We start from the raw sequence: 57194 nt of genomic DNA, 5'->3' as shown, positions 1-57194 counted from the left end.
TCGGAAGATGTCGGTCCATGCACCGATATCAACTTCGACCCGACCGTATTGCCAGCGGGTATTTCCACATCTGCAGATGCGATTCCCAGCGCGCGGTCGGCAGCCTACTCGCGATCGTTCATGCTGCGGGAGAAGGAGCGGGCGGCCAAGCCGCCAAGCGCTGTGACGGAAACTGACGTGCTGGCTGGGGGGAAATCATGAAGACGCCATCGCAAGGATTTTCCTTGCCTTCCCGACTGCTTCACTGGCTCATGGCGGTGCTGATTCTGGCCATGCTGGCGATCGGCATCGGCATGGTCGCTACCGTATCGTCGCGTTACCTGACGCTCGTGTCGTGGCATCGTCCCATTGGCATTGCGATTCTGGTGCTGGCCGTCATTCGATTGTGGAATCGCTTCCTGAATCCGGCGCCAGCGTTACCCGCGTCGGTGCCGCCGGCGCAACGTCTTGCTGCCATGGCTTCACAGTGGCTGCTGTATGGGTTGATGTTCGCCATGCCGTTGATCGGGTGGGGGATGTTGTCCGCGGCGGGATATCCGATTGTGCTGTTCGGAAGCCTGCAACTGCCCCCGATTCTTCCGCATGACCCCTATCTGTTCGCATGGCTGCGCGAGGCGCACACCGTAGGGGCCTTCCTGTTCTTCGCCGTCGTCGTGCTGCATATTGCGGCCGCACTATTCCACGGGTTGATCCGGCGCGACGGCGTCCTGTCATCGATGACGACGGGACGCCCGGGCTGATCAAGATTCCCCCGATTCTCTGCGAAGCGGGATCGTGAACGAGAAAACGCTGCCGTGCGGGGTTCTCCGGCGCGCGCGCAGCTTGCCGCCATGCGCCTCGATGATGGAGCGTGAAATGGATAGCCCCATGCCCATGCCGCTTTCCTTGGTGGTATAGAACGGCTCGAACACCTCATCCTCCATGACGGCACTGATGCCGGCACCGTTGTCCGAGACGGCCAGCTCGATCATGTCGTCTCCGCTGGTTTCGGTGGATATCTCCAGGATGCGTGGGCGATCCGTCATATCCCCCATGGCTTCCACCGCGTTGAGAACAAGATTCAGGATGACCTGCTGCAACTGGATGGCATCGCCGAAGGTCGGAGGCAGGTTGGCCGCGGTATGGAGCCGGAGCGACACATTGCGGCGGTCAATCTCCATGCGTGCGATGGCAAGGATCTGGCTGATGGTACGGTTCAGGTCCACGGGGGCCAGTACGGGTTTGTTCTTGCGCGTCAGATCCTGAAGACTCCTGATCATGGCGCCGGCGCGCTGTCCGGCGGTGGCGATTTCCTCGATGCCTTCCCTGGCGTTTTCCAGGTTCGGCGGATTCTTTGCGAGCCAGCGCAGGCTGGCGCCGGCATTCGACACGATGGACATCAGGGGCTGGTTGATCTCGTGCGCAATCGATGCGGTGAGCTGGCCTACCGTGGTGGCGCGCGTGACGCGGGCGAGTTCCGATTGCGCGCTTTGCACGGAATCTTCCGCCTTGCGCCGCTCTGTCACGTCGGACACGGTTCCCACGTAGTCGAAGTTCTCGCCATCCACCTGAAGCGGTTTGCCGACAGCAACGACGTAGCGGACCGAGCCATCCTTGCGGACGAGCCGGTGTTCTACCTGGATGGGTGCCATGTCCTGGATGGCGGTTTCGACTTTCAGGTTCACATCGTCCCTGTCTTCGGGATGCATCCGCTCCAGGAAGCGGTCGAAGCGAATGGGCGCCGGTGCATCCTCCAGTTCGAACAGTCGCAGGAGTTCGCTCGAACAGATGAACTCGTCGCGCCGCAGGTCCCAACGCCAGCTTCCGGTCAGGCTCACCATCTCGCCCATGGCAAGGGTCGCTTCGCTGGTTCTCAATTCGAGTTCCACGCGGCGGCGGCGTTCGTTCTCCGTGTGCAGGTCGTCGTAGAGCCGTGCGGTGTGAAGCGAGATGGCGGCCTGCACGGCGATGAGTTCCAGCAGCCTGGTATGGGTCTGTGTGAATCCGTCGCGAACCAGGCGATTCTCCAGATACAGGGCGCCTACCACTTCGTTCTGACGAACGAGCGGCAGGCACATGGCGGAGCCATCCGGGCGGTCTGCGAAGTAGGGGTCGGAGACGAACGGGTTGGCGCCAAACGGCTCGCTGACGCGGATGGCTTGCTGGGTGCGCACGGCCGTGTTCAGCAGGGAAAGGGGCAGGTGGGTGGCATCGGCGGCGATATGCACCAGATCGACAGCAATGCCGCAATCCAACGTGTGCGCGCTGGCTTCGATGACCAGGCCCTCGGGCGTGGTCCTGACCAGATGCCCGTGCTCTGCGCCGGCATACTCCAGGACGATGGTCATCAGTTTGCGGATGACCTGATCGAGACGGACTTCCTGCGTCAGTGCGTGGTAGGCGCGGATGACGCTTTCGTTGTCGAAGGAGTGGACGCCAGGGGAAATCTGCCACGTCCCGCTCGCCTTGGTGGACAGGCCGGGATGAAGCGCTTCGAGCTGCCGGACCTTGGCGGTCGCGCCCCAGGTCCGGTACGCCTCCAGTGCAAACTGCCGATGCGCGGTGGCGGCCAGGCCCAGGTTCAATGAATCGCAGTGGGTGGACGCACGCTCATGGGCGATTGCCGCCACGTGCCAGAAGCCGCGTTCGCGTGCGAGTGTGGCGGCTTCCTCGTACAAGGACATCGCCTGCGTGGTCTCACCGCCCAGGCGCGCGATCTCGGCGTCGATCAGTGCGGCTTTGTCGGCAAACGTCTCCATGTTGTCATCGGCCCACGCGCGAATCCTGGCCGCATCCTCGCGCAGCGTGGACATCGCGATGACGTTGGCCGAGGCGTACTGGCTGGCGATCACCAGTGCGCGCAGGAAATGGAAGTCGAACGTATGGATGTGCGCGGGCGCCGACCATGCGAATGCAGTGGCCTGGTCCAGGCACAGGGCTGCATCACCGATTCGTCCGGAATGGAAATGGACCGTCGCGCGGTAGATCCATTGCCAATACTCGTAGGTGGCAAGTTGCTCGCCGTCGGGCGCGCGGTACTCCGCTTCCAGCAGCCCTCGGACGACGCCATCGGGAGCCATCAGGTCGTCGATGAATGCGCGCTGCAGTTCCAGGATGGCCTCGACGTCGCGGTAGCCGGCCTTTCTCACGAAATCGAGCCCCCGCCCGGCTTCGCGACGGACCTCCGCGAGGTTGTCTCCCCGGACCAGCAGGTTCGCGGTGATATGGCAGGCCGCGTAGCACGCCATGGTGATATCGCCATGCGCCACACCCGCGCCGAACGCGGCCCGGGCGCATTCCACCGCATAGGACAGGGGCTGGGTCCAGACGCTGAGTTGATCGAGCGGCAGCAGTACGCGGGCTTCCCATGCCACGTAGCCACGGCGGGCAACGATATGGCGTGCTGTCTCGCCATATCGGAATCCGTCATGGTTCGCCCCATAGCGATGACACACCAGGACGCCGAGCCAGGCAAGCGCCGCCGCCGAGGCAGCGCTCATGCCATGCGCTACGGTCAGCCTGACCATCTCGCACAGGCTCAGGAATGCCACGTCCGCGTTGGTGAAGCTGGCCGGTACGAACGCCGCCGTGAGCAGGTCCATGGCAGCGGCGGCTTCCGCATCGGTGACTTCATGCAGCGCGTGCAGTGCTTCCAGTTGCGAGGCGCAGAGGTGGGGGAGGATCTGCGCGTATTGCTGATCGCATTGGCGTGCGGTCGGATGGCTGGGCAACTGGATGCCCAACCGCTTCAGCCCGTCAATCGCGGTCTTCAATGCCAGGCTGTTTTCGGAGCGCCGGGAATGGATCTCGATCTTGAGCAGGTAGGCGTTGGCCACCTGAAGGGCCGGGACGGGAAGCTCGATCAGCGCATTGACAATGGCGAGTGCCGAATCGAGCTGACCCTGCAGTAGCAGGGTGGCCGCATATTCCTGCCGCAGTGCATAGAGCAGATCTGCGCGACCAGCATGCGAAACGGGAAGACGGTCCAGCAAGGCCAGGCCATGTTCCACATAGGCATGCGCGCTGGCCAGTGCGGCGCTGCTGCGCGCGCGGCGCGATGCCGACAGGAAGATGCGGGACACCTCCATCATGTCGATGGGCGCGGTCACGCTGTCGATGCCCTGTGCCATCCATCCTGCGGTACGAAACAGCAGATCGTCCGCTTGGGCGCCTTGGTCGGCGAGCATCGAGTCGGCCATCAGCTTGCCTGCCCGCAGGCAGGTCTTTGCGCGAAGCGCAGGGTCGATGAGCCGGCTTGCCGCTTCCTGCACGCGGTCATGGGTAAAGCTGTAGCTCTGGTCGGAAAGGCTCACGATCCCCAGGCTGCGCGCGGGAGACAGTGCCGCGTGCAGGGCACGCTCGCTAAGATGGAAGAGTTCGCCGAGCAGCCACAACTCGGTACTTCGACCCAGGCACGCCATGTTCGCCAGAATCTCGGAGGTGCTGTCGGGCAGACGCTCCAGCCGCTGCAAGACCAGTTCCGCAACGTTCTCCGTGATCTCATGGGCATCGATTGCCTCCAGATCGTACTTCCACTTGCCGTCTTCGCTGATTTGCATGAGACGGCAGTCCGCCAGCATGCGCAGGAACTGGCTGACGAAGAACGGGTTCCCCGCCGTCTTCATCTGGATGACCTGGGCGAGCGGTTGCACTTCCTGCGGGGTGTCGCGCAGTGTTTCGGCTAGCACGCGCGTCAGCACCGTGAGGTCGAGCGGTACGAGGTGAAGATTCGCGGAAGCACTCGCCGCGTGGCGCAGTGTCGCGAGTTGATGGCCAACGACGCCGCTCAGGACTTCTTCGCGGGCGGTGCAGACGAGCAGGAGGGGAAGGTTGTCGCGATCATCGAGCAGTCCGGCGAGCAGTCGATGCGATGCCTCGTCGATCCATTGGTAATCGTCGATCACCAGCACGAAGGGTTGCCCCGGCTGGCTGAACACGCCGATCATCCGAAGCATGGCTGTTTCCACGTGCGCATCGTCCGCTACGTCGCTGGCGGGCGCGGGAAACTCGTCGACCAGCAGGCTGATCGACGGGGCGATGCGGGAAGCTGCCTTGCCGTAGGTGCCCAATGCGAGCTTGACGCGCGCGCGCCAGGACGCCAGTTGTGCCTCGTCCAGTCCGAGGATGTGATGCACATGCGCGCGGACGGCTTCCGCGATGGGCGCGTAGGGAATGTCCGAGCGGACCTGATCGGCTTTGCCCAGGGCAACGGGCGCGCCGGACTCTTGCGCGTGGGCCAGAAAGGCATGCAGCAGCGTGGATTTGCCCACGCCCGACTGGCCGATGAGGGTGACCACCACGGGGCGTTGCAACCTGCGCGCATCGTCCAGTGCGGAAGACAGTGCCTCCATCTCGGTGTCGCGGCCAAACAGCCCTGTGGCCAGCACCAGTTCCGCAGGATGATCGGCATCGCCCAATTGGAAGAAGCCGATCAATCCCTTGCCTGTCCATTCCGCCTCGCATCGTTTCAGGTCGGCCTCCAGTCCCGCAGCGGACTGGTATCGCAGCGCGGGACTTTTGTCGAGCAGCTTGAGCACGATGGCCGAGAGCGCCTCGGGGATGTTGGCGTCCAGCGTATTGGGCGAGGTGGGCGTGCGTGCAACGTGGCTGTGCAGCCATTCCGACGGCTCTGCGGCGTGGCCGGTCTTGAACGGCAACTGCCCGGTCAGAAGCTGGTAGATCACCACGCCGAGCGAGTAGAGATCGCTGCGCGTGTCGATGGGATGCCGCGTGCGTCCGGTGTGCTCCGGCGAAATATAGGGCAGTACGTCCGAACGCAGGACGATCTGCTGCGGCGCCTGCTTGTCGCCTTCGGTCTGGCGTTGGGCGAAGCCGAAGTTCGAGATGCGGCAGGTGTCCTCGTCGTCCACGAACAGCGTGAACGGCGTGATGGACCGGTGGATCAATCCGCTTTCGTGCGCCGCTTTCAGTGCGACGCTGGCCTTGACGGCAATCGACAGCACGCGTTCCACGGAATGCTGCGCGTCGTCGAGCGCACCGAGAGGGTGGCCGGCGTCATCGTCGTAGACCGCGAACACGCCGCTGTGCGCCCGGGACAATGTCCTGGGGACGATGGCCCAACTGGTCCGCAGCAACGAGCGCAACGCGTACTCGTTCTCCAGCAGCCGGGCGGCCACGGCCTCCGATTGGTCCGATGCAGCATGGGCAAGAAGAACGGTTTCCTCGCTTCCGGGCGGCACGCCGCGCGAGAGCGCCATGATGCCATCCTGGTGGATGGGCACAAGACAGTAGTCACTGAGGGAAATGTTGCTGGCGGATGTGTAGTGCTTGTCGCTCATGCCTTGGCACAGACTCGGATGGATCCCGATATTGTGTCGGAAATGGCGTGAGTTGAGCTATTGCCTCCTGGAGGACTCTCTCGAACGGCTTTTCGCATCGCGGTGTAGTGGGCTCACCAGATTGGCGGGGTCCACTACGACCAAAGTGGTAGTTCAGCGCGGGGCAACGCGCGCGGACAAGGGCGATCCCGTCGTGAGAAAGCCTCGCAGGAGCAGGCCGAACAGCAGTGCGCCGCATCCGCCAATCACGAACAGCACCGGAAAGCCAAGGCGGTCGACGACCTGTCCCCACACCAGGACAGCCAGCGCCTGGGTGCAGAACAGGCAGGATGCAAAAAGCGTCACGGCGGTGGGCTTCAAGTCTGGCGCAAACTCGGTAGCTGCGGTCTGCATGATGTTCAGGGCGGCGTAGTAGCCCAGGCCTGCGGCCAGGCAGGCGAGTGCAACCTGCCACGGCTCACGCACCACCGCCAGCGACGTCAGTGCCATGCAGAGCAGGACGCCTGCGCAGAGCGCCAGCCTGGGCAATGGCGTACGTTCGAGGATCTTCGGCGCGAATGCGGCGTACAGCAATCCGCCTGCGCCAATGCACACCGTGAGCAGTCCTGCATCGGACAGCGTCATTTGCGTGGTGTGGCGCAAGCTTGCGACGACGAACGAGAGCACACCCGATCCGAACGAAGCCAGCAATGTGGTGAGACCGAGCGTGGAGAGCGCACCGGGCGACTGCAGGGCCGTCACCACGTACCGCAGCGTAATCGTCCCCGGCTGTTTCGGCATCGCCTGTGGCGTGGGCGAATGGCGGCGCAGGGCAAGCAGCGAAATCAGAAAGCCGCAGGAGAGGATGACGAACGTGACGCGCCAGCCGACGGTGTCTGCCATGCGGCCCGCCATCCATTGGCCCGCCATCAAGCCGGTAATGGTTGCCAGCGAAAAGCGGGCGATGGCACTTTGCCGGTTCACCAGCGGCACGGTTTCCGCAATGCGGGCCAGGCACAGTGGTACGATCCCGGCGGCACTGGCCCCGGCCAGGGTGCGGAAGACGAGGAGGGTGTGGTAGGAATCCGCCAGCGCGACACCGAGGTTCATGAGGGTGCTGCCCGCCAGCGCGTAGAGCATCACGCGAACGGTGCCGTGGTGCTGCGCGAGCGGGCCAAATACCCATTGCATCAGTCCATATGCCAGGAGAAATCCGGTCAGCAGGGTGCTGGCGGTGCCGATGCTGACGGCGAATTCCCGGGCGAAGACGGGGATGAGGGTGTCGGTGGCGCGCACCGATGCAGCCGAGAAGAAGCCGCATGCACACAGCGCCAGTCGCTCGCGAATCTGAGGAGGCATGGGGATCAACAATGTGGCAAGGAATGCGGAGGGCAGTTACGTGCCGAGGCCAAGCGCCTTGCGGACACACGGGAGCAAGCTGGCGCCGAGCCGCGACTTCCTGATGAAACCGCTCGCGCCAAGATCCAAGACATCGGCAAGGGTGCGTTCGCTTGCCGAGGCCGACATGAAAATGACCGGCAGGCGGATGCCGCGTGCCAGCAACGCCTGGTACATGGCAATTCCGTCCATCACCGGCATCCTGATGTCCGCCAGCAGGCAGTCCGTGCCACCCCATCCTTCTTCATTCAGGAAGTCCCGTGCCGACGCATAGGATCGAGGTGTCATGTCCAGCGAGCGAATCAGGCTGGCGAGGGAGTCCCGTACGGCATCGTCGTCTTCCACCACAGCAATCACGAGTCGGGGGTTCACGGATGGTTTCCGGGGCGATCTAACACGATGAGATAGTAGGCGAGCCGCGGAGCGCTGACCATAATACTGCGGTATGTATCCGTGGTACCCGGTGTTCCCCGACCTGACCTCGCCCGACGGGCTGCGGCGCCGAACCGGCGCCTGGCCAACCCTGCGAATCTCCACGAGGTCCGGATTTCCAAGCCAATTTCATGACCCCGCTGGACGACAACACGATCAGTTATCTGCTCGAAGGTGAGAGCTGGTTGTTGCGAGGCTTTGGCAACGATGCCGAAGCGCTGCTGATCGCCGTGGCGAATCCCGCGCTTCCTGTGCTTGCACAGGAGAGGCGGCTCGCACGCGAACTGCAGCTCCGTTCCCAACTGTCGCCTGACTGGGCGGCAGTGCCCGTCGCGTTGACCCGCTTCTCGGGTCAGCCAGCATTGCTGCTGCGCGATCCCGGCGGCTATCCGCTGAAACGGAAGCTGGGCCAGAAGCTTTCGCTCGAAGAGTTCCTGCCCCTGGCGGTATCGCTGTCGTCCGCCATTCACCGGATGCACGCCGCCGGCATCCTGCATCGGGACATCACGCCCTCCCACCTGCTGGTAAGGCAGGGCGGGCAGGCGTACATCACCGGCTTCGGCATTGCGCAGCGCATGTCCGAGCCATACAGCGCAACCGAGATGGCGCACATGGTTGGCACTCTGGCCTATCTGGCGCCGGAGCAGACCGGGCGCACCACGCACGAAGTGGATGGGCGCGCGGATCTGTATTCGCTGGGTGTCATCTTCTTCCAGTTGCTCACCGGCGTGCTGCCGTTCGACGCCTCGACGCCGGCCGAATGGTTGCATGCGCATCTGGCGATGCGTCCGCCAGATCCGGCGGGGTATGTCACCGAAATCCCGCCAAGGCTCTCCGGCATCGTGTTGAAACTGCTCAACAAGACACCGGACGACCGCTTTCAGGATGCCCGGACGTTGCATGACGAACTCCAGTGCTGCCTGGATGAATGGATCACGCATGCACGTATCTCCAGCAAACGCCTGCACGCATCCCGTGCGGTCGAGACCGGTCCGCAGACTGCAAAGGATTGCCTGGCGCTGGGTCGGAATGCACTGCACCGCTCGGCTTACTCGGCCGCGCGCACCGTCTTCTCCGCAGGGCTCTCCCTGAGCAGCGACCCGGAGACCGCCTTCGCGATTCACCTGGGGTTGGCGGAGTGCGATTTCAGGACGGGTGAGGCCGATACGGCGCGGCAACGGCTCCAGGACCTCGCCGCGCACTGCAGCGATCTGGTGCGCCTGGCCGAGGTGGTTCGGTTGCAGATCGCGGTGCATACGGCGCTGGATGCCTCGAACGAAGCGGTTGCGCTTGGACTGGCCTATCTTGCCCGCTTCGGTCTGGTGCCAGACGCGGATATCGACGCGCAGATCGACAGTCTCTACGCGCGGCTGATCTCGGGATTCGATCACGATGGCACGCGAAAGCTGCTGGCCTTGCCGGCGATGCAGGACGAGGGTTGCCGTGCGGCCATGAGCGTGCTGGCCGAACTGATGTCGCCAGCATCCTTCATGAGCCGGCATCTGCGCGATCTTGTGCCCGCCTGGATGACGATGCTCAGCATCGAGCGTGGCAACGCGCCATCGTCGTGCATCGCCTATGTGCACCTCGGCATGGTCATGGGGCCGCGCACGGGACGGTATGAGACCGGTTACCAGCTTGGCCTGGCGGGAGTGGAACTCTCGCGCGGAGAGTTGTCCAGCCCGTTCAGGCCCAAGGTGAACATGTGCTTCGGTGCCTTGCTGTTGCCGTGGACGCGTCCTTACGCGGAGGGACTGGAATACGTCAGCACGGCCTATGAGGAAGGCAGGCGGGAGGGAGATGTCAACTTCGCGGCCTATAGTCGCAACCAGATCGTGTCGAACATGCTGGCGAGCAGCATGCCGCTGCACGAGATTCGCCGCGAGATCGACTTGGGCCTTACGTTCGCACGGGAGATCGGGCTGCGTCGGGTGGTCGACATCCTGCTGACGCAAAGCGGTTTTATCGACACGCTCAACGGGCGCGGACGGGATTTCGGAGAGATTATCCCGATCGAGTCCCGCCGGCGCGAGTTCGAGCAGCGCATCGCCGGTGATCGCTCGCTGTCCGTGGCAGCGTTCTGCTACTGGGTCAGAAAGCTCCAGGCCAAGTTTCTGGCCGGCGACTACGACGCCGCCTGGGAGGCCAGGAATCATGCGGCGCCGCTGGAATGGACCGCCGCATATTTTCCCGAGGTGGTGGACTTCCATGTCTATGGCGCGCTCGTCGCCGGAGCGCTCGCCGATTCCGTCGGCGCGGCGGGCAAGGCGTCGTTGCGCACGCTGGCATGCGCGGCATTCGACGCGCATCGTGCGCGTGTAGACGAGTACGCCGCCCACGCCCCGAGGAATTTCGGCGGCAAGCAGCGACTGATCGAAGCGGAACACGAACGCAGGCAGGGTCGCCAAATGGGGGCGCTGCGGCTGTATGAAGCGGCGGCAAGTGTCTCGGCGCTGGATGGTCATCTGCAGGACGAGGCCCTGGCCTACAACCTGGCCGCCAGATGCTGCTTCGATAGCGGCCTCGACAGCGTGGGTGGCATGTATGTCGAGAAGGCGTGCGAGGTGTATCGCACGTGGGGTGCAGATGGTGTCGTGCGTTACCTTCGCAAGTCATGGCTGAAGAAGGGGGCGGGCGAGGGCGCGATGCGCCAGCGGCCGGAAGCCGTGACGACAGGCACGCACCTTCACGGGACGCTGGCCATGCTGGATATCGAGGCGGTCATCCACGCCAGCCAGGCGCTGGTCGGGGAGGTCGATCTCGAAAGGCTGTTCGCTCAGTTGCTGACGAACACGTTGCGCCATGGTGCCGCAGAGAGCGGTGTGTTGCTGCTGCAGGAAGACGGCCGTACTGTGGCTGTGGGCGCCGCGCGGCTCAGGGAGCAGGAGATCGTTGTCTCCCGGGCCAGCGACGACGTGGCGTACAACAGGGCGATACTGGCGTACGCATTGGCCGATGGAAGCGATCTCTTCATCAATGATGCGCGCCATCATCCCGTGTTCTCCTACGACGATGACATTCGCCGCCGCAATGTGCGGTCCGTCGCGTGCCTCCTGCTTCAGAAACAGTCGAATCCGATTGGCCTGCTCTATCTGGAGAACAACCAGATCTCCGGTGCGTTCACACCGGGCCGCTCGGCCTTGCTGACCATGCTGGCCGCGCAGGCCGCGATGGCGATCGAGAACGGAAGGCTCTATAGCCGGCTGCTGGCAGAGAATGCAGACCGGCAGAAAATGCAGGTGGAACTCGCACACGTATCGCGGGTGACCAGTCTGGGCGAGATGGCGGCTTCCATCGCGCATGAAGTAGGGCAGCCGCTGGCGGGCATCCTGACATACGGCGATGCGTCGCTGAGGTGGCTGGATCGCCAGCCGCCCAATGTCGAGGAAGTCACCGCCAACATCCGGAAGATCATCAACGAGGGGGTCCGGGCGGGGGAAATCATCCAGCGCGTCCGCGACCTGGCCACGAAGGATACGGGCCGGTTCACGGAGCTTGACGTGAACGCACTGGTGCGGGAGTCCGTGACGCTCGTGCAGTTTCAGGCCAACGCCCAGCACGTGGACATATCCGTGCACGGCGAGGATGCGGTGCCGCCCGTGCGTGGCGACCGTATCCAGCTCCAGCAGGTCATCATCAACCTCGCGGTCAATGCCATCCAGGCCATGGCCACGCTGCCGCATACGCGCTCCAGGAACCTGCGGCTGGCAACCAGCCGGTCCGGGGAGAATGACGTGCTGATTCGCATCGAGGACAGCGGTCCCGGCATCCCGGACAGTGCGGTCGATCGGCTCTTCGATGCGTTCTTCACCACGCGCGCGGAGGGCCTGGGCATGGGGTTGTCGATATGCCGCTCGATTGTCGACGCGCATGGTGGCCGGATCTGGCTGGAACAACACGCGGGAGACCGCACAGGTTGCGTTTTCTTCGTCTGTCTCCCGGCGGCATCCGCCGGGAACGCGCCGGAGCAATACCACTTTTAGCTAACTTTCGGCCCGCCCGGAAGTGCTGTAGTCTCGCCGCCAGACAGACCGGGAGTCTGTTGCAAAGCTACGGCGGCAAGGCCCGCCGCAGTGGCAGGCATCTGAATGGGGCATGGTTGTCGCCCGTCCGGTGCATGCCGCTGCCTGATGGCAATGATGGGCATGACAGGGGGAAGTGCGATGGACAATGCCGCAGACACGCGCGACACCAGGGCGCAGGCGCTCGTCGTCGTCGTGGACGATGACGAGGTCGTGAGGGACTCGCTGACAAGCCTGTTTCGTTCGGTGGACATGAATGTCCGAACATTCATGTCGGCGGATCAGTTGCTGGCATTTCCTCTGCCCGATGTGCCGACCTGCATCATCCTGGACGTGCGCCTGAAGGGCACCAGCGGGCTGGATTTGCAGACGCAGCTGAAGGCCCAGGGCAAGAGCGCGGGCATCATCTTCATCACTGGATTTGGCGATGTCCCGATGACCGTGGCGGCCATGAAGGCGGGCGCCGTCGATTTCATCACCAAGCCATTCCGGGACCAGCAGTTGCTCGATGCGGTCAATGCCGCGCTGGAAGTGGACGGCTCACGGCGGATGGGGCAATCGCTCAGCCACTCCCTGAAGGATCGCTTCGAAGCGATGAGCGAGAGGCAGAAGGAAGTCATGCAACTGGCCGTTGGGGGGCTTCTCAACAAGCAGATCGCGGACCAGCTCAACATCAGCGACGCCACCGTGAAGATCCATCGCCGGGAGGCGATGCGGAAGATGCAGGCGCAGACGTTTGCCGATCTGGTGATCATGGGCCGGGAACTTGGCCTTGCGGCACGGCGCGGTAACGGCAGTTAAACAATGCTCCAGCCAATCGGAGCCAACGGTGGGTGACATGAAACTTGATGAAGTGGAACAGGGTCCAGGTCTGATACTGGTCGTGGATGATGATGAGCCGCTTCGCAAGAGCCTGGACAACCTGCTCAGGTCGGTGGGCTTCGAAGTGGCGCTGTTCGAGTCGGCAACCGAGTTGCTGTCGTTCCGCTTTCCGGACGTACCCACGTGCATCCTGCTCGATGTGCGGTTGCGCGGGCAGAGCGGACTGGACCTGCAATCCAAGCTGGCGGCGCTCGATGTCGATGCGCCGATCGTCTTCATGACCGGCTTTGGCGACATCGCCATGAGCGTTACGGCGATGAAGGCGGGGGCGCACGATTTCCTGCCGAAACCGATTCGCGACCAGGACTTGCTGGATGCGATCAATGGCTCGCTGGACAAGCATCGCACGATCCGCGCCGGACGGGAAAAGCAGTTGCAGATCGCGGCATGCTACAAGACGCTGACTGCGCGCGAGAGCCAGGTGCTGGGTTATGCGGCAACCGGTCTGCTCAACAAGCAGATTGCCGCTGAACTGGGCATCAGCGAAGTCACCGTGAAGATTCATCGCGGCAACGTGATGAGGAAGATGAACGCCAGGAATTTTGCGGAACTCGTGCTCCAGGCGCAGCAGCTTGGACTGTGCGCGGTGGAACCGAAGTAACGCGCCAAACAGTAAGAACGCAAGCGCGGGAGATGCGGGCATTTCAACGATGCCCGCATCTCCCGCCGTGGCGATACTCAAGCGTTCAGGAACGCCAGCAGCTCCGCATTGATTTCATCGGCACGCGTGAAGCACATGCCATGCGGCGCACCGGGAATGACCTTTAGCGTCGCATTGGGCGCGATCTTGACCGACAGTCGGCCCGCATCGTCGATCGGCACGATCTGGTCATCGTCGCCATGCAGGATCAGCGTGGGGATGGTCATTTTCTTCAGGTCCTCGGTGTAGTCCACTTCCGAGAATTCCTTCACGCACAGGTAGTGGGCCAGAACGCCGCCCAGCATGCCCTGCGCCCAGAACGTATCGATCGTGCCCTGGCTGACCTTTGCGCCCGGACGGTTGAAGCCGAAGAACGGCAGCGCCAGTTCCTTGTAGAACTGCGAACGGTTGCCGGCCACGCCCGCGCGGATGCTATCGAACACTTCCAGCGGCAGGCCGCCCGGGTTCTTTTCCGTCTTGATCATGATCGGCGGCACCGCGCCGATCAGCACTGCCTTGGCCACGCGTGCGGTGCCGTGGCGACCGATGTAATGCGCCACTTCGCCGCCGCCGGTGGAGTGGCCCACCAGCGTGGCCTCCTTGATGTCGAGCGCGTTCAACACGGCAGCCAGGTCATCGGCGTAGGTATCCATGTCGTTGCCTTGCGCAGGCTGGTCCGAACGGCCGTGGCCGCGACGGTCGTGGGCGATGACGCGGAAGCCCTTCTGCACCAGGAACAGCATCTGGGCGTCCCATGCGTCGGCGTCGAGCGGCCAGCCGTGGGAGAAGACAACCGGGCGGCCAGTGCCCCAGTCCTTGTAGAAGAGACGGGTGCCATCCTGCGTGGTGATGTAGCTCATGATGTGTCCTTGTGTGATGGTGGTGTGGTGGTGTGGTGGTGCGGTGGTGACAGACCCCAGAATACGGATTCCATCGGTGGCGTGCTTCCGGCATCGGGAACGGGTTTTCGTTGCGCACGCTCCAGAAGCAAAACGTCCGCCACAGGGGCGGACGTTTCATCGACAGCTCATGCTCGATGCGCGATGTGGAGGCGCGATCAGTTCTTGTCTGGCGGCGTGCCCGGCACCACGGGCCGGCGATCGCGTCGCAGTGAGGCCATCGCCACGTCATCCAGGTCAAGGTGACCCTGCACCAGCGCAGGCGGTGTCAACGCCATCCACTGGTTCAGCGAGATGTCGGTGCAATGCTTGCTGTTGAACACGTTGATCACCCGCATCGTCGTGGTGCCGATGTTCTCGATGTAGTGCCCCATCGTGCGTGGCACGAAGCCCACATCGCCGGCCTGGAAGTTGAACGTGCGTGCCTTCGACGTGGCGTCGAACACCGTCATGCGGGCCTCGCCTTCGAGGTAGTACTGCCACTCGTCGGCATCGGGGTGCCAGTGCAGTTCGCGCAGGCCGCCCGGCTCCAGTTCGATGATGAGCGCCGACAGCGTGGTGGCAGGGAAATCGCGCGAATCGATGGTCTTGACGGAGCCGCCCTCGTAGCGCGCCGGGGCGTGCTCCGATGCATGCCACGTGTAGGCCAGCGCGGGTGGACGGTCGGGCAGTTGCTGCAGCACCACGTCGAGCGGCTCGGGTACTGGCTGGCGGAAGATGTATTTCTCGGATTTGGGAATGTTGGCAAAGTGCTCGGCATCGATGCCGAAGTTCTTCGCCAGCACGCTCGGCGGCGTGTGCGCCATGAACTCGGTGATCAGCAGCGTCTCGTTTTCCGAGAAGTTGCCGTCGTCGAACACCAGCAGGAATTCGCAACCGCCTTCCAGTCCCTGGATCGAGTGCGGGATGCCGGTGGGAATGAGCCATACGTCGCCCGGCTTCAGATCGTCAACCACCACGCTGTAGTCCGAGTCCACCACGGTGAGCCGCACGTTGCCTTGCAGGATGTAGGCCCACTCGGCTTCCTTGTGCCAATGCAGTTCGCGCACCACGCCGGCATCGAGGCGCATGTTCACACCCGCCATCGACTTGGCGATGGGCAGTTCGCGCACGGTGACCTCGCGCGCCCAGCCGCCATCTTCCAGGCGGTTGTGTGCCATCGCAAACGGGAACTTCAGGTTGGGAATGGACCCGTTGTCGGTGTCCGGCGGCATGAGGATGTCGGGGTTCTGCAGGTCCAGTGCGACATTGCGCGGGCCGGGATCGGTGGCGCCCCGGGTGCCCCGCACGGGCTGGACGATCGCGTTGTCGGTGTTACCTGCGTATTCGGCATTATCGGCGTTATCGGCGTTGCTGGCGTTATTGGCCATGATGCGGCTCCTGTATCGATGAAGGGGATCGATCGAACGGCGGGGGCTTGCTGTTTCGTTTCGAATCGCATCCATCGTGAGCCGATGACGCCAGGTGCGGCTTTGGGAATGCCCGCTTATTTCGTCGATGCCGTATCGGTCATCGGGGGCAAATGCAGCGGCGACATGACCGGCAAGGCAAACCGGAAGGCAGTGTGGCCGGCTTCGTCGCGACTGACCCACAGTCGCCCGGCGTGCGCCTCGACAATCAGCTTGCAGACGCTCAGCCCCATGCCGAGTCCTTCCTCCTTGGTGGTGAAGAGCGGCTCGAAGATGCGCTCCGTGGCTTCCGCGCCCAGCCCCTTGCCGGAATCGCGAACGGAAACCTCCACCCAGTCTCCCCGCTGCGCGGAGCAAATGGAAAGCAACCTTGCGTCGGGCGTCAGGCCCGCCATGGCCTCCAGCCCATTCACCACCAGGTTGCCGATCAACTGCTGGAGCTGCAGCTTGTCGCCGACGATCTGCGGAAGCTGTGCGGCGAGGTCGAGCTGGATGCGGACTTTCGACCGCACGGCATCGGGCTGGAAGATCTGGACCGTGGTTTTCACGAGGGCATTCAGGTCCAGCGGCTCCGTTCTCTCCGCGTGCTTCTTCAAGAGGGAGAGGATGCCCAGGATGATGGCGCCGGCGCGGTGGCCTTCCAGCACCAGGCGCTCGATGGAGTCGCGCGCTTCATCGACATTGGGTGTTTCCTTGTTCAGCCAGCGGATGGCCGCGCTGCCATACGCCACGATGGCCATGAGCGGCTGGTTGATCTCGTGCGCGATCGACCCTGCGAGCGCGGTCAGTGCGGTGACCTTGGAGACGTGGGCAAGTTCGGCCCGGGCGTTTTCAAGATCCTCTTCCGCTCGCCTTCTTTCCGAAAGGTCCAGCACGAAGGTCACGCGTTGCAGCGATTCCTCATCGAGACGCGTGGCGGTCACCAGCACCGGCGCGCGGCTGCCATCGCGGCGGAAGAACTCGCGTTCCAGGGGGGGAAGCACGCCACCACCGCTGAACTGCGCTTCCCGATTGCGAATGACCGGCTTCCATTCGTCGGGCGTCAAGGCATCCAGCGAAGCCGGCAACGAACTCTCATGGCCGGCATAGCCGACGATCTTCATGAAGGCTTCGTTGGCTTCCAGAATCCTGCCGCCGCGCTCCCAGACGACGATGCCGAGAATGTTGGTGTTGAGCACCTCGCGGACATGCGATTGCCGCGCTGCCGCCTCGTGGACCCGGGCATTGTGCAGCGACGTGGCAGCGAGCGAGGCGAGGAAACGGAATTCGGCTTGCTCCGCCGGTGTCAGCGCGTCGGGTCGCGCGACAAACACAACCGCCACGACATTGCCTGCGGTTGCGGCAGGCAGGCAAACCAGCGAGGGATCGGTGGGAACAGCCACCTGCGACGAGCCTTGCGTGGTCTGGAGGACGTCGCTTGCCAAGGCCAGCGGGAGGCGTTCGGCCCCAATGGGGAGCCGCTCCGGTCCGTTTGCCGACAAGATGCGGGCTTCCGGCAGGAAATGTCCGCCAACGGGGTCGCAGAAGAACATGCCCACTTGCCGTGCCCGAAACCGTTGCATGGCGGCCAGCAGAAAGGATCGCACGACCCCTTCCACGTTCAGGTTGGACCCAATTGCATGGGTCCAGGCGATGGTCGCCTCCAGATCCAGATTTTCCATCTTCGGGCTGACAGGGTGTAAGGGGACTACACGACGGGGGCTACACGAGGGAACGACAACGGGACCCGCAACTATACCTGCGAGCTTGGGCCTATGGGACTACGACCTTTGTCGTAGTGGCACGCTGCCACACACGGCGCGAAGTCGTTCGCATACGAAAACCGTCGGGCGGACGAGCCAACCCGGCTTCGGCGGGTCGATAACAATGAGGCGACGGACGCGGCGTTGCGCGACACACGCCACGCGTCGTCATTCCACTCGCACCGCCTCATGAAGGAGCTTCCCATGGCGCTACCAGCCGCATGTCTCAAGCAAGGGGAGCAGGCGCCCGATTTCAGCCTGCGTGCCACGCCCGACCAGACGGTGTCGCTGCATGAGCTACGGGGCCGCCCCGTCGTGATCGCGTTCTATCCGGCGGACTGGAGTCCGGTCTGTGGCGATGAAATGAGCCTCTTCAATGCGGCCCGCCACGAGATCGCGTCCCATGGCGCCGTGCTGCTCGGTATCTCGGTGGACAGCGTATGGAGTCACGTGGCTTTTGCGGACCAGAAGAAACTGCACTTTCCGCTGCTGGCCGACTTCGAGCCGAAAGGCGGCGTGGCGCGTGCATATGGCGTCTATCGCGAAGCGGATGGCACATCGGAGCGCGCGCTGTTCGTGATCGATGGCGACGGTGCAATTCGCTGGAGCTATGTGTCGCCGCTGGCAATCAATCCCGGCGTCGATGGGGTGCTCGCCGCCCTCGCTCAATTGCAATCGGATACGCAGACACTGGACAAGGAGTTGTCATGACCCGCCTCACGGTTCCCGTCGGTCCCGCCGACCACATCCAGGGTGCAGCGGATGCGCCCATCGTCATGGTCGAGTACGGCGATTTCGAATGCCCGTACTGCGGGCGCATGTATCTCGTGATCAAGAATCTGCAGCAGGCGCTCGGGCCCCGATTGGCGGTGGTTTTCCGGCATTTTCCGCTTGTGGACATGCATCCGCATGCTGGCGCCGCAGCGCTGGTGAGCGAGGCGGCGGGGCAGGCTGGCAAGTTCTGGGCGATGCACGACCGGCTCTACGAGAACCAGTCCGCACTGGAAGACGAGGATCTGCTGCGCTATGCGCGCGACCTGGGCGTGCCCGACGCCCTGACGCAGCGGGCATTCGCCGGCGACTTCGAGAGCAAGGTGGAAGCCGATTTCCGTGGCGGCATGCACAGCGGCGTCAATGGCACCCCTACGCTGTTCCTGAATGGCACACGATATGACGGGGAACCGGACACCGCATCGCTGCTGAACGCGATGAAGCGGTTGCTGCGATAGGCAAAGAGAAGCATCTGTCAGCTATTTGCCGCTTCGCGGATGGCAGGCAGATGCATCGTGATCGTGGTGTGGCCGGGCTGGCTCGTTGCATGGATGTTGCCGCCGTGGGCCTCCGCGATCAGCCGGCAGATGGCCAGTCCCACTCCCATGCCGTCCGCCCGCGTACTGAAGAAGGGCGTGAAGACGCGTTCCAGATCCGCCGGTACGATGCCTTTGCCGTTGTCGGTGATCGCGATGACCACCTGGCAGACGCCATGCCGCCGCGCCGACAGCCGCAGCGCGGCCGTGCCTTGCGGGCAATGGCGCACGGCGTCCATGGCATTGAGCAGCAGGTTCAGCACGACCTGCTGGATCTGGACACGATCTCCCTGGATCAGGGGCAAGCCGGCCTCGATGTCGATCTCGGTGGCGATGTTGGCCTCCTGGAGCGCCGCTTCGATCAGGGGCAGGACATCGGCAATGGCCGTGCCGATGGCAAACGGCTGGCTGGAAGCGGGTTCGCAACGCATCAGTGCGCGCAGGCTGCGTATCACGCGTTCGGCGCGTTCGGACTCTCCCTGGATACGGCGCACCCCTTCGTCGATCTCCGCCAGATTCGGGATCTCGCGGTGCATCCAGCGCTGGATCGCATACGTTTCCACCTGGATCGTGGTCAGCGGCTGGCGGATTTCATGGGCGATGGATGCGGCCAGCGTGCCGAGCGTGGACACGCGCGACAGGTGGACGAGATGGGATTCCCAATGCCGCATGGTATGCAGGGCGTCAGCATTGCCACAGGATGCGGCTTCGGCCGCCAGGATGCGCTGCTCGAATGCCTGCGCCATGTCGCGCACCAGTTGAACCGCCTCCGAGGTGGGCGAAGGGGCATCACGGCGCGCGGCGGGGTAAGAGTGTTCGGCGGCGATCATGCGGCAAGTCCTTTGAATCCAGTGGCATGCTGGACTTTACGAGCCGATGCCGCCAGTGGATAGAACCGCTGTGCCGCTTTTGTACAAACGTGTGCTTGGTCCCCGCAATGTGCCGCACGCGAGGTGCCATTGACGGGTCAATCTCGCGTCAATGTCGCTTCTGTCGGCGCCATTCGCGCGGATTGGCACCGACCACCCGGCCGAAGGTCCGTGTGAAATGGCTCTGATCGGCAAAGCCGCACAGTTGGGCGATTTCGCCAAGCGGCAATTGGGTGTGGTGCAGGTAGTGCTGCGCGCGTTCGATCCGCTGCAACACCATCCAGCGATGCGGCGGCATGCCCACGCTCGTACGAAAGGCTTTGGCGAAGTGCGCACGCGAGACGCCGCAGGCTTCCGCCAGGGTTTCCAGCAGGACTTCACCGTCGAGGTGCGCCATGATCAGTGCCTTGGCGCGTTCCTCCTGCCACGGGGCCAGCCCGGCCTGCACGCGGCGCGATGGCACTTGCACGCCGCTGTAGTGCTGCACAAGATGAGCGCGCAGCGCCAGCGCCATGTGGTCGACGAACAACGCCGAGGCGTGGTCGGGATGCGCCAGCGCGGGAAGCAGCGCCAGGCTCAGGTGGTGGACCACGGGGTCGGCCACGGCAAGATGCGGCGGGCAATGCAGGTGTTGCACGGCGCGGATACCCAGATCCTTGGCGGTTTCGGTCAGTGCGGCCTGTGGGATATAGAACTGCATGCAGTCATACTCGCCGATCAGGTTGGCCGACCAGTTGCGCTCAAGGTCGTAGATGGCCAGCCAGCCCGCGCCATAAGGTACGTGCGGCGCGGGTTTGCCCGCGAGCCACAGTTCCTGCTCTCCGAACGGCTGCAGTTGAAGAATGACGAGGTAAGCGGATTCCCGTTCGTACGGGTCCGTCAAGCCGGAGTGGCGCCGGTTGGTGTTGACGCGGGTGATACCGACTGGCGAGTACGGCAGGGCACGGCTGACGATCGTCTGCGTGACGTCGGCGTGCATGTGCTCGGAGTACTGCCAGGTGGTGTCGGTGTCGGCCATGATGATATCGAGGCCCGACGCTGGGAGAAACAGGGGCGTGGCAGTCGGGCGCTAACAGCCGGCATTTAAGCACAGAAGCGCGCGGCTGCCACGATCGGGGGCGGCGGACATCGCCCCCGGTGCCTGTCAGACCTTGCTCTCGACCCACAGGACGCGTTGCTTGACCCACGACTTCACCTTGCTGGCGAAGTTCTGCTTCGGCGTCTTCTTGCACTCGTCTACGAGCTTGTCCACGATCTGCGGTTCATCCACCACGATCTCGTCGTTCTCGCGAACGCCGTGCTTGTCGACACTGGCTACCCAGTAGACAACTGCCGGCTTGTAGGCTTCGCTCACCGACAGGAAGTCCTCGCAGGACATCTTGAACGGCTTCACGGTTTTTGCGTCGGTCTTTGCATCGCTAGTGGCTGCGGAGGAGATCAGGGGTACGGCGAGGAATGCCAGCGCTACGGAAAGGGTGGACAGTTTCATGATCGCTCCAGATTGGTGTGTGATTGCCATGACAGGGTCATCACGGTCGAGAGCGATGGTAGGGAAGTTCTTTGAGAGGCCCTTTCAAGGATGCACTATCGATTCCGGAAAGACGGAATGGCAAGGGTGTAGACGGTGGGGCGTCTTGGGGCCGGCCCTGGGAGTTGAAATCAGACTCCCAGGGCCACCGCACACACCAACCATCAGGCCGGCTGCCCAAGCAACTCCATCTTGCGGGATTCAAGCTGCGTGGCAACGTCGCGCAAGTCGATCTTTGCCTTGATCACCGCAGGAAAGAGTTCGCCTTCCTCTTCTTCCACATGGTGTCCCACGTATTCCGTCAACACCTTGTAGTTGGCCTCCAGCATCTCCGCGTCATCCTGCTCGATGGCGGCGATCAGGTCCTTGGCAACGCCATGTTCGACCTTGGCTTCATCGAGCATGTCGTCGAGCTTGTCTGAGGCGCCGCGCAGGGCGGGATAGAAAATCTCCTCCTCGATCTGCGCGTGGACTGTCAGTTGCTGGCAGGTTTCCTGGGCGATGGATCGCTTCTCGGCCAGGCCGGATGCCGCTTCGAACTGCTTGAACAGTTTCTTGACGGCGCGATGGTCGTCCATCAGCAGGCCGATGGCCTGGCGTTGTTCGACTGGTACTTTTGACTTGTCCATGTCGGTTCTCCGTGGGGAATTTGCATCAAGTACGCTGCTTGCCGCGTCCGCCATGGGATGGGGATCGAAGGCATGCGAGCAACGCAAATTCCATACCTTTGCCAATGGTGCGAAAAAGGCGGAGCATGAGGGCATGGCGGACGGGTGCTGTCCGTCGGGTTCGCGGCATACCCATGCCCGCATGTGATCTGGAATAGGCTAGAATCCGCCGCGCATCCTGGCGTTTGGCGTGGTGGCGTTCCGTGCTTCCGGAGGGAATGTCTCTCGTCATCGCCAATCAGGCAGCAGAACGTATCGCGCGGCGCCGTACTGCGCCGCAGAGGGCTCGGAGACATCATGGCAATAGCCAGCAGCAGCGCAATCGGTCGCAAACATTCCGGCCCTGACTTTCCGGTGGTCGGGATTGGCGCCTCCGCTGGGGGCGTGCCGGCGCTTCTGCAACTGTTCGAGTCCACGCCCTCGTCCACGGGCGCGGCGTTCGTGGTGGTGTTGCATCTGTCGCCGGATCACACGAGCCACGCGCACGACGTCATCCAGAACGTCACCAATCTGCGCGTGCGTCAGGTGGCCCATTCGGTGCCGCTGGAAAAGGAAAACGTCTACGTCATTCCCCCTGGCAAGCTGCTCTCGATGGTGGACGGGTATCTGCGCCTGACCGATCCCGAACCGCCACGTCTGCCGCCCACCAGCATCGACGTGTTCTTTCGGAGCCTGGCCGATGCCCATGGGGACCGAGCGGTAGCCGTCCTGCTGTCCGGCTCCGGCGCCGATGGGTCCGTTGGCATCGCGCGGGTGCGCGAGCGGGGCGGCATCACCATCGCCCAGGACCCCGCCGAAGCCGAGTACGCTGAAATGCCGCGCAATGCCATCGCCACGGGGGATGTGGATCTGGTGTTGCCGGTCATGGAGATCGTGCCGCGCCTGCTGGAACTGGCGAGAAATGCCGCCGCCATCGATTTGCCTTCGCCGTCCGACGCTGCGGACGACGACACCGAAGCGTCGCAGTTGTCGCCCTCGTCGGACAAGGCGGTGGACGACATCCTCGATACGCTGCGGTCGCGCACCCGTCACGATTTCTCGAACTACAAGCGCGGGACGATCCTGCGGCGGATTGAGCGCCGCATGCAGGTCAACGGGCAGCAGACGGTGCAGGAGTATCGGCAGTACCTCGTCGCGATGCCCGAGGAAACCTCGAAGCTGCTGGCCGACTTGCTGATTGGGGTGACGAACTTCTTCCGAGATGCGGAAGCCTTCGACGCGCTGGAGGACACCCTGCGCAAGGAGCTGCTGCGCAGGCTCCACGACCGGGAAGAGATACGCGCCTGGGTGCCCGCCTGCGCCACCGGGGAGGAGGCCTTCTCCGTCGCCATCATCCTGGACGAATTCGCACGACGCCTGCCCCATCGGCCGCGCATCACGGTCTATGCCAGCGATGTGGACGAGCATGCCATCGCCATCGCACGCGCCGCCAGCTATCCGGCCGCGATTGCCAACGACATTCCGGAGGCGCGGCTGGCACAGTATTTCAACAAGGAAGGCGACCGCTATCGCCTGGTGAAGTCGCTGCGCGACACGGTGATTTTCGCGGCGCACAACCTGCTGCACGATCCCCCTTTCTCGCGCGTCGATCTCGTGTCGTGCCGCAATCTGCTGATCTACCTGGACCGCCGCGCGCAGACCCAGGTCCTGGAGGCGTTTCATTTTTCGCTGCGGCCCAACGGCCTGCTGTTCCTCGGCACGGCGGAATCCGCGGATTTCGCCCAGGAGCTTTTCACCCCGGTGCTCAAGCACAAGCGCATCTATCGGGCGCAACCCGGCGCGGTGAGCTCGGGGCTGGCCACGTATGCCAGCCTGCAGGCGCATACCTATTCCGGGGGCGGCCAAACGTATTTCTCCATGCCAATCGATGTGAAACAGATGGCTGCCACGCCGCCGGGCCAGGCGCGATCGCTGGAACTGTTCGGGCCACCCATCATCGTGATCCACACGGACGGCACCATCGTTCACCGGTCGGCCAATGCCATCCGGCTGACGGCCGATCCGCAGCATGCGCGGGCGGTTAACCTCTTCGACATCATCCGGGAAGATGCGCACGCCCGAATCCGCGCGGCCATCCGGCATTGCACCGGCGTGCGGGGGCGGCGCGACGAGAGCGCTGTGCCCATGGCCACGGCGTCCGGCGAGGCGATGGTCGACCTGTCATTCCGCGTCTACCGCGATCGGGCGCGGGACGAAGACCTGATCTCGATTACCTGCGACATCCTGACGCCGCTGCCCGAGGGCGAATCGGCGGCCGAGGACCCAGCAGGCGAGGAGACCATGGATACCCTGCGGCAGGCACTCGATGGCAGCGAGGCTCGCCTGCGCACGTCGCTGGAGGATGTGCAGAACTCCACGGAAGAGCTCCGCGCGTCGAACGAAGAGCTGCAGGCGATGAACGAGGAGTTGCGCTCCGCCACCGAGGAACTGGAAGCGAGCCGCGAGGAACTGCAATCGCTCAACGAGGAGCTTGTGACCGTCAACTCCGAGTTGCTCGCCAAGGTGCAGGAAGCCGCCCGCGTCAGCGACGACTTGCAGAACCTGATTGCACTAGTGGGCGTGGCAACGGTGTTCGTCGACCGTACGCTCAACATCAAGCGCTATACGTCGCCGGCGGAGACGCTGTTCAACATCCTGCCCGGAGACCGTGGCCGGCCGCTGCAGCATCTGACGCACCGGCTCGATTACCCCGACATGGTCGAGGACCTGCGGGCCGCGTTCGAATCCCTCAAGAAAGCCGAGAAGGAAGTGCGCAGCAAGGATGGCCGGACCTTCCTCGCCCGCGTCATTCCGTACCGCACCGATGACGACCGCATCGACGGCGCGGTGCTGGCGCTGATCGACATTTCCGAGCAGAAGGCCGCGCAGAATGCCGCGCGCGTCAGTGAGGAAAAATTGAAGCTGGCCGCGCAGGAGACGCACGACTTCGCCATCATCCTGCTGGACGATCAGGGCATGATCGTGAGCTGGAACGTGGGTGCCACGCGCATCTTCGGGTTCCGCTCCGAAGAGATGCTGGGCAAGCCGCTCGATGCCATCTTCACGGCCGAGGATGTCGCGGCGGACATGCCGTTGCACGAACGGAACAAGGCGCGGACCAACGGGCGCGCCGAAGACGAACGCTGGCACGCCACCAAGAGTGGCGAGCCGGTGTTCTGCAGCGGCTTCCTGAGCCGCATCGACGTACCGGGCTTCTCCGGTTTCACGAAGATCGTCCACGACGCCACCCGGCGCAAGCTGATGGAAGGGCAGAAGGACATGGTGCTGGCGCAGGAGCGCGCCGACCACTCCGAAGTTCGCAAGCTCAGTCGCCTGAAGGACGAGTTCATCGCGATCCTGTCGCACGAACTCAAGAACCCGCTGAACCTGATTCATATGAAGGCGGAAATGCTGGCCCGCATTCCGGAGGCGCAGCATATCCGGCGTGTGCAGGAGGTGTCGGACTCGATCCAGAAATCCGTGCTGACCCAGGCGCAGATCATCGACGACCTGCTGGATTTCTCGCGCATCCAGACCGGCAAGCTCACGCTGCGCTTTGCACCCATCGATATGCGAGGCGTCGTGCAGGCCATCGTGGAAGCCGTGCAGGCGGATTTCACCCGGGCGGGCATCGTACTGGAAGTCGATGCACCACCCGAGCCATTCATCATCCACGGCGACCGCGTCCGGCTCGAACAGATCACGTGGAACCTGGTCACCAATGCGTTGAAGTTCACGCCGGCTGGCGGCAAGGTGGTCATCCGGCTGCAGCGTACGGCCGTGGCGATCAGCCTGGAGGTTATCGATACCGGCGTGGGTATCGCCAGTGAATCGCTCGGCACCGTCTTCGACATGTTCCAGCAGGCGCGCGACGTGACCTCACGTGCGCGGACCCATGGTCTCGGCATTGGCCTGTCGCTGGTACGTCAGCTTGCGGAACTGCATGGCGGACGCGCCGAGGTATTCTCGGATGGCAGAGGGCAGGGGACGCGCTTCGCGGTATGGCTGCCTACGGACGCGTCCTTTGCGCATCGCCAGGCAGGCGACAGGCCGGCCGACCTTTCCCTGTTCGCCAACCTGCGTGTCTTGCTGGTGGAGGATCACGAGGACTCGTTGCAGGCGATGTCGGACCTGTTTGCGCTGTACGAAGCGCGCGTCACGGGTGTGCCCAACGCCACCCAGGCGGAGAAAATCGCGAACGAATCGGTTTTCGATCTGGTGGTCACGGATGTGGATCTGCCCGACATGGACGGCTATTCGCTTGTCAGGCAATTGCGACGGCTCCCCCGTTGTGCTGACATTCCGATGGTTGCGGTCACCGGCCGACCCGTGCCGCAGGAAGAACCCCTGGCGCGGGAGGCAGGCTGCGATGCCTGCCTGGCCAAGCCGTTCAACCTGCAGGCACTTGCCGAAGTCATCGTCCGGCGGCGGGGGGCAGGCAAGTCGCGATGACGGACCTGGGGGCGGGGCCTACATCTGCCTTGCCCAATACTCCCTGAACGCCTGACGCGGGTCGTCCTGAGCCTGCGTGTGCGCGGCATCCTTGTCGAACACGAGCGTGCTCCGCTTTGCCGTCGTATAGGCCGGCCACTGCGGGGTGCGCGCGTTGTTCGGGTCGCCGGTTGCAGCGAACTGCACCCATGCGCTGGCGAGTTGATCGGCCATGCGAAGGTTCGTCTCGCTGGGACCGTTCAGGCCCATGCGGATGTCGTGCAGGCTTGGGCCGATATCCACGCCGTGCGGGGCGCCATAGCGGCCGCCGTATGCGGGGCTGGGCGTTTTCCACAGGTAGGTCCACACCGGGGCGCCGCCCTTCGTGGCGAGGGTTGCCTTGCGGTCGGCCTGCAATTGCGCACCGCGTCGGAATGTCATGTCCGTATCGAGGCGTGCCTGCAGCACGAATGGCGTGGCGTGCGGGTCTTCGTCACGATACATCTTCAACAGGCGCGGAGCGTCGTCGCCGACGCGGGATTGCGCGAACTTCAGCAATCCTGCGTCATCGAGATCGAAGTTGATCTGCCGGTATGCGCGCTCATCGAGCGTGGTGCTGATGATCATCGGGACCGATGCCGAGATGGCAGGTGCATCGGGATCGAAGGGATGACGGGGAACGGCCACGCCATCCACCACGGGCGAGAACGCACGCGGGGCTTCACCCTTGGCGCGGTCGGCTTTCTCGAAGAGTATCTGCGCGGCCAGCAACTGCTGGAAGGGCAGGGTGTGGAGCCGGTCGAGCGATGACTTGCCAATCTGTAGCACACCGAGATACTTCTCGGCGATGGTGGCAGATTGCGCAGCCGTCATGGTGCGGATGCCCGAGCCGCTCATCACGCCCGCACGATGAAACAGGCCCTGCGCGGAAGGCATGGCCATCAGCGTGCTGGTTTTCAGACCGCCACCTGACTGGCCGAAGACAAGTACGCGCGATGGATCGCCGCCGAACGCGCTGACGTTTTCGCGTATCCAGCGCAGCGCCGCCACGATATCGAGCATGCCCGTTGCACCGGATTGCGCGTAACGCTCGCCGCCCACTTCGGCCAGATTGAGATAGCCGAAGGCGCCGAGACGATGATTGACCGTGATGAAGACTGCATCGCCAAAGCGCGCCATCTTCTCGCCATCGAACTGCGGCGAATTGCCCGACCCCGCATAGAAGCCGCCGCCATGCAGATGCACAAGCACCGGGCGCTTTGCAGATGAGGAAGGCGAGGGCGTCCAGAGATTCAGGACAAGGCAGTCTTCGCCCATGCCACCGGGCTGCAGGTCGTAGGCGATCAGGTCCGCGTAGGCGATCCGACGATCCGCGGGCATTTGCGGGGCGTAGTTGCCGTAAGACGTGGCGTCGCGCACGCCGGTCCACTTTGATACCGGCTGCGGCGGCTGGAAGCGGTTGGCGCCGGATGTATCGGCGCCGTATCGCACGCCCTTGAATACGTGGATGCCGCCCGACTTCAGCCCGCGCACCTTGCCGTCGGCGGTCTCGACGATCGAGAACACCGAGCTTTCATCCAACCCCTGTGCGGAGGTAGGAAGAGTCGTGGTAGCGGCGAGTGCGCCTGCAGTGGCGAGCCACTGGCGACGCGTGAAAGTGGGTCCCTGATTGCCCATGTTGTCTCCTTGTTTTTTTGTTCTTTGCGATTACCGGCCCAGGAAGTTCGGGCGCCGCTTTTCTTTCCACGCCATGGCACCCTCGCGAATATCCTCCGACTGGGTGGACCTGCGGATGTCGTTGGCCAGTGCCTCCGCATCGAGCGTACCGCAGGCGATGGCATTCAGATGCCGCTTCATGCCTTGGACGGCCAGCGGCGCGAGATCGGCGATGGTGTCGCTCAGCGTATCCACGTGCGCCTGCAGGGCGTCCTGCGCGACCAGCTCGGTCAGGAAGCCGCATGCCAGCATGTCCGAGGCTTGAATGCGCTCGGCGGTCAGGAACAGCCGTTTCGCATGGTTCAGCCCGAGTCGCGTGACGTAGCGGCGCATGCCGCGTTCGTAGAAATGCAGGCCCAGCCGCGCCGCGGGCATGAACATCTCCGTGGCATGTGTGCCGATCCGGAAGTCGCAGGCGAGTGAGAGGTCAGTGCCGCCCCCGTATACGCCGCCCTGGATTTCCGCGATGGTGACGGCGCGGCAGTCTTCGACCGCATTCACCAGCGGTTCGAATCCGACGCCGCGTTGGCCGGCGGCGAGCTTGCCGATATCGAAGCCGCTGCAGAAGTACTTGCCGGTGCTGCGCAGTCGCAGGACGCGCGCTTCGCTTTGATTGACGGTCTGTACGTGCTGGTGCAGCGCCTCAAGATCGTCCGGGCCCAGCCGGTTGGCAACATCGGGACGGCGCAACGTCAGCGTGGCAATGTGGCCTTCGATGTCGAGCGTGGGCAGCGAGCCTTCGTTTTGCATAAGGAGTCCTGTCAGAAGTGATGGGTCATGCCTCACTGCACCATCGCGCTGCGTGCCTGCAGGGCGGCGTTGAAGCTGTGGATGTTGGCCAGCGCGAAGGCGGGGCGATCCTGGATGCGCCGCCACCAGTCCGAGACAGCAGGTGTCAGCGCCTGCGGTGCAAGTTCGGCGATGCGCGCCACAAAAGGCACGGCGGCGATGTCTGCGAGCGAGTAGTCGTCACCCATTAGCCAGGGGTGGTTGACCAGCGACGTCTCCATCTTGGGCATCAACGCCAGCAGGCTTTCCAGCGCATGGCGCTTCTCGTCGTCGGTGTAGGGCTTGCGGGCGATGCGCAGCCAGGCTTCGCGCCGCGTTGCCGTCGGGATTCTCGCCAGCCGCGTGGCCAGCGCATCGTCGCTCCATTGCGAGGCCACCGGTTGCAGCGCCAGGCTCCAGTTGAGGATCAACAGGTGGGGCAGTGCGTGGTCGTCGGTCCAGCGCACGAAGTTGCGCATCTGCGCGCGGACATAAGCGTCTGCGGGACGTAGCGAGGGCGTCGGGAACGTCTCGTCGAGGTATTCGCAGAGGGTGGAACTCTCGTAGAGAAAGCGGCCATCGTCGAGGACCAGCGCGGGCACCACGCCATTCGGATTCATGGCGAGAAACGCGGGAGAGTGGTGTTCCTGCGCGGCGAGATCCACCGGCACGCTCTCGTAGTCGATGCCTTTTTCGGCAAGGCACAGGCGCACGCGACGCGAGGCACTGGACAGCCATCCATGGAATAGCTTCATATGTGGCGTCCTGTCGTGATCAAGGAATCAGTACGGTCGAGCCGATGGTGCGGCGGCTCTCCAGCATCTCGTGTGCAATCCGCACATCGTCGAATGCGAATCGTTGGCCCACTTCAAGCCGTAGCGCCCCGGTGGTCACCGCATCGAACAGCACCTGTGCCGCGCGCCTGAGCGATGCCGCATCGGCAATGAAGGTTCGCAGCGTGGGCCGCGCCACGATCAGCGACCTGGCGTGCAGGCGTTGCAGATCGAATGCCTCGACATCGCCCGACGCGGTGCCGTAGTTGATGGCCATGCCGCATGGCTGCAGACACTGGAGCGAGGGCAGGAAGACGTCCTTGCCCACAGCGTCGTAGACCACCGCCACGCCCTTGCCATCGGTCAGCTTCAGCACTTCACTGGCGAAGTCCGTATTCCGGTAGTCGATCACGTGATGGCAGCCGTGATCCAAGGCGACCTGGCGCTTGGCCTCGCTGCCCACCGTGCCGATCACCGTGGCGCCCAACGAGCGCGCCCATTGCGAGAGCAGAACACCCATGCCACCGGCTGCGGCATGCACCAGCACGACATCGCCGGGCTTCACCACGTAGAGCCGCCGCAGCAGGTATTCGGCGGTGAGGCCGCGCAGCAGCGTGGCACCCGCTACGTCGAGCGGAATATCGTCAGGCAGTGCGACGACACGATCCGCCGGCACATTGCGGACGACCTGATACGCGCCGGGATACATATAGGCCACGCGCTGCCCCACCTGAAATCCGTCAACCCCTGACCCGATTGCCGTGACCGTTCCCGCGCCAACCGAACCCAGCGTGACCGGAAAAGGCGTGGCGCTGTGCGGCCCGTGCGCGCCCCGGCGCTGATAGATATCGGCGAAATTCAGGCCGATAGCGGCCTGCGCGATCTGGATTTCACCGGGGCCAGGGGCATCGACGGTGACCGTGCAGCGTTCCAGTACGTCAGGTTCGCCGTGTTTCGCTATACGGAATGCCAGTGTCTGCATACGGAGAATCCATGCTTGGACTTGTTCTTGGGGCGGCCGGAAACATGCGGAACGGTGCGGATATATCGATGCATGGAACCGGGAAAGCGCTGCCATCGTAGAGCAAAGGCGGCGAATTCGCATCATAGTAAGTCCGTATACGTATTCATATGAGTGTTATCCGTATACTTTCGCGTCGATTGTCACTGGATGAGTTCCACCAATGCGCACAGAACTTCCATTAGCCGGCACCACGGTCCTCGACCTGTCCATCGCCCGAGCCGGTCCGGTCGCCGTCCGTCTGCTGGCGGATTGGGGCGCCGATGTCATACGTATCGAACCGCCGCCGCTGCGCGATCGCGGTTCGGTGACTGGACGCAGGCGCGGGTCGGATGAGCAGAACCTTCACCGCAACAAGCGCAGCCTCTGCCTGGACCTCAAGACGCCGGAAGGGCGCGAGATCTTCCAGTCGCTCGTGGCGAAGGCCGACATCGTGGTGGAGAACTTCCGCGCCGTGGTGAAGGAGCGGCTGGGGCTGACGTACGAGGCGCTCAGCGCGATCAATCCGCGCATCATCCTGGCGAGCATCTCGGGGTTCGGGCAGGACGGCCCGTATTGCGAGCGGCCGGGGCTCGATCAGATCGTCCAGGGCATGTGCGGGCTCAGTTCGGTGACGGGTATGCCGGGGCAGGGGCCGGTGCGCGTGGGGATAGCGATATCGGATACCACGGCGGGCATGTTTCTGGGGCAGGGCATCCTGCTGGCGCTGCTGCATCGCGAGCGTACCGGACGCGGGCAATGGGTGCATACCTCGCTGATCGAAGCCATGCTGAACAAGCTGGATTTCCAGGGCGCGCGCTATACGGTGGAGGGCGTGGTCCCGACGCAGCAGGGCAACGCGCATCCCACGCTTGTCCCCATGGGCACTTATCGTTGCCAGGATGGCGTGGTGAACATCGCGGCCAGCACGGATCGGATGTGGAGCAATTTCTGTGAGGCGCTGAATGCCGACTGGCTGCTTGCCGATACCGCACTGCATACGGCAGCGGGGCGCATCGAACATCGGGAGCGCGTGGAGGCGGGCATCGAGCGATGCATCGCCGGGTTCTCCGTGAACGAACTCACTACGCGGTTGAATGCGGCCGGTGTGCCGTGCGGGCCGGTGCTGGATATCGGTGAGGCATTTGAAGATCCGCAGGTCCGGCATCTGGGCATGACGCGCCCTGCAGAGCATCCGTTATTGGGATCGCTGTCCTTGCTGCGTTCTCCGATCAACCTGTCGGCAGCGTCGCATCCCGAGCAGTTCGACAGTGCCGCGCCGGATCCTGGCCAGCACACGCATGACATATTGCGATCGCTGGGTTTGGACGAATCGACCATCGAACGGCTGCGCGAGAGCAACGTCGCGGTCTGACGCGGACCGATCCGCGAACCGAGGAGGCAACAACACATGACAAGAAGACTGTTGAAGATGCGCGCTGCGCTGGTGGTATCGGCCAGCATCGCCGCAGGGATGGCGCCGCTTGCCGCGCGTGCCGATGACTACCCGAACCGGCCGATCCGGCTGCTGGTCGGCTATACGCCCGCAGGCGCGGCGGATGTGGTGGCACGCGTGTTGGGCGAGGCGCTAACGAAGGAACTGGGGCAGCCCATCGTCGTGGAGAACAAGCCGGGCGCCAGCAGTACGCTGGCCTCTGTGGCGCTGGCAGGCGCCGCGCCGGACGGCTATACGCTTGGCCTGGCGACCGCCACGTTGTATGGCATCGACCAGCATCTCTTTAACGCCCGCTACAAGAGCGATGCCTTCACGCCCATCACGAGACTGACGGTTTCGCCGCTGATCCTCGCGGTCAATCGCAACCTTGGGGTCTCGGACCTGAAGGGACTCATTGCCAAGGCGCGCACCAAGCCCGGCGCGTTCAACTATTCGTCGTCGGGCATCGGTGGATCTCCCCACGTGGCAGGCTTGCAGTTCGAGAGGGCCACCGGCGTGCCGATGACGCACGTGCCATACAAGGGCGGCGCGCCGGCGCTGCAAGCGGTTGCTGCAGGAGAGGTTCAGTTGTCGTTTGGCACTGCGGCCTCGGTCCTGCCGATGGGCACGCAAGGCATGATCAAGATGATTGGCGTGACCACGCCCAAGCCGTCGGAGGTGGCGCCCGGATTGCCGTCGCTGGCGGAGTCGGGCTTGCCCGGTTTCAACTTCACGTTCTGGTTCGGGCTCTATGGCCCTGCGGGTTTGCCTCCGGCGATCCGGGACCGGATCTTTGCCGCGACGACGAAGGTGATGGCAGATCCGCAGATCCGCGCGAAGCTGGCTGGCAATGGCAGCGAGGTGTCGTTGTCCCCATCGCCGTCAGAGTTCGGCAAATGGGCCGCCGCCGATGGCAAGAACGCGCTGGAGCGGCTCGTTCAGGCTGGCGTGAAGCTCAACTGAGCTGCACGGATTTACTCGGTATCGGAGGAGCCGCGTGTGCGCTTGCGCGTGTCGGCCTCGGCGGGCATCGAGGCGATCATGTCCGCATAGACGTCGCCGCCCGTGGCGATGTGCCGGATCATCGCGTCGCCTGCCGCCTCTTCGCTGCCTTCGAGAATGGCGCGCATCACGTGTCCGTGTTCCTCAAGCGATGCCAGGATACGCGCAGGCTTCTGGAAACGCAGATCGCGCATGCCGCGCATGCGTGCGCGCATCGTGCGGATCTGGCGCGACAGGATGTCGTTGCAACTGGCTTCGTAGATCACGCGATGAAACAGGTCGTTCGCGGTGCGATACGCATCCGAATCCGCAGTTTCCGCCGCGCGCTTGCAGGCTTCGTAGGCATCCTGCATCTGTTGACGCTGCGCCGCAGACATACGCCGCGCAGCGAGCCTCGCCGCGAGGGCTTCGAGTTGCACGAGGATCTCGCTCATGGCAACGTACTCGCGCAACGAGATCGACTTGACGATTGCGCCCTGGCGCGGCACCAGATCGACCAGCCCAGCAGACTCCAACTGGATCAGCGCCTCGCGCACGGGCGTGCGCGAGACATTGAAACGTGCCAGAAGCTGTTGTTCTTCCAACTGCGTGCCGCTGGGCAGCTTGCCCGAGAGAATGTCCTGCTCGATGGCGGTGCGGATGGTTTCGGACAGGCTCTTCTTTTCTTCTGGCATGTGGGTGGGGAAGGACACAGGATGCAATGCCGAGCATATTACTACGGGCGTTCCGCTTTGTATGCGCGACGCGTCGCTATGTGTACACCAACGCCGTCCACGGCCTTCATCCACCGCGCGCAGTTTCCTACGCGCTCGGCGCCTTGCCCGCCTTCGCACGCGTCCTCTTCTCGGGCACGAGCGAGATCGTGTGCATACCTTCCAGCCATGCCAGGGCATCCACGTACGACAGGAACTGCTCCAGATAGCCGGGCGAGACTTCCTGCATCAGCGAGAGCGCGCGATGCACGAGTTGGTTCGTGTTCAGCGGTCCTGCGTTTTCCGGTACGACGGCCTGTGATTCGCGCAACTGGCGGTCTACACTGACGCGTGCAAACGTGTCGCGGAAGTAGTCGGCCAGTGCAGGCTCTGTGGCGTGCAAGCGATGCGATGCGGTGGCGGCGGGTACTGCCATCGCATGCGTGCGCGCACCGAGTCGTCTCGTGAGCGCTGCGAGGTCGGCGAGTGCGGGGGATGATGGCGTGGGGGATTCGGTTGGCGATGTCTCGGTCGAGGCGCGCGTCAATGCTTCACGATACTCGGCAACCAATTGCGCGATACGCGATTGCAGCAGCCGTCCCGTTTCGCCGTTGTGGTCGCGTGCGCGTCTCGCCATCGCCTCGATCAGGCGAGAACGTACCGGGTCCAAACGATCGGCGCCGGTGTTGCGCCAGTCGTCGAGCAGGGTGTCGTGATCGCTTGCGGCTTCGCTATGCATGGGGTTTCGCATCACCCGACACTCTCGGCACCGGCGCGATTTCCACGCGACGATTCTTCGCGCGGCTCTCTTCGGTGGCGTTCGATGCCACCGGCTGCTGCGCGCCGAATGCCGCCGAGAAGATCGAGGAAGCGGGCACGCCTGCATCGATCAGCGCACGGGTCACGGTGAGTGCGCGCTGGGCCGACAGCTCGAGGTTATCGGCAAAGCGACGGTTGCCTTCGCGCACCTGCTGATCGTCGGTGAAGCCGCTCACCATCAGGATTTCGTCGCGTGCGCCAAGATAGGCCGATAGCGGCTCGGCCAGGCTCTTGAGCAGGGTGCGGCCTTCCGGCTGCAACTGGTCCGAGTTCAGCGCAAAGAGCACGTTGCCGCTGATGCCGATGCGGCCATCCTTGAGCGTGACGCGGCCAGCCGACAGCGGTCCGGCAAGCGCCTCTTCCAGCGTCTGGCGCCGTTTCAGTTCTTCCTGCCGATGCTTGACCTCGTTTTCCAGGCGCGCTGACAGCTCCATCTGCACGCCGATGACACCCAGCAGCACCAGGACGAAGGCGCCCAGCATGACCGACATCAGGTCACCGAACACAGCCCAGACCGGAACGGTCGGCTCTACGCCAGCATCGAAATCGTCCGTCATGCTGCCTCCGCGCCAGCCTGCTGCGCGGAGAACTGCTGCAGGTTCTCCAGGATCTGCTTCTGCGACAGCATGCTGAGATCCACCACTTCACGCGCTTGCGCCACGTAGTAAGCCAGTTGTTCGTCGCTACGCGCCATCGACTTGTCGAGCGCGCCTTCGATACGGATCAGGTGCTCCGCGAGTTTGTCGTTCGATGCGCTGAACTGTTGCACGGCTGCGCCGAATGCCTCGCCCAGGCTCGCCACCTCTACCGCACTGCCGGTGACCTGCGCGGCGATGTCATCGAGCTTGCCCGTCTCCTGCGCCACCTGTTCGGTGAAGCGCGTGCCCACGCGTTCCAGCAGGTCGGCGGTGGTGGTGACGAGTCCGTCAACAACGGTGCGTTGTTCGGTGGAAGCGTGGTTCACGGCGTCGAGCAGGGTGCCGAGAGTCTCCAGCAGGCGACCACGTTCCTCCAGCATGACGTTGTCACGCGCCATGCCGTCAGTGAGTTTCTGGCGCAGTTCGGCGATGACATCGGCGGCGGCCTTCGGCGCCTCGGTGGCAATCTGCGCAAGACGCGCGACCTCGGCAATGGTGCCGCTGGCTTGCTGCTGCGTGTGCGTGGCAATATCGGCGGCGGTCTGGGTGAGGGCGTCGCGGATCTCGCGCTGGTGATCGGCCGATTGCGTGCTGGCCTGCTGCCATTGCTCGCGCATCGTGGCGGCCATGGCAGCGAGCGTTTCGTGCCAGGCGGTGAGGCGTTGTTCGTCGCGCGTGGCGAGGGCCGTCTGGCGTGCAGTTTCCTGCGCGGCCAGTTGCGATTGCAGATTCGCGTGCCCTTGGCTGACCGTATCGGCGATACCTGCCGTGTGTTGCGCGAAGACCGTGGAGGCTTCGGTCATGGCCTCGCGGTTGGCGCTGGCGAGTGCTTCGCCCGTTTGTTCGAGGCGCGACAGGGCGGTGTCCCACGTCTGCGCTGCACGTGTGGTTGCCGCATCAAGACGTGTACCGATGCCATCGACCAGTGCTGCAGAGCGCTGCGAGAAAGTCTCCGTAAAGCCATCGAGCGAAGTGCGCAGTTCGGAGGTCAACGCCGTGTTGGCTTGCCGCTGATCGGCCAGTGCGCTGCGCAGGGTCTCGGCAACGGTGGTTGTGGTGGTGTCGAAACGTTTGGAGACACCGTCGAGATGCTGCTGAACGGTTTGCATCAGCGTCACCTGAATCGATTCATGCAGCGTATCGCGCACGGTATCGCGCAAGGTGGTGGCTTCGCGCGCGAGACCCGCCATTGTGGTGTCCACGGCAGGCTGAATCGCTGCGCTGGCCGCACGCGCGCTGTCGGCGATGCCTTCCTTCAACGATTGCCCCACGGTATCGGCGAGCTGCGCATAGGCGAGGTCGGTACGCGCATGGAAGGCGTCCTGGCTGGCCGACAGGCGCTCGCCGAGTGCTTCGCTCTGTCGGGTCATCGCCACGGCCATGGTATCGAGCCGATCCACGAGTGCGGGCATCAGTTCGGCCTGTCGTTGCAGCAGCGCGAAGACCGTCTCGTTCTGGTGATGGCGGGAATGCACGCGCAGCGTGGTGGCGATACGCTCATCCAGCCGCTGGGCTGCCTGCACGCGCTCGCGGCGGGCAAGCGTCGAGAGCAAGCCCAGCATGGCCGAGGTGGCCACGCCTGCCACCGATGTGCCGAACGCAAAGCCAAGGCTCTTCACAGGGGCCGCCAGCGAGGCGCGGATGGCCTGCAGGTCGGAGGCACTCTCCAGCGCCACGCCGGTGGTGCGCAGCGTGCCCACCATGCCGAGGAACGTGCCGAGCATACCGAGCAGCACGAGCAGGCCCACGAGGTACGGTGTCATCGACGGCCCGGGCAGCGCCACGCGCTCGCCCTCCACGCGCAGGCGCACGGCGTTGCGCAGGCTCGGATGCAGGCGGTCCAGCCACGCGCCAAGGCTGGCCGGCGGCGCGGCAAGGTCGGCCAGCGCGGCGGTCAGCGTGGGCGTGGCCTGCCGATAGCGGTGCAGTTCCAGCGCGCCGCCGACGTAGAACCCGCCGATCAGCAGCGTGACGGCCAGCGCCAGCGCATTCGTTCCGGCATAGCCGAAGCCGACCCAGCCCACGACGGCCAGACCGGCCAGAAAGACTACGGGTGCGACGAGTGGTGTGAGGTGTCTGTTCATATCTTTCCAATCGTCAGTCGATCAGTTTTCGCGCAGGGCGGCGAGCAACGCATCCACGGGCTGGAAGCGGATCTCCAGCTCTGCCAGCAGCACGCTCTGCATATCCGAGCGAAACACGTTCAGCCACGCGCCTTCCGCGCCGCGCAGCCTCGTGAAATGTGGTTCCAACATGCCGGGCACGGCAGCCAGCACGGCCTGTTCGCGTGCGCCGAGCACCTGTTCCATGACCGAATCCAGCATCGCCAGCCTTGCAGCCTGCGGCGATTTCGATGCCAGCGCCGTGCGCAGTCGCGCGCGCAGGCCAGCAATCTCGCGCTCCATCTGCATTTGCAGCGTGATGTAGCGCTGGCGATGGACGGCGAAATCCACGTCGACCGGATCGGGCGCAATCTGACGCGCCGGCATGCGGCGACGGCTGTCTGACGAGGCGCCTTGTCCGGTAATCGCCACGGTCAGCATGTTGCGCACGTGTGTGCCGGCGGCGTCCAGGTTCACGCTGGCATTTCCGCGCACCGGTGCGCGGGACGGCACATCGGCCGAATGGCTGCCCGGCGGGGTCGACAGGGCGGTTGACAGCGCAATGGCGTCGGTCCAGCCCAGCCACCGGCTCATCACGGCGGACAGCGATGGCGCGGCGCCGGAGGTTCCGGCGTCGGTCAGGCGCGCCAACAGGCGGAGCAGTTTCGGGCCGCTGAAACCCGTGCGCTGTGGCACTTGCGTCATGTCGGCAGGATGAAAAAAAGGGGGGAGTTTACACGGTCGCGGACGCGGGGCACAGCAATGAAAAAAGGGGAGAGCGCGATGCTCTCCCCTTCAGGACTACGGGTGATGCGGGTGAATGCCGGTATTTACGGCTGGAAGAACGACACCGGCGTCATCAACTTGTTCTCCTGGCTGATCAGGTAGCCCGCTTCGGCGCTCATCTTCAGGTAAGTTGCCCAGGCCGGGTCCTTCTGCAGCGCCTGGCGCTTGGCTTCGCGATCGGCGGCGCTGTCATAGACCCAGATGTGCATGTAGCTGTTGACGTTGCCGGTCTCGGTCTGCAGGTAAGCCAGCGGCTTGCCAAGGTGCTGGCTCTGGACCGCGAACCCATGTTCGGCGTACAGCGCCAGGTGTTTCTTGATCGTGCCGGGATGGCAGGTGTAGGTGCGGACGTCGAACAGCATGGGTTACCTCGGATTAAAAGTCATTCAGTAAATTCAGTCGACGGTGGCGCCGGACTGTTTGACAAGCACGGCCCAGCGCGTCACTTCCTGGTTCACGTACTTCTGGAATGCTGCCTGGTCGTCGCCCACGGGGTCGGCGCCAAGACCTTTGAGTCGATCCTTGACGGCGGGGTCCGCCACGCTCTGGACGATGGCGTGGGAGAGTTTCTCCACGGCCGCCGGTGGCGTGCCAGCCGGTGCGAACAGGCCGAACCACGAGCGCGCGGTCATGTTGGGGAACGGCGTCTCCGAGAAGGCTGGTACGTCCGGCAGCGCGGCGTGGCGCTTGTTGCCGGTCACGGCCAGTGCCTTGAGCTTGCCGCCCTGCACCTGCGAGAGCACCTCGGGCAGGTTGGCGAACATGACCTGGACCTGACCGCCCATCACGTCATTGAGCGCCTGCGAGCCGCCCTTGTAGGCGACGTGTGTCATCTTGGCGCCCGCCAGCGTGCTGAACTGCTCGCCGGCCAGGTGGGATGCGGTGCCGGTGCCGCCCGATGCATAGTTGACGCTGCCTGCATTCTTCTTCGCATAGGCGGCGAGTTCGCTGGCGGACTTGACCGGTACCGAGGGGTTGACCACCAGCAGCAGCGGGACCGAGGCCAGGTTGGACAGGCCCACGAAGTCCTTCGTGAGACTGTAGTTGAGCTTTTGATAGAGCGAGGCGTTGATGGCGTGGCTCGACGTGGCCATCAGCAGCGTATAGCCATCGGCATCCGAACGCGCAGCCGCAACGGCGCCGATATTACCGTTGGCGCCGGCCTTGTTTTCCACCACGACTGACTGGCCGAGCCGGGCGGACATGGCCTGTGCCACGGTGCGCGCGATCACATCGGTGGCGCCGCCAGCGGCGAACGGCACGATGATGCGCAAGGGGCGATCCGGATAGTCCGCCATGGCGTTGAAGGTCGTGATCGCCAATGCGGCGGCCACGGCAAGGCCCCGCAACCGGGCGGTTGCTTTGAACATGTCTGTCTCCTGTGCCTCTGGTTTTCTTATGACATGCCGATGCGGGCGTGATCCCCGGCGTTCGGCTGCACCATGAGCACAGACTGTACGCAATCGCGTGGCAGCGGCGTTAGGACGGATCAGACGTTGTATTGGACTTTTTTGCGCGTCAGTCCAGATCACTCCAGCGGGCGGCAATATTTCTTGCGGAAATCGCCCGGTGTCAGGCCGGTCTGCTTCTTGAAGAAGCGGGCGAAATAGGCGGGGTCCTCGATATTCAGGCGGAAGGCAATCTCGGCGATGCCCGTTTCGGTATTGCTGAGCCAGCGCTTGGCTTCCAGCACCACGCGCTCCTGCACCACCTGGCTGGCCGTGCGCGCCACGGTTCGCTTGACCGCATCGTTCAATTGGCGCTCGCTCACGCTGAGCGCCTCGGCGTACTGGCCGATGGTATCGAAGCGCAGGTAGTGCGTTTCCACCAGCACGGTGAAGCGCCGCGTCAATGCCTGGTGCGGTCCGATATCGGTGGCGTGATCGTCGTCGGGAATCAGGCGGCGCAGGCGTGTGAGCAGAATCAGCAGGCAGGCCTGCACCACATCGGTAAAGCCGGGTTGCCGATCGCGCGCCTCGCGGTCCATCTCGTCGAGCAGCGGCAGCATGCTGTCATGCTCGGCCTGCGAGAGATACAGGGCGCTATTGCCGCGCGTGGGGTGGAAGAACGGAAACCTGGCCACGTCGTCCGCACGCGGAAACATCCGGGCGAAGAAGTCCGTGCTGAAGTTCAGCACGTAGCCGTAGGGCTTGACCGACGACATCCATGCATGGACCTGCCCCGGCGACAGAAAGAAGACCGAGTGGTCGCGCACATCGAAATGCGCGAAGTCCAGCATGTGCGTACCGCTGGCCCGGGTCATCCAGAGCAGGTGGTAGTAGTTGTGCCGGTGCAGGAAGCCGCGCGGAATATCGTCCCGATCCTCCAGTTTCACGAGATCGAAATAGAACGATCCGTCGCCCGCGAAATCGGAGGTCTCGAAGGTGGGAAACTCGCCGGTGGGGCTGGAGGGTTTGGTGCCCGCCGGAAGCAGCGGCTCGACGGACGGGCGTCGTTGCCCCGCTGTCACGCCGATGCGGACGGTTTGTCGAACGCCGCCGACACGCGGGCCTGGACGCGGTCCATGACTTCCAGCATCGCCGCGTCTGCCTCACCGCTCGCCGTCACGCCGGTGGCGTCCTTCGGCTTGGCGCCAACGGGATGAAACACGAAAGTCGCGCCGAACTCCTTGCCAGCTTCCTCGCGCAGGCTCTGGTTCAGTGCTTTCAGGTACTTCTTCTTGGTGGCCTTTCTCATCGCCTGGTTTCCTGTGATGGGTAATCACCTCGTGGTTGAGGTGTCAACGTTGTTGGCAGGAGCCGGATCTGACCCGCGAAGAGATAGTAAACGCCGGTTTGCCCGGGCGGCAACCCGACGTGTAGCTGGGACGCCCAAACCCTAGAACTTGTAGTTCACCGTCACCTCGAAGCGCCGGCCCGTGCCTTGCAGCCATTGCGTGGGGTTGTAGTACGCCGTGGTGGCGTACTGGCGGTCGAAGATGTTGAAGCCGCGCAGTGACAGCGTGGTGTCGCGGCGGGGGCGCCATTGCAGCAGCACGTCGGTGGTGGTGTAGCCCGGCATCTCCAGCGTGTTGGCGCGATCCGCGAAGCGGCGGCCCACGTAGCGGATACCGGTGCCGGCCGTCCAGCCCGGCAGGAAGCGCCAGGTCAGCCAGACATTGGCCAGGCGTTCCGGCACGTCGGTAGGCACGTTGCCCGCGCGCGAGACGGGGGTGCCGCCCACCGATTCCGTGAAGTCGTCATAGCGCGCCTGCAGCAGCGCCGCGTTGGCATCGACACGCCAGCCCGGCAGGAACTCCACGCCCACCGTGGCCTCGATGCCCTTGGTGGACTGCTCGCCCACCTGCACGCTGAGCGAGGGGTTCAGCACGTCGCGCGTGACCAGGTTCTTCTTGACGATGTGGTACGCGGCGAACGTCCACTCGCCCTTGTTGTCGAGGAAGTTCTGCTTGACCCCGGCCTCGACCTGCCGGCCCGTGGCCAGCCCGAAGTTGCTGTTGGCCGGCGAGAGCATCAGCAGTGCGCTGACCGGATCGGCCGCTTCGGAATACTGTGCATAGATCGCGAGGTTGCGCGTCAGGTTGTAGACCGTGCCAGCACGCCAGCCTACGTTGGAGAAGCTCTTGTCGTATGCCTGCTGGTTCGTCACCAGGTCATGGCGCCGGATATCGGCATGGTCGTAGCGCAGGCCGGCCAGCACCGACCATTTCGGCGTGATCTCCAGCCGGTCTTCGGCGAAGAACGCATATTGCGTGGCCTCGTTGTTGTACTTCGGCGCCGTGCCCGCCACGTTGATGAACGTGCCGCGGTCGAACGCATAGGGGTCTACCGTGGACGTGCCCGAGTAGGGCGAGTTGTTGGTGTGGCGGAACGATGCGCGGTTGACGTCGAAGCCGGCCGAGATCGTGTTCTTCATGCCGGCCACGTCGTGGCGGTACGTGGCGCTGGTGGTGTTGCCCACCTGCCACTGGTCGTGCAGGATTTCGGTATAGCTGGAGCGCTCGATCAATCCGCTGGCGGGCAGGTAGTTGTAGTACTCGGCGTTGCGCCAGTGTCGTTTGCTGTCGATGTAGTAGAGCCGCGACTGCACGGTGAGGTTGCCGCTGGGCGTCCACTTGGCCGCGAGCTCCGTCCACTGGTCGTCGAACTTGATCTGGCTGTCGGCCACGTTGTAGTTCTTGCGACGCAGGCTGTCGTCCTGCTGGCCGTTGACGAGCGGCACGCCGAAGTACCGCTCGGGTTCCTGCCATCCCTTGGCGTAACTGAGTTTCAGGCTCAGCTCGGGCGTGGGATCCCATTGCAGCGCGCCCGAGAGCGTGAGGTCGCGCGAGTTGCCGAAATCGACCCAGCCGTCCGAGCGGTTGCCGCTGACGTCCAGCCGGTACGACCATTCTTCGTTGATCGCGCCGCCGCTGCCGATGCCCAGCCTCTGCGTGTTGTTGCTGCCCACCGTCGCCTGGATCTCGTTCTCGATGGGGCCGCGCGTAGGCTTCTTCGGCACCACGTTGACCACGCCGCCGATGGCGCCTTCGCCATAGATGACCGAGGCCGGGCCGCGTAGCACTTCAATGCGTTCCACGGACCAGGTATCGAATGGGAAGGTCACGCCGATGCCGCCGTACTGGCGCGTGCCGTCGTACAGGCGCATCACCGACGACGCATCCGTGAAGCCGCGCGCAGAGAGCGCGGAGCCGCCGTTGCCCGGGTGGCCGAGGTTCGACAGGCCGGGCGCGCGGCTGACAGCATCGACCACCGATGCGTCCCCGCGCTCCTCGATCTGTTCGCGCGTGATGACATCCACGCTGGCGGGTGTCTGCATCGGCGTGAGACCGAGGTTGGAGCCGACCGAGGCAGGTTCCTGCAGCACGGTGGGCGCCGTGGCGGCGGTCACCGTGACGGGCGTCAGCTCATGCACCGGGGCTTCCGTGCCTTGAGCATAGGCGGGACTGAAAGCGGGAACGCCGAGCATCGCCACGGCGGCGGCGATAGCAGTTTTTCGGATAACGATCATTGGCCTGCGGCATTGCGTGCCGCGCGTGGTGCGGGCACGTTCATGTGAGAGCAGGCATTGTATGAATGCGCTGACAGGCGGCCTATGTGACACGACGCCGCACTGTGGAACGCGGCGCGCCGCGCATGGTCTTTCAGCGGCGCAGTCTGCGCCAGCCCACCACGACACCGCTGACCGACATCACAAGGCCCACGATCGACAGCAGCCACACCACGATGTCCCATGCCGGACGGTGCTGCGTCAGCGAGACGAAATCCCAGCTATGCGCCGCGTGATGCCACGCGCAGGACCGGAAACTTGCGTGTCTGGTGATGGCTGTTCCGCACGATCGGTGTCGCGCATGATCTCGCCGGGGCGCGGCACGTTGCCGCATGGCCCCCGGCGGCCACTGGCAAATCAGAACAGCACTTCGGCGACGTCGATCGACTCACGCGGGAAGATGTTCTGCCACACGCCGTTCTTCTTTTCGGCGGTCAGCGGCAGGGCGCCTTGCCACGCTTGCGTCAACGGGGCGTTCTCATAGCCCACGCGCAGCTTGTCGATGGCTTCGCGGTATTGCGCGGTGTTCCAGCTGCTCTTCGAGGCGCGCTGCAGGAAGCCCGAGATCTTCTCCGGCGGGCTTACCACCTTGCATTCGAACGCCACGCTGACGGCCAGCATGCTCTTCGGTACGTCTTGCGTGATCGGCTCGGACTTGCCGACCGTGCATACCGAACGCTTCTGCGCATCGCGCACGCTTTGCATCAGCTTTTCCACTGCCGGCACGAGCGCAGCCTTGTCTTTGTCGGAGAGCTTCACCTGCTCCAGCATCACCGGCGCCAGATCCTTGGCGTAGTCCTTGTCGGCCTGCACCGTGTCCGGGATGTTGATGAAGTCGCCATCGGCCTTGTTGGCCTTGCGCACCGGGCGCGTGTAGTCGTTAAGCGACTGCATGGCTGCAGGGTCCGAGAGAACGAGGGTACGGAGGAACAGGTCCGTGACCGCCTCGGGCGTCGGCTTGGTGGCGGCGTGCGCGGTGCTGGCGACGGCCAGAACGGCCGCGGCCAGGGTGCGGAGGGACTTCGCTTTCATTGCTGCTTCCTGATGTGATGGCGCCTTGTGACGCCTTTGCTACGAGCGGACGGCGGGCCGTCCGGGCAGGGCGTCACGCATTGGCTGGCAACGCACCATGCGTGTGCATCATAGTTATCTTTATGCACCACGTCTACGCTACAATATGGCGAAAGCGCCATATTTATCACGGCTCTTCGGCGCTTTGGTTTTGGCGAATCAGCGTTAGGCTGCGGGGCTTTCCGTGGGCCGGGGCGATTCGCTCGGGCGCCAGGCCGTCTCCTCCGTTATGCCAATCAAGACCTTCACGCTTCCTCTCATTGCCGCCACATTCGCCGTGGCAGCCACGTTCGGCAATGCCGCACCGGCGCAGGCCAACCCGGCCACAGCCGCAGCAGCGGAGTATCTGCCCGCCAAGGCCGATTTCATCGGCAAGTGGAAAATCTACGGCGCAACGGTGCGTCCGCCATCCGATCTCGGTGCTCCCGCCACGCCGGAGCAGACGGCCGCCGCGTACACCGGGCAGCGGACGCTATTGAGTTTCTATCGGGCCTTCGACTACCTGGAGATCGACGCGGATGGCCGTTTCAACTTCCATCAGCCCGGAGACCAGACAGGGGACCGTTGCGTGTGGTGCGGCACGTGGTCGTTCCACAACGATTCGCTGTGGCTGGACCTGCCGAACGCGCCGCGCCTCGATATCTATGCGAAGGGCGGCAAGATGCAGATGACCTATACCTCGGAAATCGGCGAATCGTCGCGGTTCAAGTGGCAGGTCGTGGGCTGGGAGAAGGTCGGTCAGTAATGTTCAGACGCCTTGATAACGCGTATGCACCGCGAGCCGGTTGCTGATGGCCTGCAACCGCTCGCGCAGCGCCGCGTGCAGGTAGCGCACGGCGGGCGAGAACTGCCGCCGGTGCGGGCAGATCAGGTTCAGCGGCACCGGCTCTCCGGGCTGGTCCGGCAGCAGGAGTTCCAGCCGGCCCTGTTCCACGTCGTCGCAGACATCGATCCACGATTTGTAGGCGACGCCCCGTCCATCGATGGCCCAGCGGCGCGCAATTTCCGCGTCGTCGCATAGCAGCACACCTTTGACCGTGATCTGCCGGCGCATGCCGGCGGCCGGAAACGTCCATCGGTCGTAGACGCGGCCACCCAGCACGAATGGCAGGCACTGGTGCATCAGCAGGTCGTCCAGCGCAGCAGGCCGGCCATGCCGTTGCAGATACTCGGGCGACGCCACCAGCACGCGCCGGTTGTGCTCGGCCAGCGGCAACGCCACGTAGGTGGCGCCCTCATTCACGCCATAGCGGATGGCGATGTCCACGGGATCGCGGAACACATCGGTCACCTGGTCGGAGACCGACAACCGCAGCACCAGCTTCGGATGCGCCTCGCGGAACGCCGTGAGCATCGGCAACAGGACATTGCGGCCAAGGTCAGAGGGCGCGGCGATCTTGAGCGTGCCCTGCAGCGCCTTCTGCTCGCCATGCAGGCGGTCGCGGCCTTCTCTCAGCGTGGATAGCACTTCATCGGCATAAGGCAGGTACTGCTCGCCCTCGGCAGTCAGCCGCAGGCTGCGCGTGGAGCGCGCGAACAGCCGGATATCGAGTTCCTTCTCCAGCCGCTGGATGGCTGCACTGACCTGCCCAGGCAGCAGATCAGCCTCGCGCGCCGCATTGGAAAAACTGCCCAGCGCGGCGGTGCGCACGAAAAGCTGCAAGTCTTCGAGTCGGATCATTTTCACGCCAGAAGAGAAAGTCCTGCCAAATTCTCCCAGTTTTTAAATAACTCCGCAGTGGCGAAGATGCTGTCCATGCCTCGCATCCCATCTACCCGGCCCGGAGAATTTCAATGAAAGCCATTGTCTACAGCCAGCACGGCCTGCCCATTGCAGATCCCAAATCGCTTTACGAAGCCGAGATTGCCCGGCCCGAGCCCGGTTTGCGCGACTTGCTCGTGAAGATCCAGGCCATTTCCGTGAACCCGGTGGACACCAAGGTTCGTGCCGGTTCTCCCACCGATACCCCGCGCATCCTCGGCTGGGATGCCGTGGGTATCGTGGAAGCCATCGGTCCTGATGTCACACTGTTCCAGCCCGGCGACACCGTCTACTACGCCGGTTCGATCACGCGCCCCGGAGCCTATGCCGAGTATGGGCTGGTCGATGAGCGGATCGCCGGACGCAAACCGACGACGCTGTCGGATGCCGATGCCGCCGCGCTGCCGCTGACATCGCTTACCGCCTGGGAACTGTTGTTCGATCGCCTCGGCGTGCCGGAAGGCGGCGGCGAGGGGGCCTCGCTGCTGATCGTCGGTGCGGCCGGTGGCGTGGGATCGATCCTGACGCAGCTTGCGCGCAAGCTGACCAAGCTGCGCGTGATCGGCACGGCCTCGCGTCCCGAGACCGAAGCATGGATCCGCGAACTTGGCGCGCATGACGTGATCGACCACACCCGGCCATTGCTCGAAGGGCTGCGTGCGATTGGCGCGCCACAAGTGGAATACGTGGCCAGCCTGACCCATACCGACGACCACTATCCGCAGATCGTCGAGGCGCTGGCCCCGCAAGGCCGGCTTGGCGTGATCGACGATCCGAAGACGCTCGATGTGGTGCCGCTCAAGCGCAAGGCCGCCTCGCTGCATTGGGAACTGATGTTCACGCGCTCGCTGTTCGAGACGCCCGACATGGTGCGCCAGCACGAGATCCTGAATCGCGTGGCTGCGCTGGTGGACGAGGGCGTGCTGCGCACCACCATCGGCGAGCACTTCGGCACGATCAACGCCGAGAACCTGCGACGCGCCCATGCATTGATCGAAAGCAGCCGCGCTCGCGGCAAGATCGTGCTCGAAGGCTTCTGAGCCGCCGCGCCAATCCGGTAATCTCCCGCTTTTTTAGTTTCCATCCAGACAGGACGATCCATGGACTTCAACGACGCCGTACTTTCCCGCCATACCGTCAAGGCTTACGAAGGTGGCCGCAGCCTGCCGCAGGAGCAGGTGGACAAACTGCTGAACTGGCTGCATTTCAGCCCGTCCTCGGTGAATTCGCAGCCGTGGCATTTCGTGGTGGCATCGACGCCGGAAGGCCGCGAGCAGATCGCGAAGGCCACGACGGGTGGCTTTGCCTACAACCATCCGAAGGTCACCGATGCCTCGCACGTGATTGCGCTGTGCATGCGTGCCGACCTCGATGAAGCGCACCTGAATGCGGTACTGGCGCAAGAGGCCGCTGATGGCCGCTTCAAGGACGACGCCGCGCGTGCCGGCCAGGACAAGAGCCGCCGCGGCTATGTGGACCTGCACCGCTACGCGCTGCGCGACGTACCGCAGTGGATGGAGAAGCAGGTCTACCTCGCACTGGGCGGGTTGCTGCTGGGCGCGGGCATGCTCGGCATCGATGCCACGCCGATGGAAGGCTTCGATGCTGCCGCACTCGACGAGTCGCTGAAGCTGCGCGAACGCGGCCTCACCAGCGTGGTGCTGGTCTCGCTGGGCTATCGCAGCGAGAAGGACTTCAACGCCGGACTGCCGAAATCGCGCCTGCCGAAGGAAGCGGTCTTCACGCATATCTGAGGCGCCAGCCAAAGACGCTTCCCGCACAGAACTTGTGCGGGGCACGCCTCTTGGTAAGCCCACCCTATCCGAAAGGATAGGGGTGGATACGCAGGCGGTTGGGGTGGCTCTTCCTCATGTACAGCAGTCAGGAAGCGGCGCGGCGGATACGATGTTTCCCTGTTGTCGGGGCCGTCTTCGGGCGGTTTCAAGCCCGACTGAAACGTCCATCGATTCCTCGTGAGGAGCAGGCATGAGTCTCTGCGCAACGACCAAGTCCACATTCCTGGAAACCAGCCGCCGCTATCTGCTGACCGGCGCGATTGCCGGCACCATCGGCGGTGCCTTGACCGGCGCCCTGATGCTTGCCACGCCGCTCGGCGATGTGCTGCCTGGCAATATGGTTCAGGACGTGGCGTCGCGCGCCATCGATGCGATGTCCGGAGGCATTCTCGCCCGGCTATGATGGCGGTCTCCCACCCAGGCAGACCAGGAAACCATCGTGGCAAACCGCGAACATCACTACCGTGTCAACGTGCAGTGGACCGGCAACACCGGCTCGGGCACCTCTTCATACCGCAGCTATCGTCGTGACTATGTGATCCGGGCTGGTGCCAAGCCGCCGATCGACGGTTCGTCCGATCCCGCTTTCCTTGGCGATCCCGCGCGCTGGAACCCCGAAGACCTGCTGGTGGCCTCCGCATCGGCCTGCCACAAGCTCTGGTATCTGCATCTCTGCGCGGAAGCCGGCATCGTCGTGCTGTCCTACGAGGACGAGGCGCACGGCACCATGCGCGAAGGCGAACGCGGCGCGTTCACCGGCATCGTGCTCTACCCGCGCGTGGTGATCCGTGCAGGCGACGACGTGGCACTGGCGACGCGCCTGCATCATGATGCGCACGACAAGTGCTACATCGCCAATTCGTTCAACTTCCCGGTCGACTGCGAGCCGACCATCGAGACGGCCTGACGTTCGTAGCCTGCCGCAGGGCGGCCCCGACACGTGCATCGTGCCGGGGCCGCCCTTGCCGTCGCCACGCCGGATCAGCAGCGATAGTCGCCGCCATCCCGGTCCAGCAGCCGCAGCAACGCTGTCCATTCGCGGTCCAGGTGGACCGTGTCGAGATAGGCGTAGTCATCGTGCTGCTTTGCCGCGTGCTCGCAGACTTCGGGTGAAGGGATCGTGACCTTCTGGCCCATCGACAGCGTCTGCACCTGGATCTCGCAGGCACGGTTCAGGTAGAACATGCGCGTGAACGCCTCGGCTACCGAGCGTCCCGTGGTCAGCAGGCCATGGTTGCGCAGGACCAGGTAGTTGGCATCGCGCATCGACGCCACGATGCGCGAGCGCTCGTCGAGATCCAGTGAAATCCCCTCGTAATCGTGATAGTTCACGCGGTTGTAGAACTGCATGCTGATCTGGTTCAGCGGCAGCAGTCCGCATTCCAGCGCGGCAACGGCCATGCCCGCATCGGTGTGCAGGTGGACCACGCACTCCACATCGTGACGGCTCTGGTGCAGGGCGCTATGGATCGTGAAGCCCGCGGCGTTGACCTCGAAGCGGTTGTCGCCGATGGGCCGGCCTTCCGTGTCGATCTTGACCAGGGCCGAGGCCGTGATCTCGTCGAAGAACCAGCCGTGGGGGTTGATCAGGAACTGGTCGGTCGTGCCCGGCACGCGCACCGAGATGTGCGTGTAGATCAGGTCCGTCAACTTGAACTTGGCGGCCAGTCGGTACGCGGCGGCCAGTTGCACGCGTACCGCCCATTCCTCGTCGCCGATATTGAGCGGCTTGCGGTTGCGATGCGGATCGGTCGTGGAAATCATGATTTGGGTCCCTTCGTTATGCCAGCAGGGCAGTGATGACGATCTCGACGCGGTAGGCTGGGTCGGCCAGTTCCACCTTGCCGCAGCAGCGCGTGGGCGTTTCGCCGGGAGCCACCCAGGCGTCCCAGACCGCATTGAATCCGTCGAAATCGGCCATGTCGGCCAGCCAGATCTGCGCAGTCAGCGCGTGGCGTTTGGCCGTACCTGCCTCGGCCAGCAGGGCGTCCACCTTGGCCAGCGCCTGGCGCGCCTGCACGGCGATGTCGCCAGTCTTGTCGTCGGCTACCTGACCGGCCAGGAAGACCATGCCGTTGGCGATCACGGCGCGGCTGCGGCGATGGTTCTGGTCCAGGCGCGTGATGGGTGCGGTCGATGCGGAAGTATGGGTCATGGCGGGTTCAGGCTTGAGTCTTGACGATGCGGCGGCAGTGGTCCAGCGCGGCGCCGATCAGGTTGTTGTTGGCTTCGGGCGTCCGGAATGCCGAATGGGCGGACAGCGTGACATTGGGCAGGGTGGTCAGCACGTGGCCGGCGGGCATCGGTTCCACCGTGAAGACGTCGAGCCCGGCATGGGCAAGCTTGCCGCTTTCCAGCGCCGCGATCATGGCGGCCTCATCCACCAGTGCACCGCGCGCCGTGTTGACGAGGATGGCGCCATCGCGCATCGATGCGATGCGTTCCGCGGTGATCAGGCCACGCGTTTCGTCCGTCAGCAGCAGGTGCAGCGAGACCACATCGCTCTGCGCCAGCAGGGTATCCAGCTCGACAAACTCCACACCCTCGTGGGTCTTCGGCGTGCGATTCCATGCGATGACGCGCATGCCGATGCCGCGCGCCAGCCGCGCCAGTTCCTGTGCGATACCGCCGAAACCCACCAGGCCCAGCGTCTTGCCCGTCAGTTGCAGCGCGTCCGAACGCAGCCAGTTGCCGGCGCGCATCTCGCGATCCATGCGCCCGAAATTTCGCGCCGCTGCCCACATCAGCCCGAACGCGCACTCGGCCACGGCCGTGTCGCCATAGCCCTTGATCGTATGCACGGTGATGCCGATGTCCGCGAGCTCCTCGGGGTTCATGTAGCTGCGCGGGCCGGTGCCCAGGAACACCACGTGCTTCAGTCCCTCGCACTGCCGGGCAATGTCGGTGGGCAGGTGCGTGTGATCGACGATGGCGATGGGCGCGCCGGCCAGCGCTGCGGGCAGCTCGGCGGGGGTGATGTTGGGCTGGCGGTTGATGGTCAGCGGCAGATCATCGGCCCGGTGCAGGCGTGAAGACACTTCCGACAGTGTGGGATTGGCGTCGACGAATACGGCGCGCCATGCACCAGTATCGGTCGAGGGATTTTCGGAAACAGTGCGGGAAGCGACGGCGGAAAGGGTGAAAGTCATTGTTTCTGCTCGGCAATGAATGGTTGGCAGGGCGGCGATATCCGGGTGTACCCGGGGTGTGCGATTTTTGCGCTGATTCGGTGCCGATGACCCAGAACAGGGATTCATTCTCGGTGCAACGGTGAAGCGCAGCATAACGCTTTACAGAATACAGATCAATAATTAAAGTCTGTATACAGGACGGAGTGCAGGGCCGGAGCGATTGCCCCGGTCTCCACCGTGCCCCCCACCACCTGCCTTGGAGCGTTACCATGACGTTGCACCGACTTGCCTCGATTCCCGCCTCCCTGCTTGCTTTCCCGCTCATTTTTCCGCTCGGCTTGCCACTGATGCTCGGGTCTGCCGCTGCCTCCGCGCAAGACACCGCTGCGTGGCCGCAGAGCACCATCGCCATCGTCAGCGGCTTCCCTGGCGGTGCCGCCACAGACATCTACGCGCGGAAGCTGGGTGCCGAACTGACCCGGGAGTACAACGTGCCGGTGATTTCGGATAATCGACCGGGTGCCGGAGGGAATATCGCCTCCAGCCTGGTCGCGCAGGCAAAGCCGGATGGTTATACCTTCCTGTTGGGAACGGCCGGCACGCACGCCATTAATCCAGCCCTATATTCGAAGTTGCAATTCGATGTGGTGAATGATTTTTCGCGAATTGCATTATTGGGAACGCTGCCCAATATCCTGCTGGTGAATCCGGAAAAGCATCCCGAGATCAAGACCTGCCAGGATCTGCTGAATGCGGCGCGCAAGGAGCCGGGCAAGCTGAACTACGCGTCTACCGGCAACGGCGCTTCGGGCCATCTGGCCGGCACCCAGTTCGCCACAGCCTCCAAGACCAGCTACATGCACATTCCGTACAAGGGGCAGGGGCCGGCGATGACGGCATTGCTTTCGGGCGAGGTCGATTTCTTCTTCAACCAGAGTTCGCCCAGCCTGGGCGCGATCCAGTCGGGCAAGGTCCGGGCGCTGGCGGTGACGTCGGCCCAGCGCGTCAGCGTGCTGCCGAATGTGCCGACTGTGGCGGAAGCCTGCAACCTGCCGGGCTTCGAGAGCACCACGTGGTACGGGCTGCTGGGGCCGGCCAAACTGCCTGCCGATATCCAGAGCCGCATGTCCAAGTCGGTGTTGCGGATCATCAATGAGGACAGTTTCCGGCAATGGCTGGTCAGCCAGGCAATCCAGCCGATTGCGGACGGCGGCCCCGTCAATTTCAAGCGCGTGCAGGTGGCCGATATGAAATCGTGGGCCCGCATCGTCAAGGATTCCGGCGCCCATATCGATTAATGGTTGTTGCACCGGCACGATTTGTATTCAGGCCGGTGCACAGCTGCGGATGCAGGGGCGGGATTCAGGTATATTCCAGCCTTTCTCCGGCCGCCCGACGGGCGCCGGAGCGCTGGAAAACCAGATACAGGAATCGATAACGTGGCAACCGCGGCAACCGACAGCATCGTCGAGCAGGTGTATGACAAGCTCAAGCTGATGAGCGTGGGCTATGAGTTCAAGCCCGGCGAGCGCCTTAACGAAGGCGTGCTGGCCAGTGCCCTGGGCGTCAGCCGCACGCCGCTGCGCGAGGCGCTGACCCGCCTGACCATGGAAGGACTGCTGCGGTTCTCGCCCGGCAAGGGGTTCTTCTGCCGCGACCTCGACGCGCAGGAAGTGTTCTCGCTCTACGAGATGCGCAAGATCGTGGAGACCGAGGCGCTCCGGCTGGCCATCGAGCGTGCAAAGGACGAGGAAATCGATGCGCTGCTGGCCTTCCTTGAAAGCACCGGCCCGGAGCCGGGGGATCGCAGCGTGGAAGAACTCGTCAGGCTCGACGAGACCTTCCACGAGGGGCTGATGGCGATGTCAGGCAACCAGGAGATGCTCCGGGTGCTCAAGAATATCAACGCTCGCATCCGCTTCGTGCGTTGGATCGACATGGAACGCTGCGACCGGCGCGTGAGCCAGAACGACCACCGCGACATCCTGCTCGGTCTCAAGGCTCGCGACCCCGAGCGCTGCATCCCGATCCTCACGCGCCATATCAGCCGGCGCTATGACGAAATCTCCGCTGCGCTCAAGGAAGGGCTGGCACAGATCTACATGGGCTGATCTGGCCGGGCGGCTGACGCTTACCCCTGCCGCAGCAGGTCGGCAGCCCGCTCCGCGATCATGATGGTCGGCGCATTGGTGTTGCCGCCGATCAGCGTGGGCATCACCGATGCATCCACCACACGCAGTCCCGCCACGCCGTGCACGCGTAGTTGCGGATCGACCACTGCCATCGCATCGACCCCCATCTTGCAGGTGCCCACCGGGTGATAGATCGTGTCGGCATTCCCGCGCACGAAATCGCGAATCGCCTGGTCGTCGCCTTCTCCGGGGCCGAGCACTGCGTCAAGCGGATCGGCGCCTGATCGATCCCCCAGCGCGGCCTGCGCAAAGATGCGCCGCATCAGCTTCACGCCCGCCACCATGCCGTCGAGGTCCGATGGCGCGGAGAGGAATCGCGGATCGATCAGCGGGGTCTCGCGCATGTCCGCCGATTGCAGCCGCACCGTGCCCCGGCTCTCGGGGCGCAGCACGCAGGCATGGCACGAGTAGCCGTGACCCGGCCGGCCATTGCCCTTGCCGTTACGGAAGACTTCCGAATTGCCGAGCAGCGCTGGCGCGAAGTGAAGCTGCAGGTCGGGCGCGGCAAGCTCCGGACGCGTCTTGACGAACGCGCCAGCCTCTGCCACCGGCGAGGCCAGCATGCCCGTGCGGCGCCAGCGGTAGCGCATCACCTCTCCCGCCATGCGCGCCACGCCGCGCAGCGAATAGCCGTACAGGTGCCACGACGCCACGGGTTTTCCGATGATCACATCGAGGTGGTCCTGCAGGTTCTCGCCCACGCCGGGCAGGTCGTGCACCACGTCGATGCCGAGGCTGCGTAGGTGATCTCCCGGCCCGATGCCCGAGGCCATCAGCAACTGCGGCGAATGGAACGCACCGGCGCTCACGATGACCTCGCGCCGCGCCCGCAGCGTCTGCCGCAGGCCGTCACGCACGATCTCCACGCCCACCGCGCGCTTGCCCTCGAACACGATGCGCAGCGCCTGGGTATCCACCATCACGTCGAGATTCGCGCGCCCCGCGTTGTAGCCGGCGTCGGCACGATTGCCACGATGCAGATAGGCGCGCGCCGCATTCCATCGCTCGCCGTTGTATTGCGTGGCCTGATACAGCCCCACGCCTTCCTGTTCGGCGCCATTGAAATCGTTGTTGAGCGGCAGCCCGGCCTGCGCGGCAGCCTGCACGAAGCGGCGCGAAAATGGATTCGGCGTGCGCAAGTCGCTCACGTGCAGCGGTCCGCTGCCGCCGTGCCAGGCATCGTCGCGCCCCGCGTTGCGCTGGTTGCATTCGCTGCGGCGGAAGTAGGGCAGCACTGCGTCATAGCCCCAGCCTTCCGCCCCCAGTTCGGCCCAGCGGTCGTAGTCGCTGCGATGCCCACGCACGTAGAGCATCGCGTTGATCGAGGAACTACCGCCCAGCCCGCGCCCGCGCGGCTGGTACGAAGGCCGGCCGTTGAGTCCCGCCTGCGGCACGGTGCGCAGGCCATAGTTGCGCGGTCCGGCATTGGGAACGGTGCGGGCAATGGCCAGCGGCGTCCAGACACTGGGATGATGATCGTGCGGCCCGGTTTCGAGCAAGGCCACGGTCTGGCCGGGTTGGTCAGCCAACCGGCCCGCCAGCGCGCAGCCCGCCGAACCGGCGCCGATGACGATGTAGTCGAACGTTGTCTCGCGCATGAGTTCTGTCTCCTCCCGCTGTTCTTATTTCTGATAGCCGTGCGGCGTCACCAGGTTGAAGCTGCTGTCGAACGTGTCGAGCATGCCGAACAAGCCTGCCACGGCCTGCGGGTTGCCGTCGATCCGGATTGCGCCCGACTGGATGGCCTGCGGCAGCGTCAGTTGCTTCAGGCTGATCTGATCGAGCGTGGCCTTGGTCAGCGTGACCGTGGCGGTAGGCTGCGTGTGCTGGGCTTCGGACACATAGGTCAGGGCGCTGTTGCGCAGCGTCATCGCATAGCGCTGGCCCAGATCCGTGAATTGCCAGTTCAGCGTCATCGTCTTACCGGCGGCCTTGTCCGCATTGAGCCGGACGGCGAGGAAATCGAAGAAGTTCTGCACCGTCAGTGCGCGCACCAGATCGGACGAACTTGTGGCACCTTGCGTGGACTTGCGCACGCCGTCGCGCAGTTCCTGCGCGCCGCTCAGATAGATGTTGCGCCACGTGGCGTTCTCGCTCTGGTAGCCGAGCTGTTCGAGCGCATCGGCCTGCAGCGCGCGCGCGGCCTCGTTCGATGGATCGGCAAACACAAGTTCGTTGCCGATCTGCGCCACCCAGCGGTACTCGCCGCGCGCGAAGGCATCGCGCAGCTTGCCCAGCACGGCATCGGCACCGCCCATCCACTCGATGGTCTTCTTCGCGGCGGATTCGGGCGGCAGCGGGTTCAGGTGCGCCGGGTTGCCATCGTAGAAGCCCAGGTAGCGCTGATACACGGCGCGGACGTTGTGGCTCACCGAGCCGTAGTAGTCCCGCGCATACCACTTGCTGGCGAGCGGCTGCGGCAGGGTCTTCAGTTGATCCGCGATCTCAAGGGGCGAGTAGCCGAGATTCATCAACCGCAATGTCTGATCGTTCAGATACGCGTACATGTCGCGCTGGTCGGACAGCAACTCGACGATATTTGCACGGCCCCAGGTTGGCCAATGGTGCTGGCCGATCAGCACATCGGTGCGGTCGCCGTAGCGCAGCAGCGACTGCGCCAGGAAGTACGACCAGCCCTTGGCGTCGCGCACCTGTGCGCCACGCAGCGTCAGCAGGTTGTGCTGGGTGCGCACGGCGTTCTCCGCGATGCACAGCGTGCGGAACTGCGGCAGGTAGATGTTCATCTCTGCCGGCGCCTCGGTGCCCGGTGTCAGCTGAAACTCGATGTCCACGCCGTCGATGCGGCGCGTCTCGATCGGTTTCTCCACCAGCGACGTGGGCGCCAGCAGCGTCATGGTGCCGCGCGCCAGCGCCTTCCCCAGACCGGTATCCACCTGGCCGGTGGCACGCTTCGGCAGGTTGGTGCCGTACATGTACTGCGCGCGGCGGCTCATGGCCGTACCGGCCAGCACGTTCTCGCTGACCGCTTCATCCATGAAGCCGTGCGGCGCAATGATCGCAACCTTGCCCGATTTGACATCGGCATCGCTGACGATGCCGCGCACGCCGCCGAAGTGATCGGCGTGGCTGTGGGTATAGATCACCGCGACGATGGGCTTGCGCGGACGGTGCGCATAGTAGAGATCAAGCGCGGCGCGGGCCGTCTCGGCGGTCAGCAGCGTGTCGATGACGATCAGTCCCGTGTCGCCTTCGATGATGTTCATGTTGGCAAGGTCGTTGCCGCGGATCTGATAGACACGGTCCGTCACCTTGAACAGACCTGCTTCGTTATTCAGTTGCGCCAGCCGCCAGAGGCTGGGATTGACTGTGCTTGGCGAATCGGCGGCGGATTCGAAGGCATAGGCGTCGAAATCCCATGCGACGCTGCCATCTGCTGCCTTGATCGTGCGTTCGGGAAAGCGCGCCACCAGCCCGCGCTTCGCATCTTCATAGTCGGCCCGGTCCGAGAACGGCAGCTTGCGCAGCCATTCGGCATTCGACTGTGCGGTCAGGGGAGTGGCCGGCTTGGGCGCGGCGGAGGCACTCATCGCGGTAAGCAAGGCGGTAACCAGCAGGGCGGGGCGAGCGAAGCGCATGGAAATCAGTCTCGGATTGGACGAAGCGTCTATTGGAAGCGTGTCACACCTATAATTCAATTGCAAAGTTTGTATTGCAGTGATGCATGGAGTGCATACGTGAATCTGAAGAGGCTCGAACATCTGGTGGCGGTGGCCGAGGAAGGCTCACTCGCGGCTGCGGCACGGCGCGTGCATCTGAGCCAGCCGGCGCTCACCCGCAGCATCCAGGCACTGGAGGAGGAGGCTGGCGCCGTGCTGCTCGACCGAGGCGCGCGCGGCGTCACGCTGACTACCGTGGGGCGTATGGTGACCGAACGCGCGCGGCGCATCCTGTTTGAATCGGGCTGCCTGGCCCGTGACCTTGCTTTGGTGCGCCAGCACGAGATCGGCAGCGTACAGATCGGCCTGGGCGCCTTCCCGGCCGCCATCCTGCTGCCCGAACTGCTCGGTGCCCTGCATC

General features: G+C 64.1%; 50 protein-coding genes (2 of these 50 cut by a window edge). 19 read left to right on the top strand and 31 right to left on the bottom strand.

Annotated features, from left to right (window positions below; genetic code table 11):
* A protein-coding gene (locus tag GA566_RS09945) for a catalase family peroxidase (RefSeq protein ID WP_137924861.1) crosses the window boundary here: on the top strand, nucleotides 1-201 show its 3' end. Its footprint begins 891 nt before the window's first position; only the last 201 of its 1092 coding nucleotides appear in the window; its start codon lies off the left edge, out of view; its stop codon occupies nucleotides 199-201.
* Entirely contained in the window at nucleotides 198-740 is a 543-nt protein-coding gene (locus tag GA566_RS09940; protein ID WP_137924860.1) for a cytochrome b, read from the top strand. Before GA566_RS09945 ends, GA566_RS09940 begins: the two co-directional genes overlap by 4 nt.
* Here the strand turns inward: GA566_RS09940 and GA566_RS09935 are convergent, their stop codons facing one another.
* The 3 genes from GA566_RS09935 to GA566_RS09925 all read right to left on the bottom strand — a co-directional run bounded on the left by GA566_RS09935 (nucleotide 741) and on the right by GA566_RS09925 (nucleotide 8027).
* Nucleotides 741-6278 (bottom strand): AAA family ATPase, encoded by a 5538-nt coding sequence (locus tag GA566_RS09935; RefSeq protein ID WP_160472655.1) that lies wholly within the window; start codon nucleotides 6276-6278, stop codon nucleotides 741-743. It abuts the gene before it with no gap.
* 153 nt (nucleotides 6279-6431) lie between these two features.
* Entirely contained in the window at nucleotides 6432-7616 is a 1185-nt protein-coding gene (locus GA566_RS09930) for an MFS transporter (RefSeq protein WP_160472654.1), read from the bottom strand.
* Between the two features lie 36 nt (nucleotides 7617-7652).
* Nucleotides 7653-8027: a response regulator gene (locus tag GA566_RS09925; RefSeq protein ID WP_160472653.1), complete on the bottom strand. Its 375-nt coding sequence runs from the start codon at nucleotides 8025-8027 to the stop codon at nucleotides 7653-7655.
* Between the two features lie 191 nt (nucleotides 8028-8218).
* Here GA566_RS09925 and GA566_RS09920 point away from each other — a divergent pair, with 191 nt between their 5' ends.
* The 3 genes from GA566_RS09920 to GA566_RS09910 all read left to right on the top strand — a co-directional run bounded on the left by GA566_RS09920 (nucleotide 8219) and on the right by GA566_RS09910 (nucleotide 13592).
* Nucleotides 8219-12070: an ATP-binding protein gene (locus GA566_RS09920; RefSeq protein ID WP_160472652.1), complete on the top strand. Its 3852-nt coding sequence runs from the start codon at nucleotides 8219-8221 to the stop codon at nucleotides 12068-12070.
* 180 nt (nucleotides 12071-12250) lie between these two features.
* Nucleotides 12251-12910 carry a response regulator transcription factor gene (locus GA566_RS09915; RefSeq protein ID WP_237380125.1) on the top strand — a complete coding sequence of 220 codons (660 nt, stop codon included), beginning with the start codon at nucleotides 12251-12253 and terminating at the stop codon, nucleotides 12908-12910.
* A gap of 37 nt (nucleotides 12911-12947) precedes the next feature.
* On the top strand, nucleotides 12948-13592 hold the full coding sequence (locus GA566_RS09910; protein ID WP_137924855.1) for a response regulator transcription factor: 645 nt from the start codon (nucleotides 12948-12950) through the stop codon (nucleotides 13590-13592).
* 77 nt (nucleotides 13593-13669) lie between these two features.
* Here GA566_RS09910 and GA566_RS09905 read toward each other — a convergent pair whose 3' ends face one another.
* The 3 genes from GA566_RS09905 to GA566_RS09895 all read right to left on the bottom strand — a co-directional run bounded on the left by GA566_RS09905 (nucleotide 13670) and on the right by GA566_RS09895 (nucleotide 17600).
* Nucleotides 13670-14491 (bottom strand): alpha/beta fold hydrolase, encoded by an 822-nt coding sequence (locus GA566_RS09905; RefSeq protein ID WP_160472650.1) that lies wholly within the window; start codon nucleotides 14489-14491, stop codon nucleotides 13670-13672.
* 197 nt (nucleotides 14492-14688) lie between these two features.
* Nucleotides 14689-15900 (bottom strand): cupin domain-containing protein, encoded by a 1212-nt coding sequence (locus GA566_RS09900; protein WP_160472649.1) that lies wholly within the window; start codon nucleotides 15898-15900, stop codon nucleotides 14689-14691.
* A 116-nt stretch (nucleotides 15901-16016) separates the two neighbouring features.
* Nucleotides 16017-17600, bottom strand: coding sequence for a sensor histidine kinase (locus GA566_RS09895; protein WP_160472648.1), 1584 nt, complete (start codon nucleotides 17598-17600; stop codon nucleotides 16017-16019).
* Nucleotides 17601-17885: 285 nt separating this feature from the next.
* Here GA566_RS09895 and GA566_RS09890 point away from each other — a divergent pair, with 285 nt between their 5' ends.
* On the top strand, nucleotides 17886-18392 hold the full coding sequence (locus GA566_RS09890; RefSeq protein WP_202126681.1) for a redoxin domain-containing protein: 507 nt from the start codon (nucleotides 17886-17888) through the stop codon (nucleotides 18390-18392).
* Nucleotides 18389-18910, top strand: coding sequence for a DsbA family protein (locus GA566_RS09885; protein WP_137924850.1), 522 nt, complete (start codon nucleotides 18389-18391; stop codon nucleotides 18908-18910). The genes GA566_RS09890 and GA566_RS09885 overlap by 4 nt, the downstream gene beginning before the upstream one ends.
* Nucleotides 18911-18927: 17 nt before the next feature.
* On the opposite strand, the gene GA566_RS09880 is transcribed toward GA566_RS09885, so the two are convergent.
* The 4 genes from GA566_RS09880 to GA566_RS09865 all read right to left on the bottom strand — a co-directional run bounded on the left by GA566_RS09880 (nucleotide 18928) and on the right by GA566_RS09865 (nucleotide 22014).
* Nucleotides 18928-19818, bottom strand: a complete 891-nt coding sequence (locus GA566_RS09880; RefSeq protein WP_160472646.1) for a sensor histidine kinase — start codon at nucleotides 19816-19818, stop codon at nucleotides 18928-18930.
* A gap of 148 nt (nucleotides 19819-19966) precedes the next feature.
* Nucleotides 19967-20875 (bottom strand): AraC family transcriptional regulator, encoded by a 909-nt coding sequence (locus GA566_RS09875; protein WP_160472645.1) that lies wholly within the window; start codon nucleotides 20873-20875, stop codon nucleotides 19967-19969.
* Nucleotides 20876-21001: 126 nt separating this feature from the next.
* The gene (locus GA566_RS09870) at nucleotides 21002-21346 is read right to left on the bottom strand and encodes an HdeA/HdeB family chaperone (RefSeq protein ID WP_160472644.1); all 345 of its coding nucleotides are present in this window, start codon (nucleotides 21344-21346) and stop codon (nucleotides 21002-21004) included.
* 203 nt (nucleotides 21347-21549) lie between these two features.
* Nucleotides 21550-22014 (bottom strand): hemerythrin domain-containing protein, encoded by a 465-nt coding sequence (locus GA566_RS09865; protein ID WP_137924846.1) that lies wholly within the window; start codon nucleotides 22012-22014, stop codon nucleotides 21550-21552.
* A 336-nt stretch (nucleotides 22015-22350) separates the two neighbouring features.
* Here GA566_RS09865 and GA566_RS09860 point away from each other — a divergent pair, with 336 nt between their 5' ends.
* The gene (locus tag GA566_RS09860) at nucleotides 22351-26484 is read left to right on the top strand and encodes a chemotaxis protein CheB (protein ID WP_160472643.1); all 4134 of its coding nucleotides are present in this window, start codon (nucleotides 22351-22353) and stop codon (nucleotides 26482-26484) included.
* Between the two features lie 18 nt (nucleotides 26485-26502).
* Here the strand turns inward: GA566_RS09860 and GA566_RS09855 are convergent, their stop codons facing one another.
* From GA566_RS09855 to GA566_RS09840, 4 genes are read right to left on the bottom strand one after another with little or no spacing between them, the layout of a single operon-like run.
* Nucleotides 26503-28140 carry a carboxylesterase/lipase family protein gene (locus tag GA566_RS09855; RefSeq protein ID WP_160472642.1) on the bottom strand — a complete coding sequence of 546 codons (1638 nt, stop codon included), beginning with the start codon at nucleotides 28138-28140 and terminating at the stop codon, nucleotides 26503-26505.
* Between the two features lie 30 nt (nucleotides 28141-28170).
* Complete coding sequence (locus GA566_RS09850; protein WP_160472641.1) at nucleotides 28171-28929, bottom strand: enoyl-CoA hydratase/isomerase family protein; 759 nt, start codon at nucleotides 28927-28929, stop codon at nucleotides 28171-28173.
* A gap of 32 nt (nucleotides 28930-28961) precedes the next feature.
* The gene (locus tag GA566_RS09845) at nucleotides 28962-29702 is read right to left on the bottom strand and encodes a glutathione S-transferase family protein (RefSeq protein ID WP_160472640.1); all 741 of its coding nucleotides are present in this window, start codon (nucleotides 29700-29702) and stop codon (nucleotides 28962-28964) included.
* Nucleotides 29703-29721: 19 nt separating this feature from the next.
* Nucleotides 29722-30702: a quinone oxidoreductase gene (locus GA566_RS09840; protein WP_160472639.1), complete on the bottom strand. Its 981-nt coding sequence runs from the start codon at nucleotides 30700-30702 to the stop codon at nucleotides 29722-29724.
* Nucleotides 30703-30904: 202 nt separating this feature from the next.
* Between GA566_RS09840 and GA566_RS09835 the strand changes: the two genes are divergently transcribed.
* Together GA566_RS09835 and GA566_RS09830 are read left to right on the top strand one after the other, a co-directional pair.
* A complete protein-coding gene (locus GA566_RS09835; protein ID WP_160472638.1) occupies nucleotides 30905-32095 on the top strand; it encodes a CaiB/BaiF CoA-transferase family protein in 1191 nt (396 codons plus the stop codon).
* Nucleotides 32096-32131: 36 nt separating this feature from the next.
* The gene (locus GA566_RS09830) at nucleotides 32132-33118 is read left to right on the top strand and encodes a tripartite tricarboxylate transporter substrate binding protein (protein WP_237380122.1); all 987 of its coding nucleotides are present in this window, start codon (nucleotides 32132-32134) and stop codon (nucleotides 33116-33118) included.
* Nucleotides 33119-33129: 11 nt separating this feature from the next.
* Here the strand turns inward: GA566_RS09830 and GA566_RS09825 are convergent, their stop codons facing one another.
* From GA566_RS09825 to GA566_RS09780, 10 genes are all read right to left on the bottom strand, one after another.
* Complete coding sequence (locus GA566_RS09825; RefSeq protein WP_160472637.1) at nucleotides 33130-33831, bottom strand: GntR family transcriptional regulator; 702 nt, start codon at nucleotides 33829-33831, stop codon at nucleotides 33130-33132.
* A 127-nt stretch (nucleotides 33832-33958) separates the two neighbouring features.
* Nucleotides 33959-34588, bottom strand: coding sequence for a DUF2894 domain-containing protein (locus tag GA566_RS09820; RefSeq protein WP_160472636.1), 630 nt, complete (start codon nucleotides 34586-34588; stop codon nucleotides 33959-33961).
* Entirely contained in the window at nucleotides 34581-35225 is a 645-nt protein-coding gene (locus GA566_RS09815; protein WP_160472635.1) for an OmpA family protein, read from the bottom strand. Before GA566_RS09815 ends, GA566_RS09820 begins: the two co-directional genes overlap by 8 nt.
* Complete coding sequence (locus tag GA566_RS09810) at nucleotides 35222-37390, bottom strand: DUF802 domain-containing protein (RefSeq protein ID WP_160472634.1); 2169 nt, start codon at nucleotides 37388-37390, stop codon at nucleotides 35222-35224. The genes GA566_RS09815 and GA566_RS09810 overlap by 4 nt, the downstream gene beginning before the upstream one ends.
* Nucleotides 37391-37411: 21 nt before the next feature.
* Nucleotides 37412-38113, bottom strand: a complete 702-nt coding sequence (locus GA566_RS09805; protein WP_160472633.1) for a DUF3348 domain-containing protein — start codon at nucleotides 38111-38113, stop codon at nucleotides 37412-37414.
* Nucleotides 38114-38238: 125 nt separating this feature from the next.
* Nucleotides 38239-38556 (bottom strand): NIPSNAP family protein, encoded by a 318-nt coding sequence (locus GA566_RS09800; protein ID WP_137926081.1) that lies wholly within the window; start codon nucleotides 38554-38556, stop codon nucleotides 38239-38241.
* A gap of 33 nt (nucleotides 38557-38589) precedes the next feature.
* Entirely contained in the window at nucleotides 38590-39564 is a 975-nt protein-coding gene (locus GA566_RS09795; protein ID WP_137926080.1) for a tripartite tricarboxylate transporter substrate binding protein, read from the bottom strand.
* A gap of 158 nt (nucleotides 39565-39722) precedes the next feature.
* Entirely contained in the window at nucleotides 39723-40664 is a 942-nt protein-coding gene (locus GA566_RS09790) for a helix-turn-helix domain-containing protein (RefSeq protein WP_346812409.1), read from the bottom strand.
* The gene (locus GA566_RS09785) at nucleotides 40661-40891 is read right to left on the bottom strand and encodes a hypothetical protein (protein ID WP_160472632.1); all 231 of its coding nucleotides are present in this window, start codon (nucleotides 40889-40891) and stop codon (nucleotides 40661-40663) included. Before GA566_RS09785 ends, GA566_RS09790 begins: the two co-directional genes overlap by 4 nt.
* A 141-nt stretch (nucleotides 40892-41032) precedes the next feature.
* Nucleotides 41033-43165: a TonB-dependent siderophore receptor gene (locus tag GA566_RS09780; protein ID WP_237380120.1), complete on the bottom strand. Its 2133-nt coding sequence runs from the start codon at nucleotides 43163-43165 to the stop codon at nucleotides 41033-41035.
* Between the two features lie 86 nt (nucleotides 43166-43251).
* On the opposite strand from GA566_RS09780, the gene GA566_RS09775 reads away from it, so the two are divergent.
* Nucleotides 43252-43440: a hypothetical protein gene (locus GA566_RS09775; RefSeq protein ID WP_160472631.1), complete on the top strand. Its 189-nt coding sequence runs from the start codon at nucleotides 43252-43254 to the stop codon at nucleotides 43438-43440.
* 121 nt (nucleotides 43441-43561) lie between these two features.
* Here the strand turns inward: GA566_RS09775 and GA566_RS09770 are convergent, their stop codons facing one another.
* Nucleotides 43562-44236 carry a hypothetical protein gene (locus GA566_RS09770; protein ID WP_160472630.1) on the bottom strand — a complete coding sequence of 225 codons (675 nt, stop codon included), beginning with the start codon at nucleotides 44234-44236 and terminating at the stop codon, nucleotides 43562-43564.
* 268 nt (nucleotides 44237-44504) lie between these two features.
* Here GA566_RS09770 and GA566_RS09765 point away from each other — a divergent pair, with 268 nt between their 5' ends.
* Nucleotides 44505-45020: a hypothetical protein gene (locus GA566_RS09765; RefSeq protein ID WP_160472629.1), complete on the top strand. Its 516-nt coding sequence runs from the start codon at nucleotides 44505-44507 to the stop codon at nucleotides 45018-45020.
* Nucleotides 45021-45023: 3 nt separating this feature from the next.
* Here GA566_RS09765 and GA566_RS09760 read toward each other — a convergent pair whose 3' ends face one another.
* Entirely contained in the window at nucleotides 45024-45956 is a 933-nt protein-coding gene (locus GA566_RS09760) for a LysR family transcriptional regulator (protein WP_160472628.1), read from the bottom strand.
* 113 nt (nucleotides 45957-46069) lie between these two features.
* Between GA566_RS09760 and GA566_RS09755 the strand changes: the two genes are divergently transcribed.
* The 4 genes from GA566_RS09755 (at nucleotide 46070) to GA566_RS09740 (ending at nucleotide 48740) form a co-directional block, all read left to right on the top strand.
* Nucleotides 46070-47077 carry a zinc-binding alcohol dehydrogenase family protein gene (locus GA566_RS09755; RefSeq protein WP_160472627.1) on the top strand — a complete coding sequence of 336 codons (1008 nt, stop codon included), beginning with the start codon at nucleotides 46070-46072 and terminating at the stop codon, nucleotides 47075-47077.
* A gap of 60 nt (nucleotides 47078-47137) precedes the next feature.
* Nucleotides 47138-47791 carry an oxygen-insensitive NAD(P)H nitroreductase gene (gene nfsB / locus GA566_RS09750; protein WP_137926073.1) on the top strand — a complete coding sequence of 218 codons (654 nt, stop codon included), beginning with the start codon at nucleotides 47138-47140 and terminating at the stop codon, nucleotides 47789-47791.
* Nucleotides 47792-48023: 232 nt separating this feature from the next.
* Nucleotides 48024-48236: a hypothetical protein gene (locus GA566_RS09745; RefSeq protein ID WP_137926072.1), complete on the top strand. Its 213-nt coding sequence runs from the start codon at nucleotides 48024-48026 to the stop codon at nucleotides 48234-48236.
* Nucleotides 48237-48272: 36 nt separating this feature from the next.
* Nucleotides 48273-48740, top strand: a complete 468-nt coding sequence (locus GA566_RS09740) for an OsmC family protein (RefSeq protein ID WP_160472626.1) — start codon at nucleotides 48273-48275, stop codon at nucleotides 48738-48740.
* 74 nt (nucleotides 48741-48814) lie between these two features.
* Here the strand turns inward: GA566_RS09740 and GA566_RS09735 are convergent, their stop codons facing one another.
* Genes GA566_RS09735 through GA566_RS09725 form a run of 3 tightly spaced genes read right to left on the bottom strand, consistent with a single transcriptional unit; the run spans nucleotide 48815 to nucleotide 50982 of the window.
* Nucleotides 48815-49597 carry a class II aldolase/adducin family protein gene (locus GA566_RS09735; protein ID WP_160472625.1) on the bottom strand — a complete coding sequence of 261 codons (783 nt, stop codon included), beginning with the start codon at nucleotides 49595-49597 and terminating at the stop codon, nucleotides 48815-48817.
* Between the two features lie 16 nt (nucleotides 49598-49613).
* Nucleotides 49614-49988, bottom strand: a complete 375-nt coding sequence (locus GA566_RS09730; RefSeq protein WP_137926069.1) for a RidA family protein — start codon at nucleotides 49986-49988, stop codon at nucleotides 49614-49616.
* A 7-nt stretch (nucleotides 49989-49995) separates the two neighbouring features.
* Entirely contained in the window at nucleotides 49996-50982 is a 987-nt protein-coding gene (locus GA566_RS09725) for an NAD(P)-dependent oxidoreductase (protein WP_160472624.1), read from the bottom strand.
* A gap of 251 nt (nucleotides 50983-51233) precedes the next feature.
* On the opposite strand from GA566_RS09725, the gene GA566_RS09720 reads away from it, so the two are divergent.
* Together GA566_RS09720 and GA566_RS09715 are read left to right on the top strand one after the other, a co-directional pair.
* Nucleotides 51234-52262: a tripartite tricarboxylate transporter substrate binding protein gene (locus GA566_RS09720; RefSeq protein WP_237380118.1), complete on the top strand. Its 1029-nt coding sequence runs from the start codon at nucleotides 51234-51236 to the stop codon at nucleotides 52260-52262.
* A 141-nt stretch (nucleotides 52263-52403) separates the two neighbouring features.
* Entirely contained in the window at nucleotides 52404-53075 is a 672-nt protein-coding gene (locus GA566_RS09715; protein ID WP_160472623.1) for a GntR family transcriptional regulator, read from the top strand.
* A 20-nt stretch (nucleotides 53076-53095) separates the two neighbouring features.
* Here the strand turns inward: GA566_RS09715 and GA566_RS09710 are convergent, their stop codons facing one another.
* Nucleotides 53096-54754 carry a GMC family oxidoreductase gene (locus GA566_RS09710; protein WP_137926066.1) on the bottom strand — a complete coding sequence of 553 codons (1659 nt, stop codon included), beginning with the start codon at nucleotides 54752-54754 and terminating at the stop codon, nucleotides 53096-53098.
* Between the two features lie 24 nt (nucleotides 54755-54778).
* Nucleotides 54779-56752 carry an alkyl/aryl-sulfatase gene (locus tag GA566_RS09705; protein WP_160472622.1) on the bottom strand — a complete coding sequence of 658 codons (1974 nt, stop codon included), beginning with the start codon at nucleotides 56750-56752 and terminating at the stop codon, nucleotides 54779-54781.
* A gap of 99 nt (nucleotides 56753-56851) precedes the next feature.
* On the opposite strand from GA566_RS09705, the gene GA566_RS09700 reads away from it, so the two are divergent.
* Nucleotides 56852-57194, top strand: the start of a protein-coding gene (locus tag GA566_RS09700; RefSeq protein WP_160472621.1) for a LysR family transcriptional regulator. Its footprint extends 566 nt past the window's final position; 343 of the gene's 909 nt are visible here — the first part of the coding sequence; the start codon lies at nucleotides 56852-56854; its stop codon lies beyond the right edge, outside the window.

The organism is Cupriavidus sp. SW-Y-13 (assembly GCF_009793345.1).
In the GTDB taxonomy this organism is placed as follows: Bacteria; Pseudomonadota; Gammaproteobacteria; order Burkholderiales; family Burkholderiaceae; genus Cupriavidus.
The sequence above is the reverse complement of the archived record's forward strand: the minus strand, read 5'-3'. Positions and strand labels throughout refer to the sequence as shown.

Excerpts from the sequence above, each read along its gene's own strand:
- GA566_RS09840 (WP_160472639.1), bottom strand. The coding sequence starts at position 30,702 with ATGCAGACACTGGCATTCCGTATAGCGAAACACGGCGAACCTGACGTA.
- GA566_RS09890 (WP_202126681.1), top strand. The coding sequence starts at position 17,886 with ATGGCGCTACCAGCCGCATGTCTCAAGCAAGGGGAGCAGGCGCCCGAT.
- GA566_RS09815 (WP_160472635.1), bottom strand. The coding sequence starts at position 35,225 with ATGACGGACGATTTCGATGCTGGCGTAGAGCCGACCGTTCCGGTCTGG.
- GA566_RS09895 (WP_160472648.1), bottom strand. The coding sequence starts at position 17,600 with ATGGAAAATCTGGATCTGGAGGCGACCATCGCCTGGACCCATGCAATT.
- GA566_RS09825 (WP_160472637.1), bottom strand. The coding sequence starts at position 33,831 with ATGCCAGAAGAAAAGAAGAGCCTGTCCGAAACCATCCGCACCGCCATC.
- GA566_RS09930 (WP_160472654.1), bottom strand. The coding sequence starts at position 7,616 with ATGCCTCCTCAGATTCGCGAGCGACTGGCGCTGTGTGCATGCGGCTTC.
- GA566_RS09755 (WP_160472627.1), top strand. The coding sequence starts at position 46,070 with ATGAAAGCCATTGTCTACAGCCAGCACGGCCTGCCCATTGCAGATCCC.
- GA566_RS09905 (WP_160472650.1), bottom strand. The coding sequence starts at position 14,491 with ATGAGCTACATCACCACGCAGGATGGCACCCGTCTCTTCTACAAGGAC.
- GA566_RS09920 (WP_160472652.1), top strand. The coding sequence starts at position 8,219 with ATGACCCCGCTGGACGACAACACGATCAGTTATCTGCTCGAAGGTGAG.
- GA566_RS09855 (WP_160472642.1), bottom strand. The coding sequence starts at position 28,140 with ATGGGCAATCAGGGACCCACTTTCACGCGTCGCCAGTGGCTCGCCACT.
- GA566_RS09710 (WP_137926066.1), bottom strand. The coding sequence starts at position 54,754 with ATGCGCGAGACAACGTTCGACTACATCGTCATCGGCGCCGGTTCGGCG.
- GA566_RS09810 (WP_160472634.1), bottom strand. The coding sequence starts at position 37,390 with ATGAACAGACACCTCACACCACTCGTCGCACCCGTAGTCTTTCTGGCC.
- GA566_RS09875 (WP_160472645.1), bottom strand. The coding sequence starts at position 20,875 with ATGGCCGACACCGACACCACCTGGCAGTACTCCGAGCACATGCACGCC.
- GA566_RS09845 (WP_160472640.1), bottom strand. The coding sequence starts at position 29,702 with ATGAAGCTATTCCATGGATGGCTGTCCAGTGCCTCGCGTCGCGTGCGC.
- GA566_RS09880 (WP_160472646.1), bottom strand. The coding sequence starts at position 19,818 with ATGATCGCCGCCGAACACTCTTACCCCGCCGCGCGCCGTGATGCCCCT.
- GA566_RS09765 (WP_160472629.1), top strand. The coding sequence starts at position 44,505 with ATGCCAATCAAGACCTTCACGCTTCCTCTCATTGCCGCCACATTCGCC.
- GA566_RS09705 (WP_160472622.1), bottom strand. The coding sequence starts at position 56,752 with ATGCGCTTCGCTCGCCCCGCCCTGCTGGTTACCGCCTTGCTTACCGCG.
- GA566_RS09870 (WP_160472644.1), bottom strand. The coding sequence starts at position 21,346 with ATGAAACTGTCCACCCTTTCCGTAGCGCTGGCATTCCTCGCCGTACCC.
- GA566_RS09865 (WP_137924846.1), bottom strand. The coding sequence starts at position 22,014 with ATGGACAAGTCAAAAGTACCAGTCGAACAACGCCAGGCCATCGGCCTG.
- GA566_RS09900 (WP_160472649.1), bottom strand. The coding sequence starts at position 15,900 with ATGGCCAATAACGCCAGCAACGCCGATAACGCCGATAATGCCGAATAC.
- GA566_RS09795 (WP_137926080.1), bottom strand. The coding sequence starts at position 39,564 with ATGTTCAAAGCAACCGCCCGGTTGCGGGGCCTTGCCGTGGCCGCCGCA.
- GA566_RS09820 (WP_160472636.1), bottom strand. The coding sequence starts at position 34,588 with ATGCATAGCGAAGCCGCAAGCGATCACGACACCCTGCTCGACGACTGG.
- GA566_RS09910 (WP_137924855.1), top strand. The coding sequence starts at position 12,948 with ATGAAACTTGATGAAGTGGAACAGGGTCCAGGTCTGATACTGGTCGTG.
- GA566_RS09735 (WP_160472625.1), bottom strand. The coding sequence starts at position 49,597 with ATGATTTCCACGACCGATCCGCATCGCAACCGCAAGCCGCTCAATATC.
- GA566_RS09835 (WP_160472638.1), top strand. The coding sequence starts at position 30,905 with ATGCGCACAGAACTTCCATTAGCCGGCACCACGGTCCTCGACCTGTCC.
- GA566_RS09785 (WP_160472632.1), bottom strand. The coding sequence starts at position 40,891 with ATGAGAAAGGCCACCAAGAAGAAGTACCTGAAAGCACTGAACCAGAGC.
- GA566_RS09730 (WP_137926069.1), bottom strand. The coding sequence starts at position 49,988 with ATGACCCATACTTCCGCATCGACCGCACCCATCACGCGCCTGGACCAG.
- GA566_RS09860 (WP_160472643.1), top strand. The coding sequence starts at position 22,351 with ATGGCAATAGCCAGCAGCAGCGCAATCGGTCGCAAACATTCCGGCCCT.
- GA566_RS09770 (WP_160472630.1), bottom strand. The coding sequence starts at position 44,236 with ATGAAAGCGAAGTCCCTCCGCACCCTGGCCGCGGCCGTTCTGGCCGTC.
- GA566_RS09915 (WP_237380125.1), top strand. The coding sequence starts at position 12,251 with ATGGACAATGCCGCAGACACGCGCGACACCAGGGCGCAGGCGCTCGTC.
- GA566_RS09830 (WP_237380122.1), top strand. The coding sequence starts at position 32,132 with ATGACAAGAAGACTGTTGAAGATGCGCGCTGCGCTGGTGGTATCGGCC.
- GA566_RS09850 (WP_160472641.1), bottom strand. The coding sequence starts at position 28,929 with ATGCAAAACGAAGGCTCGCTGCCCACGCTCGACATCGAAGGCCACATT.
- GA566_RS09760 (WP_160472628.1), bottom strand. The coding sequence starts at position 45,956 with ATGATCCGACTCGAAGACTTGCAGCTTTTCGTGCGCACCGCCGCGCTG.
- GA566_RS09745 (WP_137926072.1), top strand. The coding sequence starts at position 48,024 with ATGAGTCTCTGCGCAACGACCAAGTCCACATTCCTGGAAACCAGCCGC.
- GA566_RS09725 (WP_160472624.1), bottom strand. The coding sequence starts at position 50,982 with ATGACTTTCACCCTTTCCGCCGTCGCTTCCCGCACTGTTTCCGAAAAT.
- GA566_RS09885 (WP_137924850.1), top strand. The coding sequence starts at position 18,389 with ATGACCCGCCTCACGGTTCCCGTCGGTCCCGCCGACCACATCCAGGGT.
- nfsB (WP_137926073.1), top strand. The coding sequence starts at position 47,138 with ATGGACTTCAACGACGCCGTACTTTCCCGCCATACCGTCAAGGCTTAC.
- GA566_RS09800 (WP_137926081.1), bottom strand. The coding sequence starts at position 38,556 with ATGCTGTTCGACGTCCGCACCTACACCTGCCATCCCGGCACGATCAAG.
- GA566_RS09805 (WP_160472633.1), bottom strand. The coding sequence starts at position 38,113 with ATGACGCAAGTGCCACAGCGCACGGGTTTCAGCGGCCCGAAACTGCTC.
- GA566_RS09940 (WP_137924860.1), top strand. The coding sequence starts at position 198 with ATGAAGACGCCATCGCAAGGATTTTCCTTGCCTTCCCGACTGCTTCAC.
- GA566_RS09935 (WP_160472655.1), bottom strand. The coding sequence starts at position 6,278 with ATGAGCGACAAGCACTACACATCCGCCAGCAACATTTCCCTCAGTGAC.
- GA566_RS09720 (WP_237380118.1), top strand. The coding sequence starts at position 51,234 with ATGACGTTGCACCGACTTGCCTCGATTCCCGCCTCCCTGCTTGCTTTC.
- GA566_RS09780 (WP_237380120.1), bottom strand. The coding sequence starts at position 43,165 with ATGATCGTTATCCGAAAAACTGCTATCGCCGCCGCCGTGGCGATGCTC.